The 56,182-nt window shown below is 64.3% G+C and carries 54 protein-coding genes (2 of these 54 cut by a window edge); 35 read left to right on the forward strand and 19 right to left on the reverse strand.

What is annotated here, in order from left to right:
* Positions 1-66 carry the start of an ABC transporter substrate-binding protein gene (locus I6F35_RS20540; RefSeq protein WP_225119480.1) on the reverse strand. 1,083 nt of this gene lie to the left of the window's left edge, so only the first 66 of its 1,149 coding nucleotides appear in the window; it begins with the start codon at positions 64-66; the stop codon falls past the left edge of the window.
* A gap of 221 nt (positions 67-287) precedes the next feature.
* On the opposite strand from I6F35_RS20540, the gene I6F35_RS20545 reads away from it, so the two are divergent.
* The 5 genes from I6F35_RS20545 (at position 288) to I6F35_RS20565 (ending at position 7,447) form a co-directional block, all read left to right on the forward strand.
* Positions 288-1,079: a LuxR C-terminal-related transcriptional regulator gene (locus tag I6F35_RS20545; protein WP_225119481.1), complete on the forward strand. Its 792-nt coding sequence runs from the start codon at positions 288-290 to the stop codon at positions 1,077-1,079.
* A 93-nt stretch (positions 1,080-1,172) separates the two neighbouring features.
* On the forward strand, positions 1,173-2,339 hold the full coding sequence (locus I6F35_RS20550; RefSeq protein ID WP_225119482.1) for a cytochrome P450: 1,167 nt from the start codon (positions 1,173-1,175) through the stop codon (positions 2,337-2,339).
* Between the two features lie 491 nt (positions 2,340-2,830).
* Positions 2,831-5,779 carry a formate dehydrogenase subunit alpha gene (locus tag I6F35_RS20555; RefSeq protein WP_225119483.1) on the forward strand — a complete coding sequence of 983 codons (2,949 nt, stop codon included), beginning with the start codon at positions 2,831-2,833 and terminating at the stop codon, positions 5,777-5,779.
* A 12-nt stretch (positions 5,780-5,791) separates the two neighbouring features.
* Positions 5,792-6,394 (forward strand): formate dehydrogenase FDH3 subunit beta, encoded by a 603-nt coding sequence (fdh3B, locus tag I6F35_RS20560; RefSeq protein WP_225119484.1) that lies wholly within the window; start codon positions 5,792-5,794, stop codon positions 6,392-6,394.
* A 54-nt stretch (positions 6,395-6,448) separates the two neighbouring features.
* Positions 6,449-7,447, forward strand: a complete 999-nt coding sequence (locus I6F35_RS20565) for a formate dehydrogenase subunit gamma (RefSeq protein ID WP_225119485.1) — start codon at positions 6,449-6,451, stop codon at positions 7,445-7,447.
* Positions 7,448-7,460: 13 nt separating this feature from the next.
* Here the strand turns inward: I6F35_RS20565 and I6F35_RS20570 are convergent, their stop codons facing one another.
* Complete coding sequence (locus I6F35_RS20570) at positions 7,461-9,452, reverse strand: 4Fe-4S binding protein (RefSeq protein ID WP_225119486.1); 1,992 nt, start codon at positions 9,450-9,452, stop codon at positions 7,461-7,463.
* Between I6F35_RS20570 and I6F35_RS20575 the strand changes: the two genes are divergently transcribed.
* The 10 genes from I6F35_RS20575 (at position 9,414) to I6F35_RS20615 (ending at position 18,065) form a co-directional block, all read left to right on the forward strand.
* A complete protein-coding gene (locus I6F35_RS20575) occupies positions 9,414-10,637 on the forward strand; it encodes a DUF6352 family protein (RefSeq protein ID WP_225119487.1) in 1,224 nt (407 codons plus the stop codon). The genes I6F35_RS20570 and I6F35_RS20575 overlap by 39 nt on opposite strands.
* On the forward strand, positions 10,634-11,095 hold the full coding sequence (locus I6F35_RS20580; RefSeq protein WP_225119488.1) for a DUF3305 domain-containing protein: 462 nt from the start codon (positions 10,634-10,636) through the stop codon (positions 11,093-11,095). Before I6F35_RS20575 ends, I6F35_RS20580 begins: the two co-directional genes overlap by 4 nt.
* Before the next feature lie 35 nt (positions 11,096-11,130).
* Positions 11,131-11,775 carry a DUF3306 domain-containing protein gene (locus I6F35_RS20585; RefSeq protein ID WP_225119489.1) on the forward strand — a complete coding sequence of 215 codons (645 nt, stop codon included), beginning with the start codon at positions 11,131-11,133 and terminating at the stop codon, positions 11,773-11,775.
* Between the two features lie 36 nt (positions 11,776-11,811).
* Positions 11,812-12,423, forward strand: a complete 612-nt coding sequence (locus I6F35_RS20590; RefSeq protein WP_225119490.1) for a molecular chaperone TorD family protein — start codon at positions 11,812-11,814, stop codon at positions 12,421-12,423.
* Between the two features lie 77 nt (positions 12,424-12,500).
* Positions 12,501-12,629: a hypothetical protein gene (locus I6F35_RS40215; protein ID WP_275945477.1), complete on the forward strand. Its 129-nt coding sequence runs from the start codon at positions 12,501-12,503 to the stop codon at positions 12,627-12,629.
* A gap of 257 nt (positions 12,630-12,886) precedes the next feature.
* Positions 12,887-13,780: a LysR family transcriptional regulator gene (locus tag I6F35_RS20595; protein WP_225119491.1), complete on the forward strand. Its 894-nt coding sequence runs from the start codon at positions 12,887-12,889 to the stop codon at positions 13,778-13,780.
* Positions 13,781-14,137: 357 nt separating this feature from the next.
* A complete protein-coding gene (locus tag I6F35_RS20600) occupies positions 14,138-15,448 on the forward strand; it encodes an MFS transporter (protein WP_225119492.1) in 1,311 nt (436 codons plus the stop codon).
* Between the two features lie 12 nt (positions 15,449-15,460).
* Positions 15,461-16,369, forward strand: a complete 909-nt coding sequence (locus tag I6F35_RS20605; protein ID WP_225119493.1) for an ABC transporter substrate-binding protein — start codon at positions 15,461-15,463, stop codon at positions 16,367-16,369.
* An 11-nt stretch (positions 16,370-16,380) separates the two neighbouring features.
* Complete coding sequence (locus I6F35_RS20610) at positions 16,381-17,148, forward strand: arylmalonate decarboxylase (protein ID WP_225119494.1); 768 nt, start codon at positions 16,381-16,383, stop codon at positions 17,146-17,148.
* A 146-nt stretch (positions 17,149-17,294) separates the two neighbouring features.
* A complete protein-coding gene (locus I6F35_RS20615; RefSeq protein ID WP_225119495.1) occupies positions 17,295-18,065 on the forward strand; it encodes an IclR family transcriptional regulator in 771 nt (256 codons plus the stop codon).
* Here the strand turns inward: I6F35_RS20615 and I6F35_RS20620 are convergent.
* From I6F35_RS20620 to I6F35_RS20635, 4 genes are all read right to left on the reverse strand, one after another.
* Positions 18,062-18,808, reverse strand: a complete 747-nt coding sequence (locus I6F35_RS20620) for an SDR family NAD(P)-dependent oxidoreductase (RefSeq protein ID WP_225119496.1) — start codon at positions 18,806-18,808, stop codon at positions 18,062-18,064. The two genes, I6F35_RS20615 and I6F35_RS20620, sit on opposite strands and share 4 nt — an antisense overlap.
* Positions 18,805-19,992 carry an ABC transporter substrate-binding protein gene (locus I6F35_RS20625; RefSeq protein ID WP_225119572.1) on the reverse strand — a complete coding sequence of 396 codons (1,188 nt, stop codon included), beginning with the start codon at positions 19,990-19,992 and terminating at the stop codon, positions 18,805-18,807. Before I6F35_RS20625 ends, I6F35_RS20620 begins: the two co-directional genes overlap by 4 nt.
* Before the next feature lie 139 nt (positions 19,993-20,131).
* Positions 20,132-20,938 (reverse strand): acetoacetate decarboxylase family protein, encoded by an 807-nt coding sequence (locus I6F35_RS20630; protein WP_225119497.1) that lies wholly within the window; start codon positions 20,936-20,938, stop codon positions 20,132-20,134.
* A gap of 28 nt (positions 20,939-20,966) precedes the next feature.
* Positions 20,967-21,794 (reverse strand): phytanoyl-CoA dioxygenase family protein, encoded by an 828-nt coding sequence (locus I6F35_RS20635; protein WP_225119498.1) that lies wholly within the window; start codon positions 21,792-21,794, stop codon positions 20,967-20,969.
* 200 nt (positions 21,795-21,994) lie between these two features.
* On the opposite strand from I6F35_RS20635, the gene I6F35_RS20640 reads away from it, so the two are divergent.
* Positions 21,995-22,777 (forward strand): SDR family oxidoreductase, encoded by a 783-nt coding sequence (locus tag I6F35_RS20640; RefSeq protein ID WP_225119499.1) that lies wholly within the window; start codon positions 21,995-21,997, stop codon positions 22,775-22,777.
* A 99-nt stretch (positions 22,778-22,876) separates the two neighbouring features.
* On the opposite strand, the gene I6F35_RS20645 is transcribed toward I6F35_RS20640, so the two are convergent.
* Entirely contained in the window at positions 22,877-23,617 is a 741-nt protein-coding gene (locus I6F35_RS20645) for an aspartate/glutamate racemase family protein (protein WP_225119500.1), read from the reverse strand.
* Positions 23,618-23,788: 171 nt separating this feature from the next.
* On the opposite strand from I6F35_RS20645, the gene I6F35_RS20650 reads away from it, so the two are divergent.
* On the forward strand, positions 23,789-24,082 hold the full coding sequence (locus I6F35_RS20650; protein ID WP_225119501.1) for a GYD domain-containing protein: 294 nt from the start codon (positions 23,789-23,791) through the stop codon (positions 24,080-24,082).
* A gap of 32 nt (positions 24,083-24,114) precedes the next feature.
* On the opposite strand, the gene I6F35_RS20655 is transcribed toward I6F35_RS20650, so the two are convergent.
* Both I6F35_RS20655 and I6F35_RS20660 read right to left on the reverse strand, forming a co-directional pair.
* The gene (locus tag I6F35_RS20655) at positions 24,115-25,095 is read right to left on the reverse strand and encodes a DUF3280 domain-containing protein (protein WP_225119502.1); all 981 of its coding nucleotides are present in this window, start codon (positions 25,093-25,095) and stop codon (positions 24,115-24,117) included.
* 35 nt (positions 25,096-25,130) lie between these two features.
* Positions 25,131-25,817, reverse strand: coding sequence for an alpha/beta family hydrolase (locus I6F35_RS20660; protein ID WP_225119503.1), 687 nt, complete (start codon positions 25,815-25,817; stop codon positions 25,131-25,133).
* A gap of 198 nt (positions 25,818-26,015) precedes the next feature.
* On the opposite strand from I6F35_RS20660, the gene ybaL reads away from it, so the two are divergent.
* Both ybaL and I6F35_RS20670 read left to right on the forward strand, forming a co-directional pair.
* On the forward strand, positions 26,016-27,782 hold the full coding sequence (gene ybaL / locus I6F35_RS20665) for a YbaL family putative K(+) efflux transporter (protein WP_225119504.1): 1,767 nt from the start codon (positions 26,016-26,018) through the stop codon (positions 27,780-27,782).
* Positions 27,783-27,830: 48 nt separating this feature from the next.
* The gene (locus tag I6F35_RS20670) at positions 27,831-28,310 is read left to right on the forward strand and encodes a hypothetical protein (RefSeq protein ID WP_225119505.1); all 480 of its coding nucleotides are present in this window, start codon (positions 27,831-27,833) and stop codon (positions 28,308-28,310) included.
* A gap of 64 nt (positions 28,311-28,374) precedes the next feature.
* Here the strand turns inward: I6F35_RS20670 and I6F35_RS20675 are convergent, their stop codons facing one another.
* Positions 28,375-29,346, reverse strand: coding sequence for a LysR substrate-binding domain-containing protein (locus tag I6F35_RS20675; RefSeq protein WP_225119506.1), 972 nt, complete (start codon positions 29,344-29,346; stop codon positions 28,375-28,377).
* A 116-nt stretch (positions 29,347-29,462) separates the two neighbouring features.
* On the opposite strand from I6F35_RS20675, the gene I6F35_RS20680 reads away from it, so the two are divergent.
* The 4 genes from I6F35_RS20680 (at position 29,463) to I6F35_RS20695 (ending at position 33,260) form a co-directional block, all read left to right on the forward strand.
* Positions 29,463-30,137, forward strand: coding sequence for an RraA family protein (locus I6F35_RS20680; RefSeq protein WP_225119507.1), 675 nt, complete (start codon positions 29,463-29,465; stop codon positions 30,135-30,137).
* Positions 30,138-30,337: 200 nt separating this feature from the next.
* The gene (locus I6F35_RS20685) at positions 30,338-31,357 is read left to right on the forward strand and encodes an amidohydrolase family protein (protein ID WP_225119573.1); all 1,020 of its coding nucleotides are present in this window, start codon (positions 30,338-30,340) and stop codon (positions 31,355-31,357) included.
* 14 nt (positions 31,358-31,371) lie between these two features.
* A complete protein-coding gene (locus tag I6F35_RS20690; RefSeq protein WP_225119508.1) occupies positions 31,372-32,277 on the forward strand; it encodes an amidohydrolase family protein in 906 nt (301 codons plus the stop codon).
* Entirely contained in the window at positions 32,274-33,260 is a 987-nt protein-coding gene (locus I6F35_RS20695; protein WP_225119509.1) for a tripartite tricarboxylate transporter substrate binding protein, read from the forward strand. The genes I6F35_RS20690 and I6F35_RS20695 overlap by 4 nt, the downstream gene beginning before the upstream one ends.
* A gap of 169 nt (positions 33,261-33,429) precedes the next feature.
* On the opposite strand, the gene I6F35_RS20700 is transcribed toward I6F35_RS20695, so the two are convergent.
* Complete coding sequence (locus I6F35_RS20700; RefSeq protein WP_225119510.1) at positions 33,430-33,684, reverse strand: hypothetical protein; 255 nt, start codon at positions 33,682-33,684, stop codon at positions 33,430-33,432.
* A 165-nt stretch (positions 33,685-33,849) separates the two neighbouring features.
* On the opposite strand from I6F35_RS20700, the gene I6F35_RS20705 reads away from it, so the two are divergent.
* Genes I6F35_RS20705 through I6F35_RS20720 form a run of 4 tightly spaced genes read left to right on the forward strand, consistent with a single transcriptional unit; the run spans position 33,850 to position 37,821 of the window.
* Positions 33,850-35,211: an FAD-dependent oxidoreductase gene (locus tag I6F35_RS20705; RefSeq protein WP_225119511.1), complete on the forward strand. Its 1,362-nt coding sequence runs from the start codon at positions 33,850-33,852 to the stop codon at positions 35,209-35,211.
* Positions 35,212-35,223: 12 nt separating this feature from the next.
* Positions 35,224-36,228 (forward strand): ABC transporter substrate-binding protein, encoded by a 1,005-nt coding sequence (locus I6F35_RS20710; RefSeq protein WP_225119512.1) that lies wholly within the window; start codon positions 35,224-35,226, stop codon positions 36,226-36,228.
* Positions 36,228-37,001, forward strand: coding sequence for an ABC transporter ATP-binding protein (locus I6F35_RS20715; RefSeq protein ID WP_225119513.1), 774 nt, complete (start codon positions 36,228-36,230; stop codon positions 36,999-37,001). The genes I6F35_RS20710 and I6F35_RS20715 overlap by 1 nt, the downstream gene beginning before the upstream one ends.
* Positions 36,994-37,821 (forward strand): ABC transporter permease, encoded by an 828-nt coding sequence (locus I6F35_RS20720; RefSeq protein ID WP_225119574.1) that lies wholly within the window; start codon positions 36,994-36,996, stop codon positions 37,819-37,821. Before I6F35_RS20715 ends, I6F35_RS20720 begins: the two co-directional genes overlap by 8 nt.
* Before the next feature lie 101 nt (positions 37,822-37,922).
* Here I6F35_RS20720 and gtdA read toward each other — a convergent pair whose 3' ends face one another.
* The gene (gene gtdA / locus I6F35_RS20725) at positions 37,923-38,963 is read right to left on the reverse strand and encodes a gentisate 1,2-dioxygenase (RefSeq protein ID WP_225119514.1); all 1,041 of its coding nucleotides are present in this window, start codon (positions 38,961-38,963) and stop codon (positions 37,923-37,925) included.
* Between the two features lie 105 nt (positions 38,964-39,068).
* Here gtdA and maiA point away from each other — a divergent pair, with 105 nt between their 5' ends.
* From maiA to I6F35_RS20740, 3 genes are read left to right on the forward strand one after another with little or no spacing between them, the layout of a single operon-like run.
* Positions 39,069-39,701, forward strand: a complete 633-nt coding sequence (gene maiA, locus I6F35_RS20730; protein ID WP_225119515.1) for a maleylacetoacetate isomerase — start codon at positions 39,069-39,071, stop codon at positions 39,699-39,701.
* Positions 39,691-40,203 (forward strand): MarR family transcriptional regulator, encoded by a 513-nt coding sequence (locus tag I6F35_RS20735; RefSeq protein ID WP_225119516.1) that lies wholly within the window; start codon positions 39,691-39,693, stop codon positions 40,201-40,203. The genes maiA and I6F35_RS20735 overlap by 11 nt, the downstream gene beginning before the upstream one ends.
* Positions 40,203-41,390: a 3-hydroxybenzoate 6-monooxygenase gene (locus tag I6F35_RS20740; RefSeq protein WP_225119517.1), complete on the forward strand. Its 1,188-nt coding sequence runs from the start codon at positions 40,203-40,205 to the stop codon at positions 41,388-41,390. The genes I6F35_RS20735 and I6F35_RS20740 overlap by 1 nt, the downstream gene beginning before the upstream one ends.
* On the opposite strand, the gene I6F35_RS40535 is transcribed toward I6F35_RS20740, so the two are convergent.
* From I6F35_RS40535 to I6F35_RS20760, 4 genes are all read right to left on the reverse strand, one after another.
* Complete coding sequence (locus tag I6F35_RS40535; protein WP_225119518.1) at positions 41,363-42,394, reverse strand: glycosyltransferase family 9 protein; 1,032 nt, start codon at positions 42,392-42,394, stop codon at positions 41,363-41,365. The two genes, I6F35_RS20740 and I6F35_RS40535, sit on opposite strands and share 28 nt — an antisense overlap.
* Before the next feature lie 178 nt (positions 42,395-42,572).
* Positions 42,573-44,183, reverse strand: a complete 1,611-nt coding sequence (locus I6F35_RS20750; RefSeq protein WP_225119519.1) for a benzoate-CoA ligase family protein — start codon at positions 44,181-44,183, stop codon at positions 42,573-42,575.
* Positions 44,180-45,310 (reverse strand): FAD-dependent monooxygenase, encoded by a 1,131-nt coding sequence (locus I6F35_RS20755; RefSeq protein WP_225119520.1) that lies wholly within the window; start codon positions 45,308-45,310, stop codon positions 44,180-44,182. The genes I6F35_RS20750 and I6F35_RS20755 overlap by 4 nt, the downstream gene beginning before the upstream one ends.
* A gap of 138 nt (positions 45,311-45,448) precedes the next feature.
* Complete coding sequence (locus I6F35_RS20760) at positions 45,449-45,661, reverse strand: hypothetical protein (RefSeq protein ID WP_225119521.1); 213 nt, start codon at positions 45,659-45,661, stop codon at positions 45,449-45,451.
* Positions 45,662-45,757: 96 nt separating this feature from the next.
* Here I6F35_RS20760 and I6F35_RS20765 point away from each other — a divergent pair, with 96 nt between their 5' ends.
* Positions 45,758-46,114 carry a hypothetical protein gene (locus I6F35_RS20765; protein ID WP_225119522.1) on the forward strand — a complete coding sequence of 119 codons (357 nt, stop codon included), beginning with the start codon at positions 45,758-45,760 and terminating at the stop codon, positions 46,112-46,114.
* A gap of 18 nt (positions 46,115-46,132) precedes the next feature.
* Here the strand turns inward: I6F35_RS20765 and I6F35_RS20770 are convergent, their stop codons facing one another.
* Positions 46,133-46,975: a cysteine rich repeat-containing protein gene (locus tag I6F35_RS20770; protein ID WP_225119523.1), complete on the reverse strand. Its 843-nt coding sequence runs from the start codon at positions 46,973-46,975 to the stop codon at positions 46,133-46,135.
* A gap of 218 nt (positions 46,976-47,193) precedes the next feature.
* On the opposite strand from I6F35_RS20770, the gene I6F35_RS20775 reads away from it, so the two are divergent.
* Positions 47,194-48,393: an efflux RND transporter periplasmic adaptor subunit gene (locus I6F35_RS20775; protein ID WP_225119524.1), complete on the forward strand. Its 1,200-nt coding sequence runs from the start codon at positions 47,194-47,196 to the stop codon at positions 48,391-48,393.
* A 9-nt stretch (positions 48,394-48,402) separates the two neighbouring features.
* Positions 48,403-51,573: a multidrug efflux RND transporter permease subunit gene (locus I6F35_RS20780; protein WP_225119525.1), complete on the forward strand. Its 3,171-nt coding sequence runs from the start codon at positions 48,403-48,405 to the stop codon at positions 51,571-51,573.
* Positions 51,574-51,725: 152 nt separating this feature from the next.
* Here I6F35_RS20780 and I6F35_RS20785 read toward each other — a convergent pair whose 3' ends face one another.
* Positions 51,726-52,727 (reverse strand): NADP-dependent oxidoreductase, encoded by a 1,002-nt coding sequence (locus I6F35_RS20785; RefSeq protein ID WP_225119526.1) that lies wholly within the window; start codon positions 52,725-52,727, stop codon positions 51,726-51,728.
* Positions 52,728-52,940: 213 nt separating this feature from the next.
* On the opposite strand from I6F35_RS20785, the gene I6F35_RS20790 reads away from it, so the two are divergent.
* Together I6F35_RS20790 and I6F35_RS20795 are read left to right on the forward strand one after the other, a co-directional pair.
* Positions 52,941-54,230 (forward strand): dicarboxylate/amino acid:cation symporter, encoded by a 1,290-nt coding sequence (locus tag I6F35_RS20790; RefSeq protein WP_225119527.1) that lies wholly within the window; start codon positions 52,941-52,943, stop codon positions 54,228-54,230.
* A 12-nt stretch (positions 54,231-54,242) separates the two neighbouring features.
* The gene (locus tag I6F35_RS20795) at positions 54,243-55,169 is read left to right on the forward strand and encodes an amino acid ABC transporter substrate-binding protein (protein WP_225119528.1); all 927 of its coding nucleotides are present in this window, start codon (positions 54,243-54,245) and stop codon (positions 55,167-55,169) included.
* A 264-nt stretch (positions 55,170-55,433) separates the two neighbouring features.
* Here the strand turns inward: I6F35_RS20795 and I6F35_RS20800 are convergent, their stop codons facing one another.
* A protein-coding gene (locus I6F35_RS20800; protein WP_225119575.1) for a RimK-like protein crosses the window boundary here: on the reverse strand, positions 55,434-56,182 show its 3' portion. It continues 196 nt past the right edge of the window; 749 of the gene's 945 nt are visible here — the last part of the coding sequence; its start codon lies off the right edge, out of view; its stop codon occupies positions 55,434-55,436.

Below are 56,182 nucleotides of genomic sequence, written 5' to 3' on the forward strand. Positions count from 1 at the left end.
CTTCGCATCCGCGGCGCAGAGAACCGCGGTCACGACGATCCAAAGCCCGGTAAGGCCCAGCCTCATTTGTAGTCCCTCCCGCACGAATTCTCTTTTTCAATGTGCGCGGATACGCCGAGGACGTCCGGAGCCGCCCGCGCTTGCAATTATCGCCTGCGTCGCGGGCGTGCGTCTGTCCCCGTGATTGGGGACACATGCCGCCCCAGAAGGATGGCGAGACACTGCGCGAGACCGCTTCAAAGCTGCGGATGTTGCTGATAGGCTTAAAGAAAAATTCGGAGGAGATGATGGGGTCGGCAGCCGTGGAACCAGGAGATTCGACGAGTGTCCTTGCGCCGATGGTGCTTGCCATCGGCCGAACGTCGTTCTCGCGCGTCCTGATGGATACGGTTCGCACCGTGGCCGATGTCGGCCATTGCATGGTGTTTGCTTTCGAGACGGAGCGAATGGCGCGTTGTGCGCTGGGAATCGGTAACATCGGCATAGGGCCCGACCTCGGCGTCGCGTATTCCGAGCACTTCCATCTGGCCGACCCGAACCGGGAGACGATGTTGCACGAGCGATCAGCGCCGCGCCCGATCGTGCTGCCGAGCTTCTCCCGCCGCATGTACAGCGACAGTTACCGGAAGATGTTTTTCGAGGATGCGGAGATCGTCGACAAGATCGCCGCCGCGATCTGGGTCGACAGCGCCTGCTATTACGTGAACTTCTACAGGACCGCCGATCAGGGCCGGTTTGGTCGCAACGAAGCTGCGCGTCTCTGCAACATGGCGCCGGCGATCACCGCGATCGTGGCGCGTCACTGCCAGGAGGAGGTTGTCGCGGAGGCGCCGACCAAGCTTCAGGCGCTGTTCGCAACGCGCGAGCCGTTCCTCAAGCTCACCGGCCGAGAGAAGGAGGTCTGCCTGCGGATCCTGTCGGGCTATGGGTCCGAGGCGATCGCTGCCGATCTCGGGATCAGCCTGCACTCGACCTTCACCTACCGCAAGCGAGCCTATGAGAAGCTCGGCATCTCCTCGCAAAACGAACTGTTCGCCATCGCATTGCGTCTGATGGCGCTGCCCCGCGGCGCGCATTAGCCGAGGCCGCCCTCGCACTCTTGTCCCCAACCAGCGGGACAGACGGCTGCCAGCCCTCGGGGTACTCCTAAGGAATACCCGGAGGGCCAAACCGTGAGCACTGCGCCTCGTATCGATATCGACGTCGCGGCATTCTGGAGCGATCCTTATCCGATGCTTGCGAAGCTCCGCCGCGACGCTCCCATCGCGTTCGTGCCGCAACTCGGCAGCACGCTGCTATGCAGCCGCGACGACATTTTCATCTCCGAAAAGCAGATCGACGTCTTCTCATCGCACCAGCCCGCAGGCCTGATGAACAGGCTGATGGGCCACAACATGATGCGCAAGGACGGAGAGGCTCATTTGTCGGAGCGGAAGGCGATCTTTCCTGCCGTGTCTCCGAAGACCGTCAAATCTCATTGGACGGCGCAATTCCAGGCCCATGCCGACCGCATCATTGCCGCGCTTGAGCCAAAGGGCGCCTGCGATTTCGTGCGCGACTTCGCGCTGCCGTTTTCGGCGGAGTGCTTGAAATCGATCACCGGCCTGACCAACATGCGCTTTCAGGACATGAACGCCTGGTCGCAGGGCATGATCGACGGCATCGCCAATTACATTGGAGACCCCGCCGTCGAGGCCCGCTGTCACGCCGCGACGTCGGGCATCGATGCGGCCATCGACGACATGCTGCCGGTCCTCAGCAAGAAGCCCGATCAAAGCCTGCTCGGCGTGATGCTCGCGTCCGGCATGCCGATGGACAGCGTGCGCGCCAACATCAAGCTGTCGATCAGCGGCGGTCAAAACGAACCGCGCGATGCGATCGCCGGCGCCGCCTGGGCACTGCTGACGCATCCCGATCAATTGAGACTGGTCCTGGATGGCAAGATTCCGTGGATGCAGGTGTTCGAGGAATATGCCCGCTGGATCTCGCCGATCGGCATGTCGCCACGCCGCATCGCCAAGCCGTGGACGATCCGTGACGTTGCCTTTGAGCCCGAAGACCGGGTCTTCCTGATGTTCGGCTCCGCCAATCGCGACGAAAAGCATTTCGAGCGCGCTGATGAGTTCGACCTTGGCCGCGATACCAGCAAGAGCATCGCGTTCGGCGCCGGTCCGCATTTCTGCGCCGGCGCCTGGGCCTCGCGCGCCATGATCGCCGATGTCGCGCTCCCCACCGTCTTTGCCAGGCTGAAGAACCTCCGCCTCGTCGAGGATGAGCCGGTGCGGATCGGCGGCTGGGCGTTTCGCGGGCTGCTCAATTTACCCCTGGGGTGGGGTTAGGATCCCCAAGAGATTCGCGTTAGCCGGTTACCTTCAAACAACAGCACGTCCAGGTTTTCCCGGCTGCGGCCGGCTGTCGCGGCGCGCGGCGGGCCGACGTGATCGTGCGAATTTGAAACGCGGCTTCTGGCAAACCGCACCCAAAATCCGGTAACGGTTGCTGCAGTGCGAGGCGACCGGTTCGCAATTGAAGTCCGGCATCGCGCGGAGTAACTTAACGAAAGCGAACCTGGGTTAGGGAGCGCGCCGCGATGACGGAAAATCCTGAGAAGGAAAATCCCAAGCGAAAAATTCCTCGGCGTGATCTGCTTCGCCTCACCATCGCGGGTAGCGGCGCAGTCGCTGTCGGTGCATTGCTGCCGAGGCCTACACCCGCGCAATCGGTCGATATGAAGGACAAGCGCAGGGCACGCTATCGAGCCGATTCCGCGGAGGTTCGAGACTTCTACCGTGTCAACAGCTATCCCGGCGCCCGCTAGAGGGAGGCGTTCGTGCTGATCAGGAAGTCGGATCGTCGTCGAGGAAGTGCAAAGCCTGTCGTCGCAGACAGGCCGGGCGGCGGATTGGACCGCCGAACTTTTCTGAAGCGTTCGGGCATTGCGGCTGGCACGCTCGCGGCGCTGGGCGAACTCGCGCTCAACGGCGTGCGCAAGGCCGAGGCCGGCCCGCCGGCGCCTCCCGGCGCGCCCGTCTCGACCCGCAAGAATATCTGCACCCACTGCTCAGTGGGCTGCTCTGTCATCGCCAAGGTCGCCAACGGCGTCTGGATCGGGCAGGAGCCGGACTATGACAGCCCGATCAATCGCGGCTCGCATTGCTGCAAGGGCGCCGCGGTCCGCGACGACGTTCTGAGCGAGCGCCGCCTGCGCTATCCCGTCAAGCTCGTCAACGGCCAGTGGACGCGGGTCTCCTGGGAGACCGCGATCAACGAGATCGGCGACAAGCTGATCGAGATCCGCCAGAAGTCGGGTCCCGATTCGGTCTATTGGCTCGGCTCGGCCAAGTTCACCAACGAGGCCGCCTATCTCAACCGCAAGCTGGCGGCGTTCTGGGGCACCAACAATTCCGACCACCAGGCCCGCATCTGCCACTCGACGACCGTCACCGGCGTAGCCAACACCTGGGGCTACGGCGCGATGACCAACAGCTACAACGATATCCGCAACTCCAGGACCATCCTGCTGATGGGCGGCAATCCGGCCGAGGCGCATCCGGTCTCCTTGCAGCACATCCTCGAGGGCAAGGAGCTCAACCGCGCCAACATGATCGTGGTCGATCCCAGGATGACGCGGACGGCGGCGCATGCGACCGAATATGTCCGGGTGCGTCCGGGCACCCACATCGCCACCATCTACGGCATGCTGTGGCACATTTTCGAGAACGGCTGGGAGGACAAGGAATTCCTCAGCCAGCGGGTCTACGGCGTCGATGAGATCCGCAAGCGGGCGGCGAAGTGGAATCCGAAGGAGGTCGAGCGTGTCACCGGCCTGCCGGAGGCGCAGGTCAAGCGTATCGCCGAACTGTTCGCCAAGGAGAAGCCGGCGACGCTGATCTGGGCGATGGGGCAGACCCAGTTCACCACCGGCACCGCCAATGTCCGCGCCAGTTGCCTGTTGCTGCTTGCCACCGGCAATGTCGGCCGGCCCGGCGCCGGCGCCAATATCTTCCGCGGCCACACTAACGTGCAGGGCGCAACCGATCTCGGCCTCGATGTGACGACGTTGCCGCTCTATTACGGCCTCGCCGAGGAGGCCTGGCGGCATTGGTGCCGGGTCTGGGAGGTCGATTACGACTGGATGAAGTCGCGCTTCCCGACCAAGCAGCTCATGGAAACGCCGGGCATTCCGAGCACGCGCTGGTTCGATGCGACCTTGCTGCCGAAGGACCAGATCAGCCAGCCCAATCCGGTGCAGGCCATGTTCGTCATGGGGCATGGCGTCAACACCATCACCCGGATGCCGGAAGCGGTACGCGGCATCGAGAAGCTCGAGCTGCTGGTGGTGTGCGATCCCTATCCGACGGCGTGGTCGGTGATCTCCGAGCGCAAGAACGGCACCTATCTTCTGCCGGCCTGCACGAGCTTCGAGATGGACGGCTCGCGCACCGCCTCCAACCGCTCGCTGCAATGGGGCGAGAAGATCGTCGAGCCGGTCTTCGAATCCAAGAACGACTACGACATGATGTATATGCTCGCCAAGAAGCTCGGCTTTGCCGACCTGATGTTCAAGAACATCAAGGTCGAGAATGGCGCGGTCTCGGCGGAGGACATCCTGCGCGAGATCAACCGCGGCGGCTGGTCGACCGGCTATTGCGGCCAATCGCCGGAGCGGCTCAAGGCCCATATGAAGAACCAGCACAAGTTCGATCTGGTGACGCTGCGGGCGCCGAAGGACGATCCGGAAGTCGGCGGCGATTACTACGGCCTGCCATGGCCGTGCTGGGGCACGCCGGAGTTCAGGCACCCGGGCACGCCGATCCTCTACAACACCAATCTTCCGGTGAAGGATGGCGGCGGCACCTTCCGTGCGCGGTTCGGCGTCGAGCGCGTCGTCAAGCGCAAGGTGATGGAGAACGGTCAGGAGGTCGAGCGCGAGGATCACGACAATCTCCTCGCCGAGGGCTCCTATTCGGCCGGCTCCGACATCAAGGACGGCTATCCCGAATTCACGCTGGGCGTGCTGAAGAAGCTCGGCTGGGACAAGGAGCTGACGCCGCAGGAAATGGAGATCATCCAGCGCGTCAATTCGGCCGACCCCGATAAGGTATCCTGGTCGCTGGATCTGTCGGGCGGCATCCAGCGGGTCGCGATCGAGCACGGCTGCTCGCCTTACGGCAACGCCAAGGCGCGCATGATTGCCTGGAATCTGCCCGATCCGATTCCGGTCTATCGCGAGCCGATCTATACGCCGCGTCCGGACCTGGTCGCCGACTATCCGACCCTGCCCGATGCCAAGCAGTTCCGGATGCCCAATATCGGCTTCTCCGTGCAGAAGGCGGCGGTCGACCGCGCGATCTCACAACAGTTCCCGCTGATCCTGAGCTCGGGCCGGCTGGTGGAATATGAAGGCGGCGGCGAGGAGACGCGTTCCAACAAGTGGCTCGCCGAGCTGAAGCAGTACATGTATGTCGAGGTCAATCCGGCCGACGCCGCCGAGCGCGGCATCAAGGATGGCAGCTGGGTGTGGGTGACCGGCGCCGAGAACAGCTCGCGGACCCGCGTCAAGGCGATGGTCACCGAGCGCGTCGGCAAGGGCGTCGCCTGGATGCCGTTCCATTTCGCCGGCTTTTTCCAGGGCGCCGATCTCCGCGCCAAATATCCCGCTGGCGCCGATCCGATCGTGCTCGGCGAAAGCGTGAACACGCTGACGACTTATGGCTACGACCCCGCGACCGGCATGCAGGAGCCGAAGGCGACGCTCTGCCAGATCAGGGTCGCGTGAGAGGAACAGACGATGGCACGCATGAAATTCCTTTGTGACGCGGACCGCTGCATCGATTGCAACGCCTGCGTCACCGCGTGCAAGAACGAGAACGAGGTGCCGTGGGGCATCAACCGCCGCCGCGTCGTCACCATCAATGACGGCAAGCCCGGCGAGCGTTCGGTCTCGATGGCCTGCATGCATTGCACGGACCCGCCCTGCGCGGCGGTCTGTCCGGTGAACTGCATCTTCCCGACCGAGGACGGCGTGGTCCTGCACAACAAGGACCAGTGTATCGGTTGCGGCTATTGCTTCTACGCCTGCCCGTTCGGCGCGCCGCAATATCCGCAAGTCGGCAATTTCGGCTCGCGCGGCAAGATGGACAAGTGCACCTATTGCGCCGGCGGCGGCGGACCGGAGGCGCCGGGCAGCGCGGCGGAATTCGCCAAATACGGCTCGAACCGGTTCGGCGAGGGCAAATTGCCAATGTGCGCGGAGATGTGCTCGACCAAGTCGCTGCTGGCCGGCGATGGCGACATCATCGCGCAGATCTACGGCGAGCGGGTGCGCAAGCGCGGCTATGGCTCCGGCGCCTGGGGTTGGACCACGGCCTATCACGAAGACGTTGAGGTCTGAGCGGACAGCTCATACGGCCTGCGATGGGCGCAGGATGAGAACAGGGTAACAGTCATGACGTTTCTCGCACGCTTTCGTCTGGCGACCTTCGTCCTGATGCTGCTCGCGATCGCGGCGGCAGTGCCTGTGTTCGCGCAGAAGCTCGGTCCCGACGGCGCGCCCAATCCGACCGCAAGCGTCACCGGCCAGCGCGAGCTGCTGCAGCAGGAGCCGCGCATCACCGGCCGCGTCGACATTCCCGACATCAAATCCAGCGTGCTGATCCAGCCCGCGGGGCGGACCTGGGACTATTTCCACCAGGTCCTGCTGCGCTGGGGTGGCGGGGTGGTGATCCTCGGCACGGTCGCGCTGCTGGCGATCGCCTATCTGATTCTGGGAAAGCTGCCGATCTCAGCCGGGCGCTCGGGCAGGAAGGTGGTTCGGTTCGAGGCGTTCGAGCGCTTCGCGCACTGGCTGACGGCGGCGTCCTTTGTCATCCTCGGGCTGACCGGACTGAACATCACCTTCGGCAAGGCCCTGCTGCTGCCGCTCGTCGGGCCGGACCTATTCGCCGCCATCTCGCAGATCGCGAAGTACGTGCACAACTTCACGAGCTTCGCGTTTGTGGCGGGCCTCCTCCTGATCACAGTGATCTTCTTCAAGGACAATCTTTTGGAGAAGGTGGATATGGACTGGCTCAAGCAGGGCGGCGGCTTCATCAAGAACAGACACGCGCCGGCCGGCCGCTTCAATTTCGGCGAGAAATTGGTGTTCTGGCTGTCGATCGCGGCCGGCATTGCCGTGTCAGTTTCGGGATTCCTGCTGCTGTTTCCCTTCTATGGCACCGATATCCTCGGCATGCAGCTCGCGCAGGTGGTGCACGCCGTGGTGGCCATCCTGTTCGTCGCCCTGATCCTTGGCCACATCTATATCGGCACGGTCGGGATGGAAGGCGCGTTCGAGGCGATGGGCACCGGCGAGGTCGATCTCAACTGGGCAAAAGAGCATCACGACCAATGGATTGCCAAGAAGCTCGCCAGCGAAACCCGGCCCTCGGCGACAGCGGCGGAGTGAAAATGCCAGCCCTTCAGTGTTGGTCGCGGTCGGTGCCGCTCGGCTGCGCGTCGCGTTCGCGCAGGTAATCGTCGGTGGTGCGGACGGTCGGGCTCGCCACGCCGTAGGATTCAAAACCCTGTTCGGCGACAAAGTTGACGCGGCAATCGTCGCACATCTTGATGACGTCGAGCTTGCGCGGTGCGCCCCTGTACATCCAGTGCTTGCCTTCGAGCTTGGCGACCACGCGCTCGATCGTGCTCTTGACGCCGAACGGCTTGCCGCAGCGGATGCAGCAGAACGGTTCTTCCTCCTTGAGGATGCGGGCAGGGGCCCTGACGGCGCCGAAATCGATCCGCGGCACCAGCGTGATCACCTTCTCCGGACAGGTCGACTTGCACAGGCCGCATTGCACGCAGGCGTCCTCGACGAAGCGCAGCACCGGCCGCTCGGGATCGTCGCGCAAGGCGCTGGTCGGGCACGCCGATACGCAGGAGAGACATAGTGTGCAGCCGGACGCATCGACCTCCACAGCGCCGAACGGCGCGCCCACCGGCAGCGCGATGATGTCGGCCGGCGCCGGTGCGGCGCGATGCAATTCGCCGAGCGCAAAACGCAGCACGTCGCGTTTCTTCCCCGTGGCCCGGAAACTCGCCGGATGCGGCGCAGGCGACAATGACGGGATCGCGCGCAATGTTTCGAGCAGGGTGTCCGGATCGTCGGTCTCGATGGTGGCAATCCGCTCCGCGCCGAAGCCGAGGCCGGCCAGGATCGGATCGGCGATCGCCATGGTTCGCTTCAGGCCCGCGACGTCATGACGCGGTTTCGCCCGCAGCAGGAAGCGCATCGCGGAGGTGCCATAGGCGAAGGCCGCGGCGATGCTCTCAAGTCCGACCTGGGTGACCTCGTTGACCGCGAACGGCAGCACGTTGGCCGGCAGCCCGTCGCCGAACCGTGCCAGCGCGTCGATCAGCGGCGCGCCATGCGCCTCATCATGCACGAGCACGACCGCCTGCTCGCCGCCGGCCTCGCGATAGGCGATCAGCATCGCGCGCAGCTTGCGCATCAACGTGTCTTCCGGCGGCAGCGCGTAGGATGCGGCGCCGGTGGGGCAGGCCGCCGCGCATTGCCCGCAACCTGCGCAGATGTCGGCATCGATCGCCACATGATCGCCGGCCGGTGTAATCGCGCCCGCGGGACAGAGATCGAGACAACGGGTGCAGCCGGTGCGCCCCGAGCGCGAATGCGCGCACAGCTTGGCGTCGAACGTGACGTAGCGCGGCTTCTCGAAGGTGCCGAGGAGATCCCGCGCCTTGAGCACGGCCTGCAGCATCGCGGTCGGATGATCCGGATCGGCGCGCAGATAGCCGTCGCGCAAGTCCGCCGCCGGGAACAACGGCGTCCCACCGGTCAGGTCGAGGATGATGTCGCAATTCGATCGCGCATTGTTGCGCGTCGGACCGAACAGCAACGTGCCGCGCGAGGAGGGTGCCGCTTCGGCGAAATCGTCGACCGTCACCTCGAAGGCGCCGAGATGGCCGCGTGCCGCGATCACCTTTCCCTTCGCCACCGGGAATTCGTCACTGCGCGGCGGCGCGATGGCGGCGGGCGGTTCGATCAGCACGGTGACGTCGAGATGGTCCTTGAGCAGATTGCCGGCCTCGATCGCGGTCTCATTGCGGCCGCAGATCAGGATGACGCCGCCGCTTTCGAATTCGACCGATGGCGGCGACGGTGCAGTCTCGGCCGCGGCGGCAAGCAGAGCCGCCATCTTTGGCCCCGCGCGCGCGGCGTCATTGGACCATCCGGCAGTCTCGCGGATGTTGGCGAATTGTATGGATTGCGTGCGGCCGCTTTCCGCGGCGACGTCCGAGAACAACCGCGCCTCCTGGGTGCAGGCGATGGTGAGCGGGCCGTCTTCGGCGGCAAGGGTCCGGAAGCGATCGAGTTCGGCGCGGCAGAGCTGCGTTGCCGCCGCGGGCTCGTGATGGCAGCCGCGGCTGATAGCATCGCCGTCGAGCGGCATCGTGCCCTCGCACGAACAGATGAAAAGACGCCTCGCAGTCTCAGGCATGCGGTCACGAACTCGTGTAGCTACACAGGGCAGCCGGCGAAACTGGCCGGGAATTTATGGAAGTATATACTGTCTCTCCGGCAAAATACGATGGCGGTATGGCGGACTTGCAGGGAGCATCAGATGAGCGCGCCGCGTGATTTCTGGCTCGCGTGCGGCCATCACCTGCTCGACCGGGACGAGAACGGCCGGCTGCTGGTCACCGACGACTTCCTGAAGGCGTACCTGGCGCGGCCCGAGCTGATGCCGCCACCGGACGCCTGCGCGGCCGAGCAGGAACTGCACCGCGCCCTGCTGCGCGATCCGCGGCGGCCTGTCGCGGCTGGCCAGATCGAGGCGATCGCCGACGCCGATGCGCGCGAGAACTGGCAGATGATGATCGCCTGGCGCGACCATCTCGTGAAGCATCGGAGCGTTGAGGCTGCGTATCTCGCGATCATCAGGCGCAACATCGCCTTTCCCCAGCTCTTCATTGGCCAATTGGTGCAACTGATCCTGCGCAATGCGCTGGACGATTGCGGCGATGCGTTCATGCTGCGCGCCGCCGAGCTGTTTTTCCGCCCGCAGAAGCTGATGATCGAAGGGGCCTCTGTCCTCGCCATCGACGAGGAACGCGGGTCCGTGACCGGCCGCCATTCGGCGTCGCCGCTGATGGCGCTGCTCGGATTGCCCGACGTCACCGAGGTCGATGTGCTGAACGGCACCACCGCCGATGGCTATTGGGAGCGCAGCGACCGGTTCGACCTGGCGCTCGACCTGGCCGTCGGCGAGCGCGGCCTGATCGCGCTCGGTGACGTGATCGCCCGCTGGGTTGCGCATCTGCTGGCGATCGAGGTTGAGGTCGAGCCGGTGGCGGAACTGCGCGAGGTATCATGGAACTGGTATGTCGGACTCAGCGCCGAGGCCACGCGCATTGGGGACGCGATCTGGCATGGCGATGATTTCGACGAGGAGGCGCGCGCCCAGTTGATTGGGCTGTTCCGGCTGACGTTCCGCGATCCCACCTATATGATTGAAACGGTCAGGGGCGAGCCGGTTTATCTGCTGCTCGCCATGACGGCGGAGGGGGTGTTGCGGCTGAAGCCGCAAAACCTCATCACCGGTTTGCCGATTGCGAACGCGGAGGCAGTGAATTGATATCGACGGCACTGGAGCGCATTTCCGTGGGCGTCGTGGTCGAGCGGCGCAAGGGCCGCAGTGCCTGGGCAGACTTTTTGTGGCGGCCGGTTTCGGTGCTTGCCGGAAGCCCGTCGGCCGCGCCATGGACGCCGCTGGATAGGCAAGGAGAGGTGACGTTGTTCTACGCGGGCGAAGCCATGATCGAGTTGCACCGCACCGAGACCACCAATTATCGCGACAATCTCGCGTCCGGCTCGCCCGCCCTATGGGTCAACTTGCGCCCGACCGGTTCTGAGCCGCCCTACGAACTGCTCGCCGTCACCGCGGATCCGGCCGAGGGCGAGGCGTTCACCGACGCCGGCAGCAACCTGGTCGAGGCGGTGCCGATGCCCGCCGGCATTGCGGAGGTCGTCGAGCGATTTGTTGCCGAGCATCATGTCGAGCGCCCCTTCATCAAGCGGCAGCGCGACCGGTAGGTGCCGCCGAGCTAGGATACGAGAGAGAACGGACAGTGGCTGAAGAGCACAATGTTTTCCTCCGCTGGGCACGGCTGAAGCAGGCCGCGAAGGAACGCCAGGACACGGAGGCCGCTCCAATTGACAGTGGAGAAGCGCCTCCGCCGCCGGCGGCCGACGTGGCGAATGATGAGCCGTTCGACCTCGCCAGCCTGCCGTCGATCGAATCGATCGCCGCCAATACGGATATCGCCGCGTTCCTGCGCTCCGGCGTGCCGGCCGAATTGACCCGCGCCGCATTGCGCCGTGCCTGGACCAGCGATCCCGCCATCCGCGATTTCATCGGCATCGCGGAGAACCAATGGGATTTCAACGATCCGAACGCAATCCCGGGCTTCGGCCCGCTCGATCCCACGGAAAACGCCGCCGACCTTCTCGCGCAGGTCTCGAGACGCTTGGAGCAGATTCCGGAGGCGCTTGCGGACACGTCACAGCCGGTCGATCCGGTTCGGCCCGCGGCAGCCGATTCCGCAGAGCCCGTTCTCGATCAGCCGCCCGCGATCGACGAGCCGGCGGTCGCGGATGCCGCTGCGCAATCGAACGAACCACAGGAGATGGGCGCGGAGGGAGAGCAACCACCTGCCGAGGAAGCACGGGATGCTCCGCGAAAACGGCGTCACGGCAGCGCGTTGCCCCGATAGCGATCGACAAGGCGGCATGTCTTTCCGGATCGAACCATGACGGATTCAATTTCAAAGAGCTCTGCAGCGCGCATCGTCGATGAGATCGACCACGCCCGGGCGCAGGAATATGCGCTGCTCGCGACCTTGCTGACCCGAGGCCCGGATGGGCAGCTTCTTTCCCGTCTCGCCGGCCTGCGCGGCGATGCCAGCCCGATCGGCATGGCGCATATCGCGCTGGCCGAAGCGGCGCGCCGGACCAATGCGGAGCGCGCGTCACGCGAATTCTTTTCGCTGTTTGCCGGCCTGGGGGAGGGCGCACTGCTGCCCTATGCGTCGCATTATCTCGCCGAAACTTTGTATGGGCGTCCGCTCGTCCGCGTGCGGGAAACGCTCGACAGCCTCGGCATCGAAAAGACACCGGAGCGGACGGAGCCGGAGGACCACGCCGGATTCCTCTGCGAGATCATGGCGGGCCTTGCCGGTGGCGGTATCGCCGCGCCCGATGGCGCCGATCGCGATGTCTTCGAGCGGCATCTTTCTCCCTGGATCAGGCGCTTCTTCATCGACCTGGAACGGGCAAAATCGGCCGATTTCTACGCATCGGTTGGCGCGCTCGGGCGCACCTTCATCGACATCGAAGCCGAAGCGTTTGCGCTTCCCGTCTGAACACGGCTTTTTGTCCGCGAAACGGAACTCGTCGGCTTGCGGAACTGTGCTACAACTTGACGTGAAAAGGAGAAAGCATGATGCGCGCGTTCGTCCTGGCCTGCCTGCTCGCTGTCGTCATTGCCGTTGGAGCGGCGGTGATTCTCGACAATTTCGTGCAGGAATCGGCGACGACGGCCTTCGCCTTGCCGAGCGCCCGAGTTTAGCAGCGATGACACGCAACCGGCGCGGGTCTCGAATCCCAGCGGCCATGCCGCCGCTGGTGCATTGCACGCGGTGGCCGGCGTCGAGAAATTGCCGGTTCAGGACATCGACGATCCGTCGCTGATCTATCCAGCGCCGACCACATAGGCTGTTGCGATCGTCCGATGCGGCCGTCCGGCTTCGGACCGACGGTTTGAGAAACGGGATCGGCCCATGATAGGGCTAGACCGAGAATCTCTCCGCCCATAGCCGGCCTGCCATGCGTCCCCGAACCATCGATCTCAATCTGCTGGTCATGCTCGAGGCCCTCGTCGCCGAGCGCAGCGTGTCCAAGGCCGCGCGGCGCATGGGATTGACGCAGTCGGCCGTGAGTCACGCGCTGCGGCGGCTCCGCGACACCTTCAATGATGAGCTGTTTGTCCGCTCGCCCGACGGGATGGAGCCGACGTTGCGTGCGCTCGAACTTGCCAACGCGACGCATGCGGCGCTGGAGCAGATCGAACGGACCATCGACAAGTCGGCAAGTTTCGATCCCGCGACCGCCGAGCGAACTTTCACGCTGCGGATCTCCGAATATGTATCAGGCCACCTGCTGCAGCGATTGTGTCCCATCCTGAGGAAGGAAGCGCCCGGCATCCGCATCAATGCGGCGCATTTCACCGGCGATCCGCGCGAGGACGAGATCGTCGGCGACGAAATTCACGTACGGCTCGCCTCATCAGGGAATCCGGAAGGCCGGCGCGAGCGGCTGCGCGTGCTCGATGAACGGTTCGTGGTGCTGATGCGAAAAACCAATCCGGCGCGTCACAGCAGGATGACGCTGCCGTTCTACGCTTCGCTCTCGCATGTCAAGGTCGCCGGCACCATCGGCACCAATGTGATCGATGACGCACTGCGCATCCGCGGACTTTATCGCCGCATCGTATTCAACGTGCCGAGCTGGCGGGATGCGCGCCATATCGTGGCCAGCAGCGACCTCGTCGCAGCCATCCCCGCACGATGGGCGCGCGACAAGGAAACGCCACTGCCGTGCACCTCAGTCCGCTTTCCGCTCGATGACGTCACTTTCGCGATCGACCTCGAATGGCACCCGCGCTTCGCGCTCGATCCCGGCCAGACCTGGCTGCGCGCGCTGATCGCGAAGCAGTTTTAGGCGTGTGTTCCGATCAGGCGCATGGATACGTTCACTCCCGCCGCGCAAACAAATCGGACTCCTTCTCCCGCTTGCGGGAGAGGGCTGGGGTGAGGATTTCTCCGCGAAGGGGCTGCTAACAGCTGAGCTCGCACAACTCGACTCCGGCGTTCGCAAATCGCGTCGAGAGTCCCAGTGTGGATGCAGCTCTCACCCCAACCCTCTCCCGCAAGCGGGAGAGGGGGCACAGCGTTCATCGTGGGCGCATTCGTATGAATCAACCTCATATCCAACATGAAAATTATGAGTTTTATTTATCTGACCGCTTTGTGACATCGTACGGCCATCAACGACACAAGAGACGGCGGGAGAAACGCGGTGGCCCTTCAGAAGCGGTATCTTGTCTACATCGGCCTGTTCGTGCTGATGTTCATCAACTATCTCGACCGGGTTAATCTCTCGGTCGCGGCGAAGTCGATTTCGGAGGCCTATGGCCTGACGCCGATCGACATGGGCTATATCTTCTCCGCCTTTCTCTGGACCTATCTGATCTGCCTGATTCCGATGGGCATGCTCGCCGATCGCTATGGCGGCCGCGCGGTCACCTACTCCACGCTTGGATTGTGGTCGCTGGCCGGGATCTGGACCGGCCTTGCGACAACCTATTCCTCGCTGTTCGCGTCGCGCCTGGTGCTGGGCATCGGCGAGTCCGCAAGCTATCCCGCCGGCGGCAAGATCATCCGCGAATGGGCGCCGGAGAGCGAGCGTGGCATCGCTTCGGCGTTCCTCAATTGCGGCGCCCATGCCGGGCTCTGCGTCGGCTCGGTCGTGGTCGGCTCGCTGATCGTCGCGTTCGGCTGGCGCGAGTCGTTCTATATCACCGGCGCCGCTGGCGTCGTGCTCGCGCTGCTCTGGTTCGCGTTGTATCGCCAGCCGGAGCGTGCGTCATGGCTTGGCGCCGAGGAGCGCGACTTCATCCTGAAGAACCGTGGCGCCATCGCCGCACGCGGAGCCGGCGAACTGAATCAGTCGGCCGCGCTGAAAGGACTGTTGAGCAGCCCCTCGATGTGGGCGTTGGCGCTCACGCAAGGCTGCGCCGGCTATACGCTCTATCTCTTCATGACCTGGCTGCCGAGCTATCTCGCGGCGACGCGTGGCATGGACATACTCAAGTCGAGCCTGTTCTCCGCCATTCCCTATGGCGTGGCCGCGATCCTCGGCCTTGGGCTCGGCTGGTTCAGCGATCGTCTGCTGAAAAAATCAGGTCGAGCGAACGCCGACCGCCGCAAGCTGATTGCCGCGATGCTGCTGCTGTCGTCGGTGATCCTCGCCGCGCCGCTGGTCGATTCGATCTGGGTGATCACGACCCTGATCAGCATTTCGCTCGCCTGTGTGGCCACCGCGATGGCGATGAACATTGCGCTTACCGCCGACCTGATGACCGATGGCCGCTACAATGGCGCCGCCACCAGTCTCCTGATCATGGGCGGCAATCTGTTCGGCACTGCGGCGCCGATTATCACCGGCTATGTGGTGGCGGCCACCGGCGGCTATTCCGGCGCGTTCCTGATTGCGGGCGTGCTGCTGCTCGGCGGCGCCGTGGTCATCACATCAGGGGCGCGGACGCCGATCCGGCTCTCCGCCGCGCCAGAAGCGAGGCTGCAGGACCGCGCGGCCTCGGTCGTCTAAGGGAGCAAGCCAATGAAGAAGCTGACATTTACCGCGGTCTCGCGGAACTATTTCAACATGCCGGTCTGGATCGCCAAGCACCGCGGCATGTTCGCCGATGAAGGGCTTGATGTCGCAATCGAGCTCTATGAGGGTGTCGACGAGGTGACCAATCGCATCCGTGACGGCCGCGCCGAGCTCGGCTACGGGATCACCGAGCACGTGATCCTTGACAGCGAGGCCGGCGGCTTCCTCGAAATCATCGGCGGCAATGTCAACCGGCTGCCTTTCTCCTTCATCGCTGGCAAGAACATCAGGACGGCGGAGGACCTGCGCGGCAAGACCGTCGGTGTCTCCTCGATCGAGGCGGGCAGCTCGTCGCTGGTCATGAAGCTGCTTTCCGCGCGCGGCCTGGACTATCCGCGCGACTACAAGATCCGCGCGGTGGGGCCGATCCTGACGCGGTGGGAGATGCTGCAGTCCGGCGAGATCGATGCTGGCCTGCAGGGCGCGCCGCTGAACTATATCGCCATCGACCAGGGCTATCCGAGCCTGTGTGAACCTCGCCAGGAGGTGCCATACTTTCAGTTCACCTCGCTGAATGTCGACAGCCGCTGGGCCAAGGCAAATGCGGACACGATGCACCGCTTCATGCGCGCCTTCGTGCGTGCACATGAATGGTTCTTCGCCAATCGCGCCGGCGTCACCCCGATCGCGATGGCCGAAACCGGCATTGCCCAGAGCTATGCCGAGCGCGCCTGGGACGAATACGCCAGGGATGAGATCTTCCCGCGCGATGGCGATGCGAGCGATGCCGCGGTGCAGGCGCTGATCGAGATCAGCTCCTTGATCCGCGCGGTGCCCAATCGCGTCAAGTCGCAGGCCGCCGACTACATCAACTGCAGCTATCTGCATGCTGCCCAGCACGACGTCGCGGCCTGACGGGCACGACCATGCCGACCTTGCCCGATATCGACTACGGCAGCCGGCTGCGCGCCGGCCTGCTCGTTCCATCCGGAAATTCGGTGGCCGAGCCGGAGATCCGCGCCATGCTGCCGCGGCAAGTCTCCATGCTGGTGACACGGTTGGCGCTACGCGGCAGCTCGAGACCGGAGCTGATGCGCATGCTCGATCGGCTCGAGGCCGCCTCCGGGCTGCTGGCGGACGCCGAGGTCGATGTCATCGTGTTCCATTGCACGGCGGTTTCGACCTTCGCGCCGGAGCTCGCCGGCGGCATCCGTGAGCGCATCCAGTCGGCCTCCGGCATCCGCTGCTTCACCACGGCGGATGCGATCCTGGCCGGGTTGACGCGCCTGAACGCCAGACGGGTCTCGCTGCTGACACCCTATATCGATGAGGTGCATGCGCGCGAGATCGCGTTCCTGGAGGCCAGCGGTTTCCAGGTCGCGGGCGGCGCCAATCTGGGGATCAACACCAATTCAGAAATGGCCGGCCTCAGCTCCGCGGCGATCCTCGACTGGGCGAGGGACGCAATCGACCCACGCGCCGATGCCTGCCTCATTAGCTGCACAGCCATCAAGTCGGCGCCCGTTATCGCCGAACTCGAGCGGGTCTCGGGAATCCCCGTGCTCACGAGCAACCAGAGCATGGCCTGGCACCTCATGAGGTCGAACGGCATCGACGGCGATGTCGTGGATTACGGTCGCCTGTTCTCAGACCCGGCCGTGAGAAGCGCAGAGCCGGTCGCAGCCGCTCGCTGAGGCAATCCACACCCGTGGAGATTGCCGCGCGGGCCAGCCGCGCAGATAACTTTTCGTCGCGCGGGTGATCAGGTACATCCAGACTTCGTTCCCTGCCGCATGCGCGGCCGGGAGATAATGTGCTGGCATGTCCCAAGGCTTCACGGATGAAGAAAGCGAAGAAGGTGCAACCGGGCGCTCCCGCCCTTGAAAAGGGGCTGGATCTTCTGGAAGCGCTGTCGGCGGAGGCGCGCGGTCTCAGCCAGAAGCAGCTGGCCGAGCGCGTCGGCCGTTCCGTCGGCGAGATCTTCCGCATGCTGGTGGCGCTGGAGCGCCGCGGCTATGTCACGCGCGATCCCGCGACGGGGGAATATACCCTGACGCTGAAGTTGTTCCGGATCGCCTCGCAATTCCCGCCGACCGAACGGCTGCTGAAGGCCGCATTGCCTGTGATGGAGCAGCTTGCCGGCCGCGTGCAACTGTCCTGTCATCTCACCGTTCTGCATGGCGAGCAGTTCATGGTGATCGCGCGGATCGAGCCGGAATGGCTGATGGGCTGGTCGGTCAAGGTCGGCGCGGTGTTTCCGCTGACCCAGCAATATGCATCGGCCAAGGTGCTGGCGGCATTCCAGCTCGAGGGCCGGCGTCAGGAGCTGGCGGACGTCATCGCCGCCAATGATCGGATCAGCGGCAAGAAGGCGCTCGCGGCGCTGGACCGAATCTCGGCGGAGGGCGGCAATTTCTCCAATGACGACGGCTATACCCGTATCCTCGCCTATAGCTGCCCGATCGTCGAAGCTTCGGGCCGCGCCGTCGCCGCGTTGACCGTACCCTTGGTGCGGCAGGACCGCATCCCCGCCAGTGAAGCCGCCACCATCGCCACCGAGTTGCGCGCCGCCGCGAAGATCGTCTCGGAGAAGATCGGCGGCGTGCCTTAACCTACCGTCATTCCGGCATCGACGACCCAGGCGGCGCCATTGACATGCGCGGCGGCGTCGGACGCGAGAAACGCGACGACTTCAGCGATATGCTCCGGCTTCCCGTAGGGCGCGCCGCCGCTTCGGCGTGGCGCGACCGAGCGCTCGCGGGCCTGGTCCTCGAGGTCATGGATCATGCGCGACTCGATCGGGCCGGGCAGGATCGCGTTGACCCTGATCTTCGTGCCGGTCACCTCCAGCGCGGCGGTGCGGGTCAGGCCGAGCACCGCATGCTTGGACGCCACATAGCCGGCAAGGCCGGCGCGGCCGCGGATTGCCGAGGTCGATGCGGTGTTGACGATCGCGCCGCGGCCGCGCGGCATCATCCGGGCCAGCACGTATTTGAGGCCGAGGAAGACGCCCTTCACATTGACCTGCAACAGCCGGTCGAACGTATCATCAGGATATTCGTGCAGCGGCGCGACCACCCCTTCGATGCCGGCATTGTTGGCGAAGACGCCGATCGGGCCAAGCCGCTGCTCGATCGCTTCGACAAACCCCGCGGTCTCCGCCGCGCTCGAGACGTCGGCGCGGATGGCGAGCGCCCGGGCGCCGGCCGCCTCAACCAGGCGCGCCGTTGCCGCGGCCGCCGCTTCATCGATATCGACGATGGCGACCGCCCGGCTGGTCCGGGCCAGCGCGAGTGCGATCGCCCGGCCGATGTCGCCGCCACCGCCGGTGACGAGCGCTACGTCGCCGTTCATGATTTCAGGAAGTCGCAGCCGCCTTCCTCCAGCGGACGCCATGCTTCGCCGGGCGGGATGGTCTTGATCAGCTTGTAATAGTCCCAGGGATATTTGGACTCTTCCGGCTTCTTGACCTCGAACAGATACATGTTGTGCAGCTTGCGGCCGTCGGCGCGAACGCTGCCCTTGCCGAACAGGGGATCGTCGGTCGGCAGCTTCTTCATCTCCTGCACCACCGCCTTGCCGTCGCCGGAGGCGCCGAGCGCGTCGACGGCCTTGAGGTAATGCAGCGTGGCGGCATAGACGCCGGCCTGCAGCGCGGTGGGGTAACGGCCGTTGTTGCGCGGAGCGAAGCGCTTGGCCCAGGCGCGGGTGTCATCGTTGAGATCCCAGTAGAAGGACTCGGTGAACTGCAGGCCCTGCGCCACCTTCAGCCCCAGCGAATGCACGTCGCTGAGATAGAGGACGGTGGCGACCACGCGCTGGCCGCCCTGCGGGATGCCGAACTCGACCGATTGCTTGATCGAATTGATGGTGTCGCCGCCGGCGTTGATCAGGGCAATGACCTCGGCCTTCGAGGCCTGCGCCTGCAAGAGGAAGGAGGAGAAATCCTGGGTGTTGATCGGCGTGCGCACGCCACCCACGACCTTGCCGCCAAGCTTCTGCACCACATTCTTGATGTCCGCCTCCATCGCATGCCCGAACGCATAGTCGGCGGTCAGTGTGAACCAGGTCTTGCCGCCGCTGCCGACGACGGCCCGCGTGGCGCCCGACGACAGCGCGTAGGTGTCGTAGGTCCAGTGCACGAGGTTTGGCGAGCACGCCTTGCCGGTGAGGTCGGACGAGGACGCGCCCGATACCAGGAGCGTCTTGTTGTTCTGCTGCACGACGTTGCGCACCGCCAGCGCCACCGCGGAATTCGGCGCGTCGATGATGGCATCGACATTGCTACGATCGACCCATTCGCGCGCGATGTTGGCGGCGAGATCGGCCTTGTTCATGTGGTCGCCGCTGATGACCTCGATCGGCCTGGTCATCTTGTGCGGGGAGGCCTGAAAGTCCTCCACCGCCATCTTCGCCGCCAGCAGCGATCCGGGCCCGGTGACGTCGGCATAGAGGCTCGACATGTCCGTGAGCACGCCGAGCCGAAGCGGCCCGGGCTCCTGCGCCTGGGCACCCAGGCTCGTGAAGCCCAATGCCATGCCGCCGAGGCCGGCCAGCAGCCGGCGACGGTTCAACGAAACATACTTTATCATATTCAAAACCCTCCCATGTATGGTCCGAGCTCACGCGCGGATGTGTGCGCCCGCGCGTGCTTTGCGCGCGGGTCGATGTTGTCGTTCACGGAATCAGCCGCTCGATGAGCCGCCGGTCTTCGACCTCGAAACCGCCGCCATAGACCTCCGACACCATGAAATGCGCGCCGAGGATCTCCGGCTGGAGATCGGCGATCGGGTCGTATTCGCTTGCGTGCAGCGTCATCGAAGCGCGGCCGGGTTGCGGTGCGGAATATTTCAGCGGTGTGCGGCGATAGGCGATATCGGCATAGGCCGTCTCCAGGCGCTCCGGATGCGGCAACCGGCGAACATGGATTTCGCCGGCGGGCAGTTCGTCGCCGTCAACGATGCGGACGACCGGCGCCTTCGGATCGGGCGTAAAGGAAAAATTCGCCAGCGGGATGCCCCGCCGCCTGACCGAGCCATTGATCGAGCCGTCCGGCTGCTCATTGAAGCTGTAGTGCGCGTCCTTCTTGGTGTAGCCGAAGACTTCCCGGCCGGCGCAGATGCCCATCGGGTCGCTGCAATACATGAAGATGTGCGTCTCGGTGAACAGGCCCTTGTAGCGCACGGGCACGGTGATCATCAGGTCGAACATCTGCCCGGCATGCACCGCCAGCGAATGGCCCGGCGACACCATGAAGCGGAAGGCGACGCGGTCGCTCGCGATCTCGAACGGGGTATCCGCGAGCAGGCTCGCCACTTTGCCGGGGGCGACGCGGGTCATGATCTCGACCGTCCGCAACGTGCAGCCCCATTCCACCGGATAGGCCGGCGAGTAGGGTGGATTGACCCCGCTGTTCGGCTTCAACCGGTAATCGCCGAACATGCGGCGCCGGGGATCGTTCGGGTCGGTGATCGGGTCGGTCATCTGGGCTTGCTCTCCATCGGCGGCATGCTCATCGCATGGCGCCCGCTTGCGTGTTCCGCATCAAGACCTTCTGCTGGTCGCCCATGACATGGGCGTGGAAGGCCATCGCGGCGTCGGACAGATCGCTCTCCGGGGCATGTTCCGGCGCGAAGTTGTTGTAGCGGTCGACCCCGCGCACCAGCGTGGCGCTGTCATTCGTGCCCACGACCTGCCGCACATGGGTCGGCAGATAGCGGATCGCAAAGCCGATCCGGCGCTTCGCCGACGGGTTGGGGTCGCTGCCATGGATCAGGCGGACGTGGTGCAACGACATCTCGCCGGGCTGAAGCTGCAGCATCACGGCCTTGCTCTCGTCGACATCGACCGCGATCTCCTGACCGCGCGTCAGCAGATTGTCAGCGGCAAAAGTGTCGCGATGGGCGATTTGCTCCAGCGTCTGGGTGTCGGGAATGACGCGCATGGCGCCGTTCTCGGCGGTGCTCTCGGACAGCGCGACCCATGCGGTGACGATATCGGCGGGGTCGAGGCCCCAATAGGTCGAGTCCTGGTGCCAGGAGACGAAGCCGGGATCGCGCGCCTCCTTGATGAAGAAAGTGGAACTCCAGCAGAGGATGTCGGGGCCGATCACGCTCTCGACTGCGTCGAGAATGGCCGGATGCCGGATCAGCCCATCGAGCCAGGTGAACAGCAGATGACTCTTGTGCCGCATCGATCCCTTGAGCGCGCCGTGCGCGGCCTCATGCGCCTCCAGTCGCTTGCGAATGCCTTCGACCTCGGCCGCGGACATGACCCTGATCGGGGCGTAGTAGCCGTGCTCGCGGTAGTGGGTGATCGCAGCTTCCGACAGCAGGGCCATGGTTTCCTCATTTCATATATGGTTATTTAGTTCCATATATGAAATCAAATTTCCCACCCGAGTCAAGCCGCGTCGTGGCGGTTCCGCAGGGTCCGATTGCGTCCGAACGAGACCAGACGCGTTCCTTCAGAAAGCGGTTGCCAGCGGCGCCGGGCGACGAAAAAATGAAGCCAAATCGGTAAGAAAAGGAGCGCTCCGCCATGCGTGTCAAAGACAAGGTCTGCGTCGTGACGGGAGCGGCTGGTGGTATCGGCGAGGCCGTGGCGCGGGCCTATGCCGAGGCTGGAGCGCGCGGTGTCGTCGTCGCGGATCTCAAGACGACGCGCGAGCGGCTCGCGAGCGTCGCCGGCGATATCGATGGGCTGGCGGTCACCGCCGATGTCGGGCTGGAAGAGGACATCAAGGCGCTGGTCGCCGCGGCGGAGGCAAAATATGGCCCAGTCGACGTCTTCTTCTCCAATGCCGGGCTGTCGCGCAAGGGACAGGAGACGGCCGCCGATGCCGACTGGGACGTGAGCTGGCGCGTGCATGTGATGAGCCACGTGTTCGCGGCGCGGGCGCTGGTGCCCGGCATGCTCGAGCGCGGCTCCGGCTATCTTCTCAACACGGCGTCGGCCGCGGGTCTTTTGGCCTCGCTGAACTCGATGCCGTATGGCGTGACCAAGAACGCCGCAGTTGCGCTCGCCGAGCATCTTGCGATTCAGTATGGCGACCGCGGCATCCGCGTCTCCGTGCTGTGCCCGCAGTCGGTGCAGACGGGCATGACCACGCCGGGGCCGAGCGCGGCGCGGGTCGATGGCGTGATGCAGCCGGCCGAAGTCGCGCGCATCGTGATCGAAGCGATGGAGGAAGAACGCTTCCTGATCCTGTCGCACCCGCAGGTGCAGGAATACATGCAGCGGAAGGCGTCGAGCCGCGACCGCTGGCTTGCCGGCATGCGCCGCCTGCGCGACCGGATCTACGGCGCGCCGTCCTCGGCGTGAACGTTTCCAGCCGTCATTGCGGGCGCAGCGAAGCAATCCATAGCGCCTCTCGCGGAGATATGGATTGCTCCGTCACGGTCGCTCCTCGCAATGACGGATTTACGCATTCTTTGATGGCGCGAATTCTTTTAGCAAGCCCATATAGTTCTTCGCGCCTGGAAACGCGTAGGCGCCACGGCGCGAGGTCGTAAGCTTCAGCCCGATCAGCGCCTCGGCCTGCTTCACAGCGGCAGCGACGCCGTCGATGACGGGCACACCGAATTTTTTCGACAAGACGGCCGCAAGATCGGCCATGCCGGCGCAGCCCAGCACGATCGCCTCCGCGCCCTTTTCCAGCGCCCGCTCGATTTCAGCGCAAAGCTTTTCCTGCGCACCGGAGCCAGGCTTTTCCAGATCGAGCACCGCCACATCGCATGCCGTCACCGAGACTCGTTCGGCGAACCCATAGCGACGCACCAGCTCTTCCAGCGGCACGACCGAGCGCGGCAACGTGGTGACGACAGCGATGCGCTTTGCGAGCTGGCCCGCAGTGATGAGCGCCGCTTCGCAAATGCCGATCACCGGAAATGGCGCCGCCGATCGCGCCGCATCCAATCCGGTGTCGTCGAAGCAGGCAATGATCCCGGCATTCGCATCCTGTGCGTTCAACAGCGCCTGGACCAGGCCCGGCACGGCGAAAGCCTCGTCGTAGTAGCCCTCGATCGAGACCGGCCCCATCGCCGAGGTGACGGCGGAGATCTCGGTGCCGGGCGACGCTGCAGCGCGCGCTGCGGCGGCGATGGTCTCGGTCATCGTGATGGTGGTGTTGGGATTGACGATCAGGATTCTTGTCGGTGCCATGACGTTATCGTAACCCGGATCAAGCTGCGTGGCAAAATGGGTCACGCCCCGTGACCTTCCCGACGGAGACCTTTCTCAACGAGCCTGTGGCTGTGTGCGTGCCGCTGTGGCATGCTCGACGCGACTTCCTCATGCCAAGTTGCACAGGGTCCCAACCTAAGGAGGACGGCCATGGTAACTTACGTCGTGCTGGCGAAGTTCACCGATCAGGGAATCCGCAGCGCCAAGGAGTCTCCGAAGCGCGCGGAAGCTTTCAAGGAGATGGCAAAGACGTTCGGCGTGAAGGTGAAGGAGATCGTCTGGACCCAAGGGCGATACGACATCGTCACCTTCATCGAAGCGCCGGACGAATCGTCCGCCATGTCGCTCAGTCTGAGCCTCGGCGCGCTCGGCAATGTTCGCAGCGAAACGCTGCGGGCATATTCGGCGGCCGAGATGACGAAGATCGTCGGCAACATGCTCTGACGATCGCAAGGCGCTGGGTGCCGTGCGGCGACCTACTGCTGGGCACGGTCCTCGAGCAGGTGATCCTTGACCAGGCGCACGGCGCCCCGCCGCCACGAGTAATCGGCGCCCATGCGAAGGCCGCTGTCGGCCCGCGAAACGATGGCGCTGGTCCGGGCGTCGCGGACTTGAAATCCGATCGTGTACTCGGTGCGGCTGACCCGCCGCACCACGCCGATCAGCGATTGATCCGCGCCGAGCTTCAGGGCGATGCCGGCCTCGCAGCCGCCGCAGTCTCGCAGCGTATGCGACTTGACGGCGTCCGCGTTCGTATCGCCGATCTCGATCGTGCGGTAGCGACCCGATTGCGCGAACAGTTCGCGTACGCCGCTGGTGACGTCGGCCAGTTGCGCGGTATCCGAAGCCGTGACGCCGCTGGCCGCAGCGGCCGCGGTGGTATCTTCCAGCTCGAAGTCGAACACCGCAAGCGCGATCGGTGCCTGTGCAGCCGCTGGAGAGGCCGATAGCTGCGACGCCAGCGCTGCGCGGACGTCGCGGGACAGGAAGCTCTCGGCGCGATCCCACGCCTCGTCATTGTCGCCGCGAAACGAGTAGCGCCGTTCGAACAGGACCCGGTTGGCGCCAATGTCGATGACCGCCGCGGTCGCCCATTGGACCAGGGTACTCATCTTCTGAACGCCGCCGGTGATCAGGATGTTGGCGCCGCCTCGTGCGGCGGCCTCGATGCGCTCGGCGGGCGTTGCCCGATCGTCCGTCGCGGGCGGGATGAGACGGTAGCGTGCGTCGGCCTCGACATCTCGTCGGAGCGCGGCCATGAACGCCTGCAGGCGCTTTTGATGGGCGGCGGTCTGATCGGTGGGCTCGCCCGAGGTGTCGAGATAGCCGAACTCTTCAATCGTGACGCCCAGGGTCTGGGCTGCCGGCACGCTGGTGGTGGCCGCACCGGCAGAGCCGCAGCCCAGCAAGAGCCCAAATAAGGTGACGGCGTGCAAACCAAGACGGGATCGGTGCATCGGCGGACCTTTCGGTGATCATCCAAGCTACCAGACTATGCCTGCCGGACGATGGAATCCACCCACGCCGCAAACGCATCGAGCACTTCGTCCATCACTTCGCGGTCGTTGCGGCCCGACCGCGCCAGCACATGAAACGAGTGATCGGCTTCCTTCACGAGATGCAGCGTCGCCAATGAGCCGAGTTCCTTGAGCACCGGCTCGAGCAGCTTCAATTCCGCCAGCGCATCGCGCGTGCCCTGCAGGAACAGCATGGGGATTTGGACATCCGCAAGATGCGTTGCCCGTTCGCTGGATGGCTTTCCGGCCGGATGCAGCGGGAAGGCGAGAAACACCAGGCCGCGCACGCCGGCAAGCGGCTTGATCGCCTGCGCCTGTGAGGTCATCCGCCCGCCGAACGATTTTCCGCCGGCAAAGAGCGGCAGATCGGCGCATCGCTGCGCGGCTTCCGCCACCGCAGCGCGCACGGCGGCATGCGCAACGCCCGGCGGGTCAGGCCGCTTGCTGCCCTTCTCCATGTAGGGGAACTGATAACGCAGCGTCGCGATGCCACGCGCGGCAAGGCCAGCGGCAATCACTTCCATCGAGGCATGCGTCATGCCGGCGCCCGCGCCGTGGGCAAACACGTAAATGGCGCGCGCCTGCGGCGGGCGCAGCAGCAGCGCCGAAACCGCGCCGGCGTGTTCGACCTCGATCTTGAGGGACTGCGTATCGGTTGTCATCGTCCTGGTATGTAGCCCGGGTGGAGCGCCAGCGTAACCCGGGACCGCTCGTCGACGCAGAGGTCCCGGGTTGCGCTGCGCTTCACCCGGGCTGCGAAGCTACTGCCAATCTCGTCGGGTGCAGACCGCGCGGCGAATGAGACACTTCGCCACAAATGGTCGCGGGACATCGGCGACAGATTGTGCCAAAAGCTGAAAATGCTGCATCATACGCCACTTATCGCGACCATTGTTGCAGGGCTTGGACTGGCTTTTGTGTTCGGTGCCTTGGCCCAGCGGTTCCGTCTTCCACCGCTGGTCGGCTATCTGCTCGCCGAAGTTGCGGTCGGTCCCTTCACCCCCGGCTTCGTCGCGGACCAGTCGCTGGCAACGGAGCTGGCGGAACTAGGCATCATCCTGCTGATGTTCGGGGTGGGCCTGCATTTTTCTCTCAACGATCTGCTGTCTGTCCGCGCCATCGCACTGCCTGGCGCCGTGGTCCAGATCGCGGTTGCGACGCTGATGGGGCTTGCGCTCGCGCTGGCCATGGACTGGACGATCGGGGCCGGCCTCGTGTTCGGGCTCGCATTATCGGTCGCCAGCACCGTCGTGCTGCTTCGCGCGATGCAGGAGCGCCGGTTGATGGATACCGATCGCGGCAAGATCGCCGTCGGCTGGCTGATCGTGGAAGATCTGGCGATGGTGCTCGCGCTCGTGCTGCTGCCGGCACTTGCGAGCGTGCTCGGTGGCAATGGCGATGCGCAGACCGTCGGTCCGCTCGCAGCGCGCCTTGGTCTTGGCCTCACCGGCACGTTGCTGCTCACGGTCGCCAAGGTCGGCCTGTTCATCGCCCTGATGCTGGTGGTGGGACGCAGGCTCATTCCCTGGATCCTGCATTACGTTGCGCATACCGGTTCGCGCGAATTGTTCCGGCTCGCCGTGCTGGCGATCGCGCTCGGCGTTGCGTTCGGCGCGACCAAGCTGTTCGACGTTTCGCTTGCGCTCGGCGCCTTCTTCGCCGGGATGATGCTGACGGAATCCCCGCTCAGCCAGCGCGCGGCGCAGGAGTCGCTGCCGCTGCGGGACGCTTTTGCGGTGCTGTTCTTCGTTTCCGTCGGCATGCTGTTCGATCCGATGAGCGTGGTCCGCGAACCATGGCCGCTGATCGGCACGCTCTTCATCATCACGATCGGCAAGTCGGTTGCGGCCTTCCTGATCGTGCTGGCGTTCCGGCACCCGGTCTCCACCGCACTGACGATCTCCGCCAGTCTCGCCCAGATCGGCGAGTTCTCCTTCATCCTGGCGGAGATTGGCGTTGTGTCCAATCTGCTCCCAAAGGAAGGTCGCGACCTGATCCTGGCCGGATCGATCCTTTCGATCATGCTCAATCCGCTGATCTTCGCAGGCGTGGACTGGCTGATACCGCGCCTTGATCGAGGCGGGGCGTCGCCCGAGACGGCTGCTCCTCCCGCCCGCGAAAAGATCCCGGTCACGGGCCTGACCGGTCATGCGATCCTGGTCGGCTACGGCCGGGTCGGAAACATCGTCGGCAACGCGATGAAGGAGGCGGGCCAGCCGTTCCTTGTGATCGAGGATGCGGATGCGATCGTCAGCGGGCTCAAGCAGAAAAGCATCGAGGCGATCATGGGTAATGCGGCCCGCGCCGACGTGCTTGCCGCCGCCAATCCGTCCGCGGCCCGCTACCTGGTGGTCGCAATTCCCGAGGCGTTCGAAGCCGGGCAGATCGTGCAGCAGGCGCGCGCGGCCAATCCGGACATCCGGACCATCGCCCGCGCGCATTCGGACGCCGAGGTCGAGCATCTCGCGCGACTGGGCGCAGATACCGTCATCATGGGTGAGCGCGAGATTGCACGGGCAATGATCGAAAGCCTGCAGCGTGAGCCGCAAGCGCGAGAGATGGAACCAGACGACGCTCCGACTATAATCGCCCGGCACGATGTTCCAAACGCGCCGGCAGATCGCTAGTATGCCGCCGTTGCGCGTGGGGACGCAGGCAGCAGTAAGAGGATCGGAATGGGCGCGAGTTCTCTGGCGGAGCTGAAGCGGATCATCGAAGGCGAATCCACCGATGGGATCCACTTGTTGAACAATCCGAAGGACAACCCGATCTGTTCGCTTTCTTACGATGAAAGCATTTCCTGCATCGCGGTGGTGTGGCGGAAGTACGCGACCAGCGCCCAGCTTCGCTTCATCCATGAGATCATCCTGGGCATGCTCACGCAGCACGCCGCCGACAGGATCCTGGGCGATGATTCGGACTTGCCGATCGTCCATGCGGAAGATCAGAAGTGGATCGTCGAAGACTGGCTGCCGCGAGCGCGGGCGGCAGGCTTGAAGGCTGTGGCCACAGCGGTATCGCTGACCTTCTTCGGGAAGGTCTCGATAGGGAGCATCCATTCGAAATTGGCCAAACAGATTGCGATCAAGGATTTTCACAACATCCACTCGGCGCGCACGTGGCTCGGCAGCCTAAGCCCGCAGCAATTGGCGTAGCCGCGCTGAATTTGGTCGATCCGGCGCTTAGATAGCGCAGCGGCCGCAGCGCGCCCGCGAACGCTCAGCGGAGCGGGACGATCTTCGCCTGTGCCTTGGCCCGTTCGTTGACCGTCTTCGACGGCACCAGATGCGGTGCATCCGCGCCGCGGTTGCAGGCGACATCAATGAAGCGCTGCATCAGTGGCGGCATGCTACGATCGCGCATCGCAATCATGAGCCAGCTCTCGGCGTCGATGCCTGCGATCGGGCGACTGGAAACGCCCGGTATCGCCATGCACGTATAGCACTCAGGCAGCACGGCAATGCCGAGGCCTGCGGAGACGAGGCCGAGCACGGTGTTGAGCTCGCGCGCTTCCTGCTGGATGCGCGGCGTGAAGCCGGCCGCGCCGCACAGCGTCATCAGATGTTCATGCATGCCGCAATTGACGACAGGTTCGACGCCGACAAACGGCTGATCGACCAGCTCGGTCATCTCGACCGGTGCGGCCGACGCGGCGAGCCGATGGGTCGACGGAAAGAACAGCCGCGAGCGGTCGCGCCATAACGGCATCAGCTTGATATTCCGGTTCTTCTGCAGCACGGCTGGCGGCCGCAGGATGCCGAAATCGATCTGGTCGTCAGCGAGGGCCGCGAATTGCGAGCCGGTTCCCAGGTGCTGCAATTCGATCTGCACATCGGGATAGCGGCTGCGGAAGGCGCGCAGCATCTGTGCGAAGGCTTCACGCATTGGAACTGAGCTCGTGAACGCGAGCCGGATGGTGCCGGCCTCGCCGCGGCCGGCACGCCGCACCGCCTCGGTGGTCTGCTCGAGCTGCTTCACCGCGCGACGCGCATTGTCCAGCAGCACTGCGCCGGCCGGCGTGAGTTCGACCTTGCGCCGATTGCGGCTGAACAGTGCCGTTCCGACCTCGGCCTCGATCGCCTTGATCTGGATGCTGAGCGGCGGCTGGCTGATGTTCAGGCGTCGGGCGGCGCGGCTGAAGCTGAGCTCTTCGGCCACCGCGATGAAATAGCGAAGCTGGCGATAATCCATCCTCTTATAGTCAAAACGTATAGCCGGGCTGTCAATATCATATTGGACGAAATGGCTCGGTCGCGCGTACATCGGCGGCAAGCAACGAACAATCCGAGTGGCAAGGGAGCGAGGCGATGATTGGATTCCAGATCTGCAAACGCACGCGCAAGGTCGATGCGGGCACTGTCGCGAAATTCCGCGAGCTGCCGGTCGCCAATATCAGCGATTCCATGTCGCGGATGACTGCGGGCGGTGCGGCGCTGCGGCCGATCCATAAGGAAGGCGTGCTCGCCGGTCCGGCCTTCACGGTGAAGACACGTCCCGGCGACAATCTGATGGTGCACAAGGCGATCGACATCGCCGAACCGGGCGATGTGATTGTGGTCGACGGCGGCGGCGATCTCACCAATTCCCTGATCGGCGAGATGATGGCGGCGCAGGCCGAGCGGCGCGGCGTCGCCGGCATCGTGATCTACGGCGCGATCCGCGACTACGATACGCTCCATGCCGGCACTTTCCCGGTCTATGCCGCCGGCGTTACCCATCGCGGACCCTACAAGGATGGTCCGGGCGAGATCAACGTGCCGATCGCGATCGACGGCATGGTGATCGCGCCTGGCGACCTGATCGTCGGCGATGGCGACGGCATCGTCTGCGTGCCCTTCGATGTCACGGCCGAGGTGCTGAAGGCGACCGAGGCCAAGCATGCGGCCGAGATCAGGCAGCTCGCGTTGATCAAGGAGGGCAAGCTCGACCGCGCCTGGGTCGATGCGGCGCTGACCCGGCTCGGCTGCAAGATTGACGTTTGATCGCGACGTCGCACGCGACGTTCGCAAGGGAGTATGCCGTGTTTGCTTTTTCCGGATCGGTCCACCCGAACAACTGTTCGTGTTGCGGGGACCCGCTGGCCTTCCAGGCGGTGATGGCTTCGGGTGGGTCTTCTCACTTTTCGCCTCCGACGAATATCGAAGCGACCGAAGGGCTGCGCCGGGCACAGGCACCGAGCGGACTGATCATCGATTGCCACGGCCATTACACCACGGAGCCGCGGGCGCTGCTCGACTGGCGCAAGCGGCAAATCGCGGCGATCGGGGATCCCTCGCAGATGCCTTCGGTCGACGCACTGAAGATCAGCGACGACGAGTTGCGGCAATCGGTCGAGGGCGCGCAACTGCGGCTGCAGCGCGAGCGCGGCACGTCGGTGACGCTGTTCTCGCCGCGGGCCTCGGGCATGAGCCATCACATCGGCGACGCCGCAGTCAGCGAGGCCTGGTCGCGGATTTCGAATGACCTGATCTATCGACTGACAAAACTCTATCCGAAGAATTTCATCGGCGTCTGCCAGTTGCCGCAGTCGCCCGGCGTTGCGCCGAAGAACTGCATCGCGGAGCTGAAGCGCTGCGTCGAGGAGCTCGGCTTCGTCGGATGCAACCTCAATCCGGATCCAAGCGGCGGCTATTGGAAGGACCCGCCGCTGACCGACCGCTGGTGGTATCCGCTCTATGAGAAGATGGTCGAGCTCGACGTGCCCGCGATGATCCATGTCAGCGCCGCCGCCAATCCAGTCTTCCACACCACCGGCAGCCATTACATCAACGGCGACACCACCGCCTTCGTGCAGTTCCTGATGTCGGATCTGTTCAAGGACTTTCCGACGCTGAAACTGATCATCCCGCATGGCGGCGGCGCCATACCCTATCATTGGGGCCGCTACCGCGGCATCGCGCAGGACCAGAAGCGGCCACCGCTGTCCGAAAGCGTGCTGAAGAATGTGTTCTTCGACACCTGCGTCTATCACCAGCCCGGCATCGACCTGCTGACGAAGGTGATCCCGGCCGAGAACATCCTGTTTGCTTCAGAGATGGTCGGCGCGGTGAAGGGCATCGATCCCCAGACCGGCTTCAGCTACGACGATACGCGGCGCTACATCGATGGCTCGCCGCTGCTGAGCGCAGACGAGAAGCGCGCGATCTTCGCCGGCAACGCGCGGCGCGTGTACAGCCGCATTCCCGCTGAATTCTTCAACTGAGTCAGGGATAGCTAGTGATCACGGACTCGCAGGTTCATCTCTGGGAAGCGCATCGTCCCGATCGGCCCTGGCCGGCCGAACAGATCGGCAAGCCGTCCTTCGTTGCGGTCCCGGGCGCGCGGCCGCATCGGCCCGAGCCGCTCGGCGCCGACGAATTGATCGGGATGATGAACCGCACCGGCGTCGACCGCGCGGTGATCGTGCCGCCGTCGCCGGTCGGCGATTCCAACGATACGGCGCTTGAAGCTGCGCAACGATTTCCGGAGCGTTTCGCGGTGATGGGCCGTTTCAATCCGGATGAAGCCGGCGCGCGCGAACGGCTGCAGACTTGGCTCGACCAGCCGGGGATGCTCGGCATTCGCATGACCTTCTACAAGCCGCAATGGGCACGCTGGCTGGAGCCCGGCGCCATCGAATGGTTCTGGTCCGACTGCCAGCGGCTCGAGATTCCGCTGATGGCGCTGGCGCCTGGCCTGCTCAAGGAGATCGCGGCGCTGGCCGCCCGCTATCCCGGTCTCACCATCATCCTCGACCACATGGCGCGGCAGAGCGCACTGCGCGATCAAGCCTGTTTTGCCGATCTGGACGAACTGCTCGCGCTGGCAAAGTTTCCAAATGTCGCGATCAAGGCGAGCTCGTTGCCGTGCTACACGGACAGCTCCTATCCGTTCGCCAGCCTGCGACCCTATTTGCAGCGAACCTTCGAAGCATTCGGTGCCGATCGCATCATGTGGGGATCCGATCTCACGCGTCTGCCGTGCTCCTATCTGGAATGTCTCGACCACATGCGGCGCGAGCTTCCGTTCCTGACCGACGGCGATCGCAGGCAGGTGCTCGGCGGCACCGCCGCGGCGCTGCTGCGCTGGCCCGAAACCGGTGGCGCCGTCAAACCAGCAACATCGAACGAGGCCCGCCCGTGACAGACCAGATCGACCGACGCACCGTCCTGTCGCTGCTTGCCGGCGCCACGCTATCGCCCGGCTTGACCGGAATGGCGCGCGCGGCCGGCTATCCCGAGCGGGCGATCCATGTCGCGGTGCCGTTCTCGGCAGGCGGCGCGGTCGATATCGTCGCGCGCACCGTGATGCAGCAGGCCGGCCCGCAGCTCGGCCAGCCGATCGTGATCGAGAACCGGCCCGGCGCCAGCGGCAACATCGCGACCGCCTTCGTCGCCAAGTCCGATCCCGACGGCTACAATGTCCTGATCGCCGCCAACAACCTCGCGACCAACGAGGCGCTGTTCGACAGCCTGCCCTTCAACGCGGAAAAGGACCTCGAGCCGGTCGCCCTCGTCGGATATTCGCCTCTGATCCTGGTGGTGCAGCCGCAATTCGAGGCCAAGACCGTCAAGGACATCGTCGACATGGCCAAGGCATCGCCGGACAAGCTCACCTTTGCCTCCGCCGGCACCGGCACCTCGGGCCATCTCGCGGCGGAGATTTTCAAGCAGGTGACCGGCATCCAGGCGCTGCACGTGCCGTACAAGGGCGGCGCGCAGGCGATGGTCGATATCATCGCCGGCCGCGTTTCCTTCATGTTCGTCGATCCCGTGCAGGGCATGCCGCAGATCCGTGCCAACCAGCTCCGGCCAGTCGCGGTCAGCTCGCGCGAGCGGCTGGTGCTGCTGCCGGATGTCCCGACGGTCACCGAGGCCGGTTTTCCTGGCGTCGAGGCCACCGTCTGGTGGGGCTTCCTGGTTCCCGCCCGCACGCCCAAGGAGATCGTGACGCGGCTGAACAAGGAGATCGACCTTGCGCTTGGCGATCAGAAGGTGAAGGACAGCCTTCGCGAGATGGGCGCCGTTGTCAAAGGCGGCACGCCCGAGGATTTCCGCGCCTTCATCAAGTCCGAGACGGAACGCTGGGGCAACATCATCCGCACCGCCAAGATCAAGGCGGAGTGATCGGCTCCTGCGGGCGAGCTGGACCTCGCCCCGCTTGCGGGAGAGGGGGCCGGCTAGAGCATTTTCGGTTCTGATTGAATCAGAACCGAAGCTCTAGATTCTTGTTTTGACGCGTTTTCTTCACGCGAACCGGTATCCACTTCGCTCGAAAACGCTCTAGCAGCGCGGCTCAACAGCCGCGGCAGATGCTGCGCAGGCTTCGATAGACTTCCTCGTCATCCCTGCGCATCTGCTGCAACGCCTCCATCGGCTTATTGTCATAGACAGGTTCGGGCTTGCGCTTTGCCTCTAGCGCCGCGGCCTGCCGCTCGTAGCAGGCTTCCCGCTCGGCTTTCGCCTGGATGAACCGGCACTGCTCCACCGCGGCTGATGCGGGAGCGACGCCGACCGTGACCCCGAGGGCTATGAGGATGAGGAGTTTCAATGTTGCCTGTCCTTTGCCGGCCTGTTGTCCCAGTTCCGTGAAGCGCGGGCAACATCAACTTTGCGCGCGAGCCATTTCCTGGCCAGGCATTCTTTGCTAGCCACTTGTTACGATAACGAAGTCCTTCAGCCGGCCTTGCCGGCGGCCTAGGGCCGGGAAGCAAACGTGCCAAAGACTATCGAAGAACCCGCGCGGCGCGTGCCGATCTATGGCGAATATGAAGTCGCGGTGCTCGGCGGCGGGCCCGCCGGGATTGCGGCGGCGGTTGCCGCGGCGCGGGCCGGGCGGCGCACGCTCCTGATCGAACGCTACGGCTTTCTCGGCGGCATGGGCACCGCCGCCGGCGTGACCAATTTTTGCGGGCTCCATGCCAATGTCCACGGACAAGCGCATCGGGTGGTGCAGGGCGTCGCCTCCGATTTGCTTGATCGGATCGATCGCCTCAATGGCCTGAACAAGCCGCACCTGATCCACGGCAAGATCCTGGCGCAGGCCTATGACACCGCGGCCTACAAGATAGCGGCCGACGATCTGCTGGCGAGCCACAAGGTCGATATCCTCTTCCATGCGCTCGGCCCCGGCGTGGTGATGGATGACGAGCAGCGCATCGGCGCGCTGATGGTCGAGACCAAAGCCGGCCGCCAGGCGGTGCTGGCCAACATCTTCATCGATTGCTCCGGCGACGGCGATCTCGCGGCCTGGGCCGGTGCGCCGTACGAGGTCGGCGATACCAAGGGCAGCATGCTCTATCCATCGATGATGTTCCGTCTCAACGGCATCGATCCGGAGAAGGCAGGCGATGCCTGGCGGACGATCCCGGCGCTGATGGACCAGGCGGAGGCCGCCGGCACCCACAAGTTTCCGCGCAAGTCCGCAATCGTGCGGCCGCAGCGCTCGCCGGTCGAATGGCGGGTGAACTTCACCCAGCTCGCGCGCGAGGACGGCACCGCCATCAATGGTCTGGAGCCCGATGATCTCACCCGCGGCGAGATTGACGGCCGCCGCCAGGCGATCCGGGCCTTCGAATTCCTGCGCACGGTGCCGGGCTTCGAGAACTCCTACATCGTCGACCTGCCGCCGCAACTTGGCATCCGCGAGACAAGGCGTGTGGTCGGTGGTTACAAGCTTAGCGGCGAGGATGTGCTCGGCTGTGCTTCGTTCGAGGATTCCATCGGCGTCAACGGCTGGCCGATCGAGGCCCACGTCGCCGGCGATGTCATCTTCAAGTTCCCGCCGATCCCGGAATCGCGCGGCTTCAACGAACTGCCCTATCGCATGCTGGTGCCTGAAGGCGTCGACAATCTTCTGATCGCCGGGCGCTGCGCCTCGATGACCCATGAGGGACAGTCGGCGGCGCGGGTCTCCGGCGCCTGCTTTGCGATGGGCGAAGCCGCGGGCTCGGCGGCCGCGCTTGCGCTGTCGGGCAATACCAAAGCGCGCGACATCGCGGTGGAGAGACTGCAGCAAGGACTGAAAGAACAGGGCGCCTTCATCGGGCGCGACCAGGACGTGCCTGCCGGATTGTAAGGAGGAGACGGGATGAAGCGTTTTGCGCGGCTTGCGCTTGCGGGCCTGCTGGCACTGACGGCGAGCGGGATCGCGCGGGCCGATGAGCTGCTGAAGGCCAGGATCGGCGTGCTCCGGCTGTCGTCCTCGGCGCCGGTGTTCATCGCGCAGGACAAGGGCTATTTCCGCGAGGCCGGGCTCGATGTCGAGCTGAAATTCTTCGACGCCGCGCAGCCGATCGCGGTCGCCACCACCTCGGGTGATGTCGATTTCGGCGTCACCGCCTTCACGGCAGGGCTCTACAATCTCGCCGGCAAGGGTACGCTGAAGGTGATCGGCGGCATGAGCCGCGAGAAGGCCGGTTATCCCCTGATCGGCTATTTCGCTTCCAACAACGCCTATGCGGCCGGGCTGAAGACGCCGAAGGATCTTGCCGGCAAGCGCGTGGCGGTCACGCAGGTCGGCTCGAGCTTTCACTATTCGCTCGGCCTGCTCGCCGACAAATACGGCTTCAAGCTTTCGGAGGTGAAGCTGGTGCCGCTGCAGTCGCTCTCGAACGCCGCCGCTGCGCTGAAGGGCGAAACCGTCGATGCCGCGCTGCTGCCGGCCCCGACCGCGCGCCCGCTGATTGAAACGAATGGTGCGAAGCTGCTCGGCTGGGTCGGCGACGAGACGCCCTGGCAGCTCGGCGCCGTGTTCGCCTCACCGAAGACGCTTGCCAACAAGGCGCTGGTGACGAAATTGCTCGCGGCCCTGCTCAAGGCGGATCGCGAATATCACGATGTGATCCTGGCTGCGATCAAGGACGGCAAGGCGCCGATCGATGAGAAGACCAGGCCGCTGCTCGAGATCATCGCTAAATACACCAACCTGCCGGTCGAGCAGGTGGTTGGCAATTGCGCCTACATCGATCCCGACGGCAAGCTCGACGTCAAGAACGTCGCCAACCAGATTTCCTGGTTGCAGGAGCAGGGCTTCGTCGACAACGGTTTTGACGCGGACAGCATCATCGCAAAAGAATATGTGAAGCCGGATTGATGGACCTCATCGCCGACCATATCAGCCACCGCTTCGACACGCTCGCCGTACTCAACGACGTCTCGTTCACGGTACGCACGGGCGAGGTGGTTGCGATCGTCGGCCCCTCCGGCTGCGGCAAGAGCACGCTGCTGTCGATCCTCGGCGGCCTGTTGCAGCCGAGCGGCGGCGCGGCCGAGCTGCGCGGCGCGCCGCCAAAGGACAGCCTCAATCCGCTGACGTTCGTGTTCCAGGATTTTGCCCTGCTGCCCTGGTGCACGGTGGAAGAAAACGTCGCGTTCCCGCTCGGGCACACGGCGCTCGGTGCAGCGGAGCGCCGCGCCATCGTCGACGACGCGCTGCGCCGCACCGGGCTCTCGGATTTTCGCCGCACCTATCCAAAGCAACTTTCCGGCGGCATGCGCCAGCGCGTCGGCATCGCGCGGGCGCTCGCCGTGAAGCCGGCAATCCTGCTGATGGATGAGCCGCTGTCGGCGCTGGACTCGCAGACGCGTGAACTCCTGATGGAGGATTTCGTCCGCCTGCTCGCCGATGGTGCGATGGGCGCGGTCTATGTCACGCATAATCTGGAGGAAGCGGTGCGGCTTGCCGACCGCATCGTGGTGCTGTCGCGCCGGCCCGGGCGCATTCGCAAAGTCGTGCCTATTACGACGACGCGCAGCGAGCGCGGCGACAGGAACGCACGCGAAAAGCTGCTGGTGTTGCAGGACGAATTATGGTCGCTGATCCGTGAGGAGGCGATCGATGCCGAGCGCGAGGTCCAGCATGCTTGACCGCGCGCCATCAGAGACGCCGTCAGACATCGACACCAGATCGCGGCCGGTCGAATTTCGCGGCGCCGGCTTCACACCGCGCGCGGGCCGCGCGTCGGGCTGGATCGCTCTCGCGCTTATCGTCGCGCTGTGGCAGCTCGCCGGCAGCGCCGGATGGGTCAATCCGCTGTTCCTGCCGGCGCCGTCGGCGATCGCGGTCGCAACCTACAAGCTCGCGATGTCGGGCGCGCTCTGGCAGCATCTCGGCTGGTCGGTGATGCGGATCGGCACCGGCTGGCTGCTTGGCACGCTGGCCGGCGTCATCGTCGGTTTCGCGATCGGCCTGTCAACGCTGGCGCGTGGCGTCGGCATCACCTTTATCTCCGCGCTGTTTCCGATCCCGAAGATCGCGCTGCTGCCATTGTTGATCCTATGGCTCGGGATCGGCGAAGAGCCGAAGATCGCGACGATTGCGCTCGGGGTGTTCTTCTCCACCGCAATCTCGGTCTATAGCGGCGTCGATGCGGTGCCGCGCAATCTGATCCGCATGGCACAAAGCTTCAACGTGCCGTTCCACGCCATCGTGCGCCGCGTGATCTGGCCGGGCGCGCTGCCTTCGATCCTGGCCGGCTTCCGCATCACTGCATCTGTCGCATTGCTATTGGTGGTGAGTGCGGAGATGATCGGCGCGCAGTACGGCATCGGCGCCTTCGTGCTGCAGGCCGGCAATCTGATGCAGACAGATCAGTTGCTCGCCGGCGTCGTGATCCTGTCGCTGTTCGGATTGGCAGTGGGGAAACTGATTAGTTTGTTGGAGGCAAAGCTGCTGCACTGGCGGTAAGTGGCGCGGCCGTCATTCCGGGATGGTCCGAAGGACCAGACCCGGAATCTCGAGCTTCCGGGTTCGATGCTACGCATCGCCCCGGAATGACGAATTCAATTTCACGCATTCCCGCGGTCTTCGCGGAACAGATCGAGCTTCTGCTGCACCGGACGGTCGGAGAAGCTGAACAATACCGAATCCACATCCGCCTCATGCGTGACCCAGCGCCAGCTCGGCACCACAAACAGATCGCGCGGACCCCATTCGAAGGTCTGCTCGCCGATCCTGGTGCGGCCCTTGCCCTCGATGGCGGCGAACACGGTGGCGTCGGTTGAGCGATAGCGCGCGGTGGTGAAGCCCTTAGGGATGAGCTGGATGAAGGTGCCGATGGTCGGCATCGCGTAATCGCCGGTTTCGGGATTGGAGAATTTCAGCTTGAGGCCGTGGCAGGCGTCCCATTCATCGCGCGCCTTGGCCTGCTCCAGTGCCTCGCGGGTGTAGCTGTAGGGATAGTTGAAGATCGGCGACGTCTTCGAGGTACGTTTCTGATCGACCGGCAGCAGGTTGTGACCGTAGCGCGCAAAACTGTCGCCGGCGGGCTTGGTGATCTGCTGCTGGTCCTCCTTCGCGCCCTCGGCGAACGAGGCGTCGAAGAACTGCACCATCGGGATGTCGAGCCCGTCGAGCCAGAACATCGGCTCGCTGGTCTCGTTGGAATGGTCATGCCAGGTCATCGACGGCGTGATCACGAAATCGCCGGGGGACATCGCGGTGCGCTCGCCGTCGACGGACGTATAGGCGCCCTTGCCCTCGAGCACGAAGCGCAGCGCCGACTGGCTGTGGCGATGGGCCGGGGCGATATCGCCCGGCACCACCATCTGCACACCGGCAAACAGCGACGTCGTGATCTTCGATTGGCCGCGCAGGCCCGGATTTTCCAGGACCAGCACCCGCCGCTCGGCTTCCTTCGCTGTGATCAGCTTGCCGGCCTCGTTCATGTAGTCGCGGATCTGATCGAACTTCCACAGATGCGGGCGGCAGGCGCTCCTCGGCTCCGGCGTGATCAGGTCGTTCATCACGTTCCAGAGCGCAGAAAGATTTTGGCCGTCGATCTTCTTGTAGAACGCCTCGCGCTCCGGCGTCTTCTGCACGGCTTCCATGGCAAGCCTCCCGTTCATTTCTGTCTTGTTCGCTAATTGACAGCATACTGACAATATGGCTAGCGTCAACACGAGCAAAACCAGAAAACATCAGGGGAGGTTCCGATGAAGCTGCACGGGTACTTCCGCAGCAGCGCGTCCTATCGGGTGCGGATCGCGTTGAACCTGAAGGGGCTCACCGTCGAGCATCTGCCGCATCACCTTCGCAAAGGCGAACAATGCGCTCCGGCCTATCTTGCGATCAATCCGCAAGGGCTGGTGCCGACATTGGAAAGCGACGCGGGCGCGATCCTGACCCAGTCGCTCGCCATCATCGAATGGCTCGATGAAACCCATCCCGAACCGCCGCTATTGCCGGAGGATTCGCTGCAGCGCGCAAAAGTCCGCGCCTTCGCACAGGCCATCGCCTGCGACACCCATCCCGTGCAGAATCTGAAAGTGCTGGCGCGGCTGCGTCAGCTCGGCCTGCCGGAAGACAAGGTGGCGGAATGGGCGGCCTGGGCCAACCGCGAGGGGCTTTCGGCCTGTGAGATATTGGCCGCGGGGGAAGCCGGGCCGTTCTGCTTCGGTGCTGCACCGACGCTGGCCGACCTCTGCCTGGTGCCGCAGCTTGCCAATGCGCGGCGCTTCGGCGTCGATGTCAGCGCTTTTCCGCGGCTGCTCAAGGCGGAAGCCGCGGCGAGGGAATTGAAGGCGTTTGCCGACGCCGCTCCGGACAAGCAAGCCGATGCCGAATAGCAAGCAGAGCCCGATCACCATGGACGCGGTCTATACCGCGCCCGGCTATCTGTTCCGGCGGATGCAGCAGATCGCGGTCTCGATTTTCATCGAGGAGTGCAGGCAGTTCGACCTGACGCCGGTGCAATATGCCGCGCTGATTGCGATCCATACCCATCCCGGCATCGATGCGACGCGGCTCTCCGCCGTGATCGCGTTCGACCGCTCTACGCTCGGCAATGTGATCGAGCGGTTGCAGAGCAAAGGTCTGATCGAGCGCAAGCCCGATTCCGGGGACAAGCGCGTCAAGCTGCTCACGCTAACCAAGCAGGGCGCTTCGCTCTTGCGCGAGATCATGCCTTTGGTTGACCGTGCGCAGGCGCGGATGCTGCAGCCGCTCAAGCCTTCCGACCGCAAGATGCTGCTGGCGCTGCTCGCGCAGCTCGTCGATCTCAACAACGAGGCCTCGCGCGTGCCGCTGCGCGCCGAGGATGCCCTCGAACATCTCGGGAAGTTGGGCTGATGGCGAAGGACAAGCTTCCAGTCCTGATCGCAGGCGGCGGCATCGGCGGTCTTGCCGCGGCGCTCGGGCTTGCGCAGAAGGGCATCGGCTCGATTCTCTTGGAAAAGTCCGCCTCGCTCGGCGAGATCGGTGCCGGCATCCAGCTCGGCCCGAACGCCTTCCATGCCTTCGATTATCTCGGCGTCGGCGAGGCTGCGCGGCGCATGGCCGTCTATATCGACCAGCTCCGCCTGATGGATGCGCTCACCGCCGAAGAGATCACTCATGTCGACCTGCGCGAGCCGTTCCGGACGCGGTTCGGCAATCCCTATGCCGTGGTGCATCGCGGCGATCTTCACGGCGTGTTCCTGCGTGCCTGCCGCGAGCATGAGCTGATCGAGCTGCGTGTCAGCAGCGAGGTGATCGGCTACGAGCAGGATGGTTCCTCAGTCACCGCACGGCTCGCCAATGGCGGGCGCGTTACGGGCAAGCTCCTGATCGGCGCCGATGGCTTGTGGTCGAATATTCGCAAACAGGTCACATCAGATGGGCCGCCACGGGTGTCCGGCCACACCACCTATCGTTCGGTGATCCCGACCGAACAGATGCCGGCGGATCTGCGCTGGAATGCGGCGACGCTGTGGGCCGGGCCGAAGTGCCACATCGTGCATTATCCGCTGTCCGACTGGAAGGTGTTCAATCTCGTCGTCACCTACCACAACGACGCGCCGGAGCCGGTCGCGGGCAAGCCGGTCAGCGACGAAGAGGTGCTGCAGGGCTTTCGGCACGTCCATGCACGTGCGCAAAGCATCATTCGTCACGGCAAGAACTGGCGGCTCTGGGTGCTGTGCGACCGCGATCCGAACGAACGCTGGGTCGACGGCCGCGTCGCGCTGCTCGGCGATGCCGCGCATCCGATGCTGCAATATTTCGCGCAAGGCGCCTGCCAGGCGATGGAGGATGCGGTGTGTCTGTCACACATGCTATCGCACCATGATGACCACGTGGTGGCGCTGGAGCATTACCGTGCGCAACGCTTCCCGCGCACCGCGCAGGTACAATTATGGTCGCGCGCGATCGGCGAGCACATCTATCATCCAGCCGGCGAACATGCCCGCCTCCGCAACGCCATCATGAGCGCGAAGACCTCGGAGGATTACTATCGCGATCTCGCCTGGCTCTATGGCGGCACGGGATTGGCTGCCTGATCCTCTCGCCTCACGGCGTTTTCAAGCCGTTCTCTGGCTCCGAAACAGTCGCGCGCCTGATCCATAGCGCGATCGAGCCACTCAAGATCGTCGCCACAGGGAAACCAGCCCGACCTTGCCAGCGCATAATCACCCGGGTCTCGCGCGAACTCGATGCCACGCGGCAATCGGGTGGGCAACTCGCACGACAGAGTGCGCGGATAATCACGGACACGCCATTCGGGACGATGGGTCGGAAAGAACGCCAGGCAGCCTACGCCGAACGCGTCCGCCAGATGCACCATCCCCGTGTCAGTCGAGATTATCCAGCGTGCATGACGGACAACGCCGCACAGATCAGCGAGCGTAGCACAGGGCTCCAGATGAATGACGTCGCGGCGGAGCGCATCGGGCACGGTGCCTTGCGTCACCACGGGCCCGAGCGCAAGCGCGCGCCGGAGGATCTGCGCGTGGATCTCCTCCGGCATGTCGCGCAGTCGCATCGACGCCTTCGGGCAGACCAAAATATAGCCGCTCGGCAACGCAGGTCGTATCGTTCTGACCCGCGATGCCAGCCAGCTATTCCGCCGCCAGCCTGCCGGCACCTGCTCCGGCGCCACGCCGAGGCGCTGCAGGAAGAAATCGATCATAGACCTGCACTGGAACTCCGGATCGAAGGCAAAGTCGCGGATGTCGATGACGCGTGTGACCGCCTCACCCGGATCAAGCGGTCGATCAGGCGTGGCAAATTCCCAGGCAAGCGTCTTGATGTCGGCGAAGTCGGCGGCGGCATGGATGGCTTCGACCATGCCAGGGAGGCCAGGAAGCCGGAACAATAACGGCCGCGGGGGCATGGCGCCAACCAGGATCGCCACATGGAGCGCCTGCAGGCCGACGATCGCATCGCCCATCGCGCGTCCGAAGCCGTTCAGAATGGCGACATTGACCAGCGCCGTCATTTCAGCGCGACCGTGCGGGATCGCATTCGTCGCCGATATTGTCCGCCCGTTCTGCACCACGCTCACCGCGAACCTCGCAACGGCCGCCACCCTGCAGACTGGCGCGGAGCTGCTACGCGATGGTGTCGTGATCAGAAAAATTCGGCTACGGCTGTAACCAAGGCATCACGAGCACGAGGTGTTCTCGACGTTAAGACAAGATGTGCGGAAACGAGAGATTACGAATGCTGATGACAAGCGGATGTCACATCTTCATCACCGCCTGCCGGTCGATCTTGCCCGTCCCCGTTTTCGGCAGCTCGCCGATGAACTTGATCTCGCGCGGATATTTGTAGGGCAATAGTTTTGCCTTCACGTAATCCTGAAGCCGCTTCGCCGTTGCTTCCGCCTCGAACGCGCGGTCGTTCATCACCACGACCGCCTTCAGCGTCATGCGGCGGTCGGGCAGCTCGGCGGCGAACACGGCGCATTCGCGGACGTCAGGGTGATCGGCGAGGCAGAGCTCGACCTCCAGCGGGTAGACCCATTGGCCTGATATCTTGATCAAATCGTCGGCGCGGCCGCGGAAGAAGTGGAAGCCATCGCTGTCACGGATGAAGCGGTCGCCGGTGTAGATCCAGCCGCCATCGCGGACGGTCTCGGCGGTCTTGTCGGGGCGATTCCAGTACATCGGCGTGTTGGAATCGCCGCGCACCCACAAAATGCCTTCCTCGTTGTCGCTGACCTCGCGGCCGTCTTTGTCGCGCAGCAGGATCTCGTAGCCGGGCACGCGCAGGCCGGCGGCGCCCAGCTTCTTCCTGTCCGCGTGGTTGCAGAGATAGATGTGCAGCACCTCGGTCGAACCGAGGCCTTCGATGATCTCCAGTCCCGTCAGCGCCTTCCAGCCATTGAACACATCGGCCGAGAGCACTTCCGCGGCTGATATCGCCATGCGCAGCGAAGAGAAATCGGTCCTGTCAGCGCCGTCGGCCTTGGTCAGGGACGTATAGAGCGTCGGCAGGCCGAAAAACACGGTCGGACGATACTGTTCGATCGCCGCAAAGATCGATGCTGGCTTCGGCTGACCGGGCAGGAGAAGCGTGGCGGCGCCGACCGAGAAGGGAAAGGTGATGGAATTGCCGAAGCCATAGGCGAAGAAGATCTTCGGCACCGAGAAGCAGATATCGCCAGGCGTCAGCTTCAGCACGTTGCGGGCGAACGTCTGCTCGCTATAGGCCATGTCGTGGTGCAAATGCACGATGCCCTTCGGCCGGCCGGTCGAGCCGGAGGAATACATCCAGAACGCCATCTCGTTGCGGTGGGTATCGGCCTCGGTGAGCTCGGTCGAGAAATGCGGCAGCCATTCATCCGCCAACAGCACCTGCAGCGCGGCGTGCTCGGCGGCGGCGCCATTGACCACGATCAGCGTTTGCAGCGGCGTGTCCTTGCAGGCCTCGGCATTGAAGCGCGAGCAGAATTCGGCGTCGGCGACCGCAACCGATGCGCTCGCGTCGGAAAGGTAGAACTGCAGGAGGTCCGGTGGCGTCAGCGTGTTGATGAGAAGCGGCACGAAGCCGGCGCGGACGGCGCCGAAAAATGCCGCCGGATAGGCCGGGGTGTCGTCGAGGAACAGCAGGATACGGTTGCCGCGGTGAAGGCTCAGCGAGGCGAAGCCGTGGCCCCAGCGCGCGGCCTCGGCGCAGAGCTCGCGGTAGGTCCGCTGTCCCGCCGGGCCGGTCAGCGCCGTCAGCTCGCCGCGGCCGTGTGCGAGATTGTCGAACAGGATGCGGCTTGCGTTATAGCGTTCGGGGAGCGCAAAGCCGATCTCGCGCGCGCCCGGGCTGTCAGGCGGTACCTGGTCGGCGATCTCGTTCATGACTTGCTCCTCGATGCCTCGTAGCCTGCCATGAAGTTCGGCGACATCGTGCGCAGCCGCGCGTCGTCGATCCGTCCCGAACGGGTGATGTAGCTGAAGGCAAAATCCATCAGGTCGGCCTTCATGTGCTCGGGGAATTTTTCGTACCAGTCGGCGCTGGTGCGCGACGCGGTCACCAGCTTCTTCACGATCGGCTTGCGCTCGGCCTCGTAGCGGGCGAGCGCGGTCGAGACATGCGCTTCGGTCTCCAGCGCCTTCGTCAGCGCGATGGCGTCCTCGATCGCAAGGCGGGTGCCGGAGCCGATCGAGAAATGCGCGGAGTGCAGCGCGTCGCCGATCAGCACCATGTTCCTGAACGACCAGTGCTCGTTCCAGATCCACGGGAAATTGCGCCACACCGACTTGTTGGAGATCAGCGGCTGCCCGCCGAGCGTCTCGGCAAACACCTCCTCGCACACGGCCTTGGAGTGTTCGGCGTCCTTGCCGGCAAAGCCGTAGGCGTGCCAGGTCGCACGGTCGCATTCGACCAGGAACGTGCTCATGGTCGGCGAATAGCGATAGTGGTGGGCGTTGAAGGCGCCGCGTTCGGTCTTCACGAAGGTCTGCGACAGCGTCTCGAACCGCTTCGACGTGCCGTACCAGGCGAACTTGTTGGACGAATAGGACAGCGAGGTTCCGAAATCGCCCTCGAACGTTCGGCGCACCAGCGAGTTCAGCCCGTCCGCGGCGACGATCAGGTCATAGCCTTGCAGCGCATCGACTGACTGGATCGCTTTGTCAAACTGCGGGGTGACGCCGACCGCGCGCACGCGCTCCTGCAGCAGGGAGAGCAGCGTAAGCCGGCCGATCGAGGAAAAGCCGACGCCGTCGATCTCGACGCTCTCCCCGCGCAAATTGAGCGTGATGTTCCTCCAGCTCTCCATTTTCGGCGCGATGGCCTCGACCGTATCGGGATCGTCGGCGCGCAGGAATTCCAGCGCCTGGTCCGAGAACACGACGCCGAAGCCCCAGGTCGCATTGGCCGGGTTCTGCTCGAATAGCTCGACGACCGCGTCAGGGTGTCGCCGCTTCCAGAGATAGGCGAAATAGAGGCCGCCGGGACCTCCACCGATCACGGCGATACGCACGATGTTCCTCCCGATTGACAGTGTACTTACGATTTTGCGCATAGACTATCCGCGGGACGTCGAGGGCGCCACCGGAAAATTTGCCCTGCGGCGTCCCGCCGTGGCCGGAACAATCCCGGCAGCGGCGCGGCGCTTTGGTCAGACGCAGCGGCGGACCCTTACCCCGTCGACGACGACCCAGCGGCAGGCGACCGCAACCGGCTTGCGGACGACCACCGCGCCGCGATAGCCGGCGCAGCCGGCGCGGTAGACGCCGCGGGCGCAGACGGCGGCGTTGGCGTTGGAGATCTCGAACGTCAGAACCGCAGCGAAGGAAACGAGTGCGGCGGCCAACAGCAGAAATGCACGCATGACTTTCTCCTACTTGGTTGGTGATCGAAAGCGGTTTGGAGTTTTCTCTTCATTATCGTTTGATGGATCGGCAATCGTCGAATGCAGGGGGAAACGATGTCGGAGATCAGGTCCAGATGGCTTGCCCTCTATGCCGGCTATGTCGAACCGGCCTCCAAGGAGATATTTTCGCATGTCGAGAAGATGATCATCGGCACCTTGATCGTTTCGGCTGGCGCGCATGTCTCGAGCAATGAGCCGGCCATCGCGCTGTTCGGCTATCTGCGTCACGGCCTGATCGGTCGCGGCGTCGAATTGTTCGGCGTGATCCTGCTCCTGCTCAATTTTATCGACGGGCTCTACAAGCTCGCCAGGTTGAATTGGCATGTCGCGTATCAGATCGTGATGTCGCTCGCTTACGTCGCGCTTTCGGTCAGGCTTGTTCAGCTCATTCTCGCCTTTCGCAGCGAATAGCCCGCGGGTCGCCGAGGCTCACCGCGTCGCGAACTGTGCCAGCACTTCCTTGCAGGCGGGCGACAGCGACGCGGCATTAGTGGCCAGGCACTGCACGATCCGGCCGCCTCCAGGCACAACGCCGCCGCACAGCGAGCGTACGTCGGCGCCGCAGGCCGACCGCGCGACGAACAGCTCTTCGCGCGGGCGCAAGGGCCGCAGCGCGATGGCTGCGGGCGCAGCCGGCGCCGCCGCCGGTGCGGCAGCCGCCGCGGCGGGACCACCGCCTGCCGCGGGCGCCGCGCCACCGCTTGCGGCCGCAAACGCTTCGCCGCATGCCGGGGAGAGCCTGGCCGTGTTCTTCTCGAGACATTTCAGTGCGGGGGCGCCGCCGGTCGGAACGCCCGGGCAGTACTTCTGATAGTCGGAGCGGCAGGCGCTGCGGATCGCGGAGACCTGTGCCTCGCTCGGCTGCGGCTTGGCCGGCGTGCCTGCCGCCTTCGGCGCCGCAGGCTTCACGGTGGTGGGCGTCGCCGGCGTGTCCGCCTTGGCCGGCGCCGGCGCGGCGTCGGTCTTGGCTGTGGCTGGAGCCGCGTCGGGCTTGGGCGCCGTCTCCGCCTTTGGCGCGGCGGGGACTTCCACGGCACGCACCGCGCCGGCGCAGCTCGGTGATAGACTCGACATGTTCTTCTGCAGGCATTGCAGCGAAGCCTCGCCGCCGGGCGGAATAGCGGAGCAATGCGCCATGTAATCGTTGCGGCACTGCGACTTGATCGCCGCGCGCTGCGCCTCCGTCGGCGCCTGCGCCAGCGCTGCGGTCGCAAACAGGACGACGGACAATGGCAAGGCCCGCCCGCACGCGCGTTTCAATATCTTGATCATGTCAGCAAACCCCTTGTTGTCGACGGAGGCCGCCGCTTCAGCCGAAGTTCATTCATGCGAACGTCGTTCGTGAAAATGAGTCTGGTACAGCAATCTTGGCGAGCGGTATCATTTTCTGTTTCGGGTTCCACTGCAAGCCAATTGTTGCTATGGATGGAGCGCGACAGTCGTCTCCGGATGAACGCCTCTTTCCGAGGCAAGCTGAGCTGTGCACCGAAATGAAGCTTGCGCGCCCATCGGCCTGTTGCGGTTTGCACGATGGCGAGCGACCGGCCGCCACGCTCCTGTTGCGCGTCGCTTTTCTGCTGTTCGCCTTCGTCGGCTTAAGCGGCTGCGAGCAAAATACTTTCGTGCCACCGCCGCCGCCAAAGGTGGAAGTCGCCACTCCGGTGCAGCGCAGCATCACGCGTTTCCTGGAGACGACCGGCACCACTGCGCCGGTGAAGAGCGTTGACCTGGTGGCGCGCGTGCAGGGCTTCCTGCAGTCGATCGATTATCAGGACGGCACCTTCGTCAAGCAGGGCACCACGCTGTTCACCATCGAGCCCGAAACCTACAAGTTGAAGCTCGAGCAGGCGAAGGCGGCGGAGGCCGGCGCGCAGGCAACGCTGAAGCAGGCCGAGACCGATTACAGGCGGCAGGTCGACCTGGTGCAGCGCCAGGCTGTCTCGCAGGCGACACTGGATAGTTCGACGGCGACGCGCGACAACGCCCAGGCCAGCCTGCAGCAGGCGCAAGCCAATACCCAGATCGCTGAAGTCAATTACGGCTACACCAATGTGGCGGCGCCGTTCGACGGCATCGTCAGCGCGCATCTGGTCTCGGTCGGCGAACTCGTCGGCGTGTCCTCGCCGACCCAGCTTGCCACAATCGTCCAGCTCGACCCGATCTGGGTGAATTTCAACGTCAATGAACAGGACGTGCTGCGCATCCGCGAGGACGCGAGGCGGCGCGGCCTCACCGTCAACGAGATCAGGCAATTGCCGGTCGAGGTCGGCCTGCAGACCGAGACCGGCTACCCGCACAAGGGCAGGCTCGATTACATCTCACCGACCCTCAACCAGTCGACCGGCACGCTGGCGGTGCGCGGCATCCTGGAAAATCCGGAGCGCGTGCTGCTGCCCGGATTCTTCGTCCGCGTCCGCGTGCCCTATGACCAGCAGCAGGACGCGCTGCTGGTGCCCGATATCGCGCTGGGCAGCGATCAGGCCGGCCGCTATGTGCTCGTGGTCAACGGTGAGAACGTGGTCGAGCAGCGCAAGGTGCAGGCAGGACAGCTCGAAGGCGAGTTGCGCGTCATCGACAGCGGGCTGAAGCCGGACGACCGCGTGGTGATCGCAGGTCTGCTGCGCGCGATCCCCGGCCAGAAGGTCGATCCGCAACTGCAGAAGATCGAAGCCTCCGCAGCGGCGAAATGAGGGGCCGCCATGATCTCGAAATTCTTCATCGAGCGGCCGGTCCTTTCCAACGTCATCGCGATCCTGATGATCCTGATCGGTGGCGTGGCGCTGTTCAACCTGCCGGTCGCGCAATATCCGGACGTGGTGCCGCCGACCGTGCAGGTGACGACGCGCTATCCCGGCGCCTCCGCCAAGACCGTGATCGACACCGTGGCGCTGCCCATCGAACAGCAGGTCAACGGCGTCGAAGGCGCGCTCTACATGCAGTCCTATAGCGGCGCCGATGGCACCTATACGCTGACGGTCACCTTCCAGATCGGCACCGATCTCAACTTCGCGCAGGTGCTGGTGCAGAACCGGGTCTCGAGCGCGCTGTCGCAATTGCCGCAATCGGTCCAGAGCCAAGGCGTCACGGTGCAGAAGCGGTCGACCTCGATCCTCCTGTTCGTGACGCTGACCTCGCCGAACAAGACCTATGACAGCCTGTTCCTCTCCAACTACGCCACCATCAATGTCAGGGACGAGCTGTCGCGGCTGTCCGGCGTCGGCAACGTCACCGTGTTCGGCGCCGGCCAATATTCGATGCGGGTCTGGCTCGATCCAAACCAGTTGCAGGCGCGCGATCTGGTACCGCAGGACGTCATCCAGGCGATCCAGCAGCAGAGCCAGCAGGTCACCGCCGGGCAGGTCGGCATGCCGCCGACGCCGCCCGGCCAGGCATTCCAATACACGCTGAACGTCGCCGGCAGGCTGGATGACAGGAGCCAGTTCGAGAACATCATCGTCAAGACCGGCAATGTCGGCGACGTCACGCGCGTGCGCGATGTCGGCTGGGTCGAGCTTGGCGCCCAGACCTACAGCCAGGTCTTTTCGCTCAACAACAAGCCGGCCACCGGCATCGGCGTGTTTCTGTCGCCCGGCGCCAACGCCCTCGAGGTCAAGAAGGCGGTAGAGACAAAGATGGCGGAACTGGCCAGGCAGTTTCCGCAGGACATCAGATACGACACGCCGTTCGATACCACCATCTTCGTCCAGGCTTCGATCGAGGAGGTCTACAAGACGCTGATCGAGGCCGGCCTGCTGGTGCTGGTCGTGATCCTCGTGTTCCTGCAGGACTGGCGCGCGATGCTGGTGCCGGCGACCACCGTGCCGGTGACCATCATTGGCGCATTCGCGGCGATGGCGGCGCTCGGCTTCTCCATCAACCTCTCGACGCTGTTTGCGATCGTGCTGGCGATCGGCATCGTGGTCGACGACGCCATCGTCGTGGTCGAGGGCGCCGCGCACAATATCGAGCGCGGCCTCTCCGGCCATGACGCGGCGATCAAGGCGATGGACGAACTGTTCGCGCCGATCGTCGGCATCACGCTGGTGCTGATCTCGGTGTTCCTGCCGGCGGCGTTTCTGCCTGGTCTCACGGGGCGGATGTATGCGCAGTTCGCGCTGGTGATCGCCGCGACCGCGCTGCTCAGCGCCGTCAATGCCGCGACCTTGAAGCCGACGCAATGCGCGCTGTGGCTGCGGCCGCCGGTGCCGCCCGAGCAGCGCAATTTCTTCTACCGGGGATTCAATGCTGTCTACGAGCGGCTCGAGCGCGGTTATGCGCGGCTGATCAGCGGCCTCGTCCGGCATAGCAACATCTCGGTTGTGGCTGCGCTGATCCTGATCGGGATTGCCGGCTATGGGCTGTCCCGGGTGCCGACCGGCTTCATCCCGATCGAGGACCAGGGCTATCTCCTGGCTGCGGTGCAATTGCCCGACGGCGCGGCGCTCGACCGTACCCAGCGCGTGCTTGAAAGGATCAGCGAGATAGCCCGCAAGGCGCCCGGCGTGCAGCAGGTTGTCTCCATTGCCGGCATCTCCGCGCTCGACAACAGTTCGAGCCTGGCGAATGCCGGCGTCGCTTACCTGATTCTGAAGGATTGGAGCCAGCGCGGGGCTGGCGAGGATTTGCGCTCATTGGTGTTCGGGCTGAACGACAAGTTCAATGAGATCGAGGAGGCGCGCATCCTGGTGATTCCGCCGCCGCCCATTCAAGGCATCGGCAATGCCGCGGGTTTCGCCATGCAGGTCGAACTGCGCGACGGCAATGCCGATTACGCCAAGCTGCAGGCGATCACCGGCGCCGTTGTCGCCAATGCGCAGACCCAGAGCGCGCTGCAGCGCGTCAGTTCGTCCTTCCGCTCCATGGTGCCGCAATACGACGTCGAGGTCGACCGGACCAAGACCCAGACGTTGAACGTCACGACGGACCAGATCTTCTCGACGCTATCGTCCTATCTCGGCGCAAGCTACGTCAACCAGTTCAACAAGTTCGGCCGCACCTTCCAGGTCTATGTTCAGGCGGACTCGAAATTCCGCCTGAACCTGCGCGATATCCAGAACCTGATGGTGCGCAACAGCCAGGGCGAGATGATCCCGCTCGGCACCGTCGCCACGATCACGCCATCGGTCGGGCCATCTCTGATCAGTCTCTACAACCTCTATCCCTCCGCCTCCATCATCGGTCTGCCGGCGCAGGGCTACAGCTCGGGACAGTCGATGGCGCTGATGGAGCAGATCGCCGCGAAGACGCTGCCGCCGGGCGCGGGCTATGAATGGACGGCGATGTCGTATCAGGAAAAGGCGGTCAGCAATCAGCTCTATTACGTGTTCGGCCTCGCTCTGCTGCTGGTTTATCTCGTGCTCGCCGGCCAATATGAGAGCTGGTACGCGCCGATCTCGGTGATCCTCGCCGTGCCGCTGTCCTTGCTCGGTCCGATGCTGGTGCTGTCGGGCTTGCGGATCGACAACAACCTCTACACCCAGATCGGCATCATCCTGTTGATCGCGCTGTCGGCGAAGAACGCGATCCTGATCGTCGAGGTCGCGCTCGAGCATCACGTGCGCAATCGCGAGCCGCTGGTCGAATCCGCAATCGCTGCAGCGCGCGCCAGATTCCGCCCGATCGTGATGACATCCTTCGCCTTCATCCTCGGCGTGGTGCCGCTGGTGCTCGCGACCGGCGCCGGCGCCAATGCACGAAAGTCGATCGGCATCACCGTGTTCTCCGGCATGATCGCCTCGACCTGCCTCGCCGTGCTGTTCGTGCCCGCGTTCTTCGTGGTGGTGCAGCGCTTCGAGAACTGGCGCAAGTCGCGCAAGGCAAAGACGCCGGAGACGCAGACCGTGACGCAAACACCAGGTGTCGCGCCGTAGGAGACCCTATCCCCCGTCGTCCCGGGCTTGACCGGGACCCATAACCACAGGCCTTTGTTGTATGCTCCGCCGCAACCGCTTGCTCGCGCCACAACGCCTGCCTGTGGTTATGGGTCCCGGCGTTCGCCGGGACGACGGCTATATGCTTAAACCTAAACCCTGATCATGCGCTTGCCGCGGTTCTCGCCGGCGAGCAGGCCGATCAGCGCCGCCGGTGCGTTCTCCAGCCCGTCGATCACATCTTCCTGCACCTTGAGCTTGCCGGAGGCGACCCAGGACTGCAGGTCGGCGAGCGCGGCATCGCGCTGGTCCATGAAGTCCATCACGATGAAGCCCTGCATGATCAGCCGCTTCACGACGATCAATCCGGGCACGCCGCGCGGGCCGTGGGCGGAGGGAACGCCGTCATATTGCGAGATCGCGCCGCAGCACGCGATGCGGCCGCGGTTGTTCATCTGCGGCAGGCAGGCCTCCAGGATGTCGCCGCCGACATTGTCGAAATAAACATCGATGCCGGCAGGCGCGGCGGACCGCAGCGCCTTGTAGGTGCCGCCGTCCTTGTAATCGACTGCGGCGTCGAAGCCGAGTTCGGTGGTCAGCCAGTGGCACTTGTCCTTGCCTCCGGCGATGCCGACGACGCGGCAGCCCTTGATCTTGGCGATCTGTCCGACAATCGAGCCCACCGAGCCGGCGGCGGCCGAGACCACCACAGTCTCGCCTTCCTTGGGTTTGCCGACATGGAGCAGGCCGAAATAGGCGGTGAGGCCGGCGATGCCGTACACGCTCAGCAGATGCGTCATCGGCTCGAGCTTCGGCATCTTGCTGAGATGCTTGGCGGGCACCGCGGCATAATCCTGCCAGCCGGTGTCGCCGAACACGATGTCGCCCGGCGCAAGACCTGATGCCTTCGACGTCACCACTTCGGCGATGCCGCCGCCGGACATCACCGTGTTGGCCTCCACCGCCGCGCGGTAGGTCGCGCCATGCATCCAGGCGCGGTTGGCGGCGTCGAGCGAGAGATAGCGCAGCCGCAGCACGGCTTCGCCGTCCTTCGGTTCGGGGATGTTGCCGTTGACCAGCCTGAAATGTTCAGGCCCGAGTTTGCCGGTCGGCTTCTCCACCAGCAGGATCTGACGATTGATCGCGTCGCTCATGATGTTCTCCCCTCTTTGTTCAATCCGGATGCAACCGAGCGCTCGCTACGTGTTCAATTGCATAGATTGTGCGCTGTGCATGACGCTATTCCTCGCGTGTCAATTCTACAACTGGAACATTCATCGATGCGCGTACAGGTCGAAACCGTGTTGCGCCGGTGCGTAAATCTGCCACACTCCGTCGCTTGCCGGGTGACTTACGGGAGTAGGAGCATGTCGAGCAGGTTTACGCAGTACATTCTCATCGCGATGGCGCTTGGCATCGTGATGGGGGCCTTGGTCTACAACTTCCTGCCCGATAGCCGGGCGGAGATCGCAGCCGACGTAAACCTGATCGCGATGCTGTTCCTGCGATTGATCAAGATGATCATCGCGCCGCTGGTGTTCGCGACATTGGTCGGCGGCATCGCGCATATGGGCTCCGGTGCGCGGCTTGGGCGCATTTTCGCGAAGACCATGGGCTGGTTCGTCAGCGCCTCCTTCATCTCGCTGCTGCTCGGCCTCGTGATGGTCAACCTGCTGCAGCCCGGCGCCAACTTTCCGGGCACGCTGCCCGACAAGGGGCAGTCGACCGGCCTGCCGGTCTCGGCCTTCTCCTTTGAGAAATTCCTGATCCATTTGGTGCCGACCTCGATCGCGAACGCGATGGCGCAGAACGAGATCCTGCAGATCGTGGTGTTCGCGGTGTTCTTCGCGGTCGCGCTCGGCGCGATGCCGGAGCGGGCGAAGCCGATCATGGCCCTGATCGACGATCTCGCCCATATCATGCTGAAAGTCACGAGCTATGTGATGCTGTTCGCGCCGCTTGCGGTGTGGGCCGCGATCATGGCCACCGTGTCGAAGAACGGACTTGGCGTGCTCTGGAAGCTCGTCGTGTTCATGGGCGGCTTCTACGTTTCGCTCCTCATCCTGTGGGCGATCCTGATCATCGTCGGTTTCATCGTGATCGGGCCGCGCTACAGCCATCTGCTGCGCCTGATCCGCGAGCCACTGATGATCGCGTTCTCGACCGCCTCGTCGGAAGCCGCCTATCCGAAGACGCTGGAAGGATTGAATCGCTTCGGCGCCTCGCCGCGGATCTCGGCCTTCGTGCTGCCGCTCGGCTATTCCTTCAATCTCGACGGCACGATGATGTACTGCACCTTTGCCAGCGTCTTCATCGCGCAGACCTATCATATCGACATGCCACTCGGCACCCAGCTCGCGATGCTGGCGACCTTGATGATCACCTCCAAGGGCGTCGCCGGCGTGCCGCGCGCGTCCCTCGTCGTGATCGCCTCGACGCTCAGCCAGTTCGGCATTCCCGAGGCGGGCCTGTTGATGATCATGGGCATCGACACCTTCCTCGACATGGGCCGCAGCGCCACCAACGTGATCGGCAACTCGCTCGCCACCTCCGTGGTCGCGAAGTGGGAAGGCGAATTGAAGGAGGAGCACGAACTCGGGCCTGATGACGCCGTGCCGTCCGATGCGGTGCCGGGTGACGCGGTTCCGGCGCATTGACGGGAGAGCTGCATGCATCAGCCCCCAAAAGAGGCGATATGGGGCAGCGGCCTGCTGCTGGCAGCATGTCTGCTGGCAATGCCGGCCGCCGCCCAGACGGCGAGCGAGGGGCTTAGCCCGACGCTCGCCAATATCAAGAACACGCATGCGGTGCGGCTCGGCTACCGCGAGAGCTCGCCGCCGTTTTCTTTCCTCGACCATTCCAATCGGCCGATCGGCTACAGCCTCGAACTGTGCGAGGCGATCGTGGAGGAGATCGGCGTCGAGGTCGACGATGCCAATCTCAGGATCGACTATGTCAAGGTGACTTCCGACGACCGCATTCCCGCGATCGTGCAGGGCAAGATCGATCTCGAATGCGGGTCGACCACGGCGAATGCCGAGCGGGCCAGGCAGGTTGCATTCTCGCCTTTGATCTTCGTCGCCGGTACCAAATTGATGGTGCCGAAGACCTCCGCGGTCTCGGCAGTGACCGATCTGAAGGGCAAGACCGTGGTGGTGACCAAGGGCACCACCAACGAGCAGGCCATGCACAATGTCGACAGGAAGTTCTCGCTCGGGCTGAACATCGTGACGTCGCCCGACCATGAGCAGTCCTATCAGATGCTGGCCGAGGGCAGGGCGGATGCATTCGCGACCGACGACATCCTGCTCTACGGACTGATCGCAAGGCACAAGTCACAGGACAAGCTCCGCGTGGTCGGCGATTATCTGTCGTACGATCCCTACGGCATCATGTACCGCAAGGGCGAGCCGCAATTGAAGGACGTGGTCGAGCGCACCTTCCGCAAGCTCGGCTCTGGCCGCGATCTGATTCCGCTCTACAACAAATGGTTCGTGGCGCGGCTTCCGACCGGCGAGCGCCTCAACGTCGCGATCTCGCCGCAACTCGAAGAGGCCTTCAAGGCGCTGGATGATAGCGAGGGGACGAGCAATTAGATTGGTCCGGCGAAAAAGTAGGGCGGGCAAAGCGAAGCGTCCCCACCATCAAGCACTCCGCTCGTGATGGTGGGCACGCTTCGCTTTGCCAGCCTACGGCACTGACGCGGAAGAGAGAGCAGCGCACTCCAACCTGTCCCCTCACCCTGAGGAGGCCGCAGAGCGGCCGTCTCGAAGGGCGAGGCCACCGGCGGGGCCTCATGGTTCGAGACGCGCGTTCCGTGCTCCTCACCATGAGGGTCTCACAGTGTCACTGCCGCCTCGCTACGCGAACACCCTGTCCAGCGCCGCTTCATACGCGGCATAAACCAGCTCCGGGTGCGAGCGGCTCAGCGCTTCCATCTTCACTCCGGCGTTGATTTCGAGGATCCGCCAGGTGCCACCGGTGCGTACGACATCGATCGAGCCGAAGCGGATGCCGATCGCCCGGGCGGCCTTGATTGCGATCTCGATGCAGGCGTCGCGCGTCTCGCCGTGCTTCAGCAATACCGGCCGCGCGCCGAAATCCAGGTTGTGACGCCAGTTGAGGATGCGCCGTTCGCCTGCCGGGACGATCGCGTCGAGGCCGCCGCGGCCGAGCTCGGCAATCAGGCCTGATAGCACCGCCGATCGCCGCCCGGCAGGTGTGGCCGCGAGCGCAAGCTCGATCAGCGAATGGCTGCCGTCGCCGATCACGAACGGGCGCTCCTTGCTGTAGACGACGACAGGGAGATCATCGACCAGGACGACACGGACCTCGTCCTCGATCTCGACATAGGGCGAAATGGCCAGGCTCGGATAGACCGCCAGAATCCTGCCGACCGCGAGTTCGAGGGCGAGCCTTGTCGTCACCCGGACGACGCCGTCGCCCGACGTTCCTTCGTTCGGCTTGACGACGAGTCCCGTGGGATGCTCGGCCAGCAGCCGCAGCATCGTTTCCCAGGAGCCGGACGCCGGCGCATAGGCCGCAAGTTTCGGCCCCAGGAACAGGGTGTGGGGGATGCAGGGCACGCCGAAACACTGCAGAACCTCGG

Origin of the sequence: Bradyrhizobium sp. BRP22, assembly GCF_020194175.1 — a bacterium.
Classification (GTDB): Bacteria; Pseudomonadota; Alphaproteobacteria; order Rhizobiales; family Xanthobacteraceae; genus Bradyrhizobium.

What these genes read in the sequence shown, in the direction of transcription:
- I6F35_RS20545 (WP_225119481.1), top strand. Translation starts at nt 288, where the DNA reads ATGGGGTCGGCAGCCGTGGAACCAGGAGATTCGACGAGTGTCCTTGCG.
- fdh3B (WP_225119484.1), top strand. Translation starts at nt 5,792, where the DNA reads ATGGCACGCATGAAATTCCTTTGTGACGCGGACCGCTGCATCGATTGC.
- I6F35_RS20565 (WP_225119485.1), top strand. Translation starts at nt 6,449, where the DNA reads ATGACGTTTCTCGCACGCTTTCGTCTGGCGACCTTCGTCCTGATGCTG.
- I6F35_RS20575 (WP_225119487.1), top strand. Translation starts at nt 9,414, where the DNA reads ATGGCAGCCGCGGCTGATAGCATCGCCGTCGAGCGGCATCGTGCCCTC.
- I6F35_RS20570 (WP_225119486.1), bottom strand. Translation starts at nt 9,452, where the DNA reads ATGCCGCTCGACGGCGATGCTATCAGCCGCGGCTGCCATCACGAGCCC.
- I6F35_RS20590 (WP_225119490.1), top strand. Translation starts at nt 11,812, where the DNA reads ATGACGGATTCAATTTCAAAGAGCTCTGCAGCGCGCATCGTCGATGAG.
- I6F35_RS40215 (WP_275945477.1), top strand. Translation starts at nt 12,501, where the DNA reads ATGATGCGCGCGTTCGTCCTGGCCTGCCTGCTCGCTGTCGTCATTGCC.
- I6F35_RS20595 (WP_225119491.1), top strand. Translation starts at nt 12,887, where the DNA reads ATGCGTCCCCGAACCATCGATCTCAATCTGCTGGTCATGCTCGAGGCC.
- I6F35_RS20605 (WP_225119493.1), top strand. Translation starts at nt 15,461, where the DNA reads ATGAAGAAGCTGACATTTACCGCGGTCTCGCGGAACTATTTCAACATG.
- I6F35_RS20610 (WP_225119494.1), top strand. Translation starts at nt 16,381, where the DNA reads ATGCCGACCTTGCCCGATATCGACTACGGCAGCCGGCTGCGCGCCGGC.
- I6F35_RS20615 (WP_225119495.1), top strand. Translation starts at nt 17,295, where the DNA reads ATGAAGAAAGCGAAGAAGGTGCAACCGGGCGCTCCCGCCCTTGAAAAG.
- I6F35_RS20620 (WP_225119496.1), bottom strand. Translation starts at nt 18,808, where the DNA reads ATGAACGGCGACGTAGCGCTCGTCACCGGCGGTGGCGGCGACATCGGC.
- I6F35_RS20625 (WP_225119572.1), bottom strand. Translation starts at nt 19,992, where the DNA reads ATGGCATTGGGCTTCACGAGCCTGGGTGCCCAGGCGCAGGAGCCCGGG.
- I6F35_RS20630 (WP_225119497.1), bottom strand. Translation starts at nt 20,938, where the DNA reads ATGACCGACCCGATCACCGACCCGAACGATCCCCGGCGCCGCATGTTC.
- I6F35_RS20635 (WP_225119498.1), bottom strand. Translation starts at nt 21,794, where the DNA reads ATGGCCCTGCTGTCGGAAGCTGCGATCACCCACTACCGCGAGCACGGC.
- I6F35_RS20640 (WP_225119499.1), top strand. Translation starts at nt 21,995, where the DNA reads ATGCGTGTCAAAGACAAGGTCTGCGTCGTGACGGGAGCGGCTGGTGGT.
- I6F35_RS20645 (WP_225119500.1), bottom strand. Translation starts at nt 23,617, where the DNA reads ATGGCACCGACAAGAATCCTGATCGTCAATCCCAACACCACCATCACG.
- I6F35_RS20650 (WP_225119501.1), top strand. Translation starts at nt 23,789, where the DNA reads ATGGTAACTTACGTCGTGCTGGCGAAGTTCACCGATCAGGGAATCCGC.
- I6F35_RS20655 (WP_225119502.1), bottom strand. Translation starts at nt 25,095, where the DNA reads ATGCACCGATCCCGTCTTGGTTTGCACGCCGTCACCTTATTTGGGCTC.
- I6F35_RS20660 (WP_225119503.1), bottom strand. Translation starts at nt 25,817, where the DNA reads ATGACAACCGATACGCAGTCCCTCAAGATCGAGGTCGAACACGCCGGC.
- ybaL (WP_225119504.1), top strand. Translation starts at nt 26,016, where the DNA reads ATGCTGCATCATACGCCACTTATCGCGACCATTGTTGCAGGGCTTGGA.
- I6F35_RS20670 (WP_225119505.1), top strand. Translation starts at nt 27,831, where the DNA reads ATGGGCGCGAGTTCTCTGGCGGAGCTGAAGCGGATCATCGAAGGCGAA.
- I6F35_RS20675 (WP_225119506.1), bottom strand. Translation starts at nt 29,346, where the DNA reads ATGGATTATCGCCAGCTTCGCTATTTCATCGCGGTGGCCGAAGAGCTC.
- I6F35_RS20680 (WP_225119507.1), top strand. Translation starts at nt 29,463, where the DNA reads ATGATTGGATTCCAGATCTGCAAACGCACGCGCAAGGTCGATGCGGGC.
- I6F35_RS20710 (WP_225119512.1), top strand. Translation starts at nt 35,224, where the DNA reads ATGAAGCGTTTTGCGCGGCTTGCGCTTGCGGGCCTGCTGGCACTGACG.
- I6F35_RS20715 (WP_225119513.1), top strand. Translation starts at nt 36,228, where the DNA reads ATGGACCTCATCGCCGACCATATCAGCCACCGCTTCGACACGCTCGCC.
- I6F35_RS20720 (WP_225119574.1), top strand. Translation starts at nt 36,994, where the DNA reads ATGCTTGACCGCGCGCCATCAGAGACGCCGTCAGACATCGACACCAGA.
- gtdA (WP_225119514.1), bottom strand. Translation starts at nt 38,963, where the DNA reads ATGGAAGCCGTGCAGAAGACGCCGGAGCGCGAGGCGTTCTACAAGAAG.
- maiA (WP_225119515.1), top strand. Translation starts at nt 39,069, where the DNA reads ATGAAGCTGCACGGGTACTTCCGCAGCAGCGCGTCCTATCGGGTGCGG.
- I6F35_RS20735 (WP_225119516.1), top strand. Translation starts at nt 39,691, where the DNA reads ATGCCGAATAGCAAGCAGAGCCCGATCACCATGGACGCGGTCTATACC.
- I6F35_RS20740 (WP_225119517.1), top strand. Translation starts at nt 40,203, where the DNA reads ATGGCGAAGGACAAGCTTCCAGTCCTGATCGCAGGCGGCGGCATCGGC.
- I6F35_RS20750 (WP_225119519.1), bottom strand. Translation starts at nt 44,183, where the DNA reads ATGAACGAGATCGCCGACCAGGTACCGCCTGACAGCCCGGGCGCGCGC.
- I6F35_RS20760 (WP_225119521.1), bottom strand. Translation starts at nt 45,661, where the DNA reads ATGCGTGCATTTCTGCTGTTGGCCGCCGCACTCGTTTCCTTCGCTGCG.
- I6F35_RS20765 (WP_225119522.1), top strand. Translation starts at nt 45,758, where the DNA reads ATGTCGGAGATCAGGTCCAGATGGCTTGCCCTCTATGCCGGCTATGTC.
- I6F35_RS20770 (WP_225119523.1), bottom strand. Translation starts at nt 46,975, where the DNA reads ATGATCAAGATATTGAAACGCGCGTGCGGGCGGGCCTTGCCATTGTCC.
- I6F35_RS20775 (WP_225119524.1), top strand. Translation starts at nt 47,194, where the DNA reads ATGAAGCTTGCGCGCCCATCGGCCTGTTGCGGTTTGCACGATGGCGAG.
- I6F35_RS20780 (WP_225119525.1), top strand. Translation starts at nt 48,403, where the DNA reads ATGATCTCGAAATTCTTCATCGAGCGGCCGGTCCTTTCCAACGTCATC.
- I6F35_RS20785 (WP_225119526.1), bottom strand. Translation starts at nt 52,727, where the DNA reads ATGAGCGACGCGATCAATCGTCAGATCCTGCTGGTGGAGAAGCCGACC.
- I6F35_RS20790 (WP_225119527.1), top strand. Translation starts at nt 52,941, where the DNA reads ATGTCGAGCAGGTTTACGCAGTACATTCTCATCGCGATGGCGCTTGGC.
- I6F35_RS20795 (WP_225119528.1), top strand. Translation starts at nt 54,243, where the DNA reads ATGCATCAGCCCCCAAAAGAGGCGATATGGGGCAGCGGCCTGCTGCTG.